Origin of the sequence: Acetobacterium wieringae (genome assembly GCF_001766835.1) — a bacterium.
Classification (GTDB): domain Bacteria; phylum Bacillota; class Clostridia; order Eubacteriales; family Eubacteriaceae; genus Acetobacterium; species Acetobacterium wieringae.
This window is the reverse complement of record NZ_LKEU01000029.1, coordinates 57,672-115,342: the sequence shown is the minus strand read 5'-3', so window position 1 is coordinate 115,342 and position 57,671 is coordinate 57,672. Positions and strand designations below refer to the sequence as shown.

Here is a 57,671-nt window from a genome sequence, read left to right as displayed (position 1 = left end):
AAGACACAATTCTATTTGTTCTCTATTCAATACTGGTTCCATATCGATATTTTCTATAATCTCTTTGATTTTTCCTGAGTAATCTGTCGTTTCTTTGATTTTTGTGATAAAAGCTTCAACCCGCCGATTTCCGATACCAAACTGCACAACAACCCGAATCCCCTCCTGAGTTACCGATTCCAGATGCACTGGAACACGATAATCATAAGCATGATCGATTCGTTTGTTTGTCTGGTTTAAAAAAACTTCGGCTATTTTCACAGTTTGAATCCTATTCGATTATTGTTGGCAGCTCTTCTGTTTCGCCACTTTTTAATAAGGTTGAATGTGATTCGTTAACCATCTCAAAATGTTGTAACGACTCTGGTTCAGCTGTCTTATGGACGCAGTGGATCATTTCTTCGGCAATCTCGTTTGTTGCAATGGTGACCGGATTATCGATTTTAATTTTTACCAGTGGTTCATCTCCATCCACTATTTCCCTTGCTCGTTTTGCTGTTGCCAAAACCAAAGAATATTTATTTTCTGCCTTGCTAATCAAATCATTTAATGCTGGATATCGCATTGTTACCTCCCAAGTATATCTTCAATTTTATTTTTCAATCGTTCCGTTCGGCATTTTTCAGCCGTAATAATACTTTGTACCCGCTGAGCGGCGTCGTTTAAGTCATCATTTATGACAATATAACTATAGTCATCCGCATTTTTCATTTCTTCGTATGCACAATTTAAACGCATTTCCATTTGTTCTTTGCTTTCAGTTCCCCGCTCTTCGATGCGACGTCTAAGTTCCTGCATGGATGGCGGTACAATAAAAATATAAATCCCTTCTTTATAGTTGGTTCGCACCTTTGCAGCACCCTGAATATCAATTTCCAGAATCACATCAAAGCCGGATTCCAATAAGTTTTCTACGTAATCTTTTGGTGTTCCATAGTAGTTCTCATAAACTGTTGCATATTCCAGGTATTGTCCCTTTTTTATTCTTTCTTCAAAGCTTTCTTTGGAGATATAAAAATATTCCCGTCCATGCTTCTCACTATTTCTGGGCTGACGCGTTGTTTCAGAAATTGACAGCCGAAGATCCGGGTTTTTTCGACAAATAATCTTACAAACACTTCCCTTGCCAGCACAGGATGGTCCTGATATTACAATGAGAATCCCTTTTTCTCGCTCGAAAAACGGCTCGGTTAATTGTTCTTCTTTTAATTCTGTGTTTATTACTGGACAATCACTCATAGATTTATTTAACACCCCTACTCAATATTTTGTATTTGTTCTCTTATTTTTTCAATCTCACTTTTAACATCAACCACAATATTAGCAATAGCTAAGTCGCTGGCTTTTGAACCAATGGTATTGATTTCCCGATTTACTTCCTGTATCAGAAAATCCAGTTTTCTTCCTACTGGTTCGGTTTCTTCAACCATCCCTTCTAATCGGTCTAAATGGCTTTGCAGTCGGGTTAACTCCTCATCAATATTCAATTTATCCGTCATCAGAGCGACCTCAGTCAATAAACGTTTTTCATCTATTTCCACCGATTCAACATAGGAGGAAATCTTTTCTCGAAGTTCATTTTTATATCGTTCCAGCATATCCGGACTTTTTTCTCGAATATTTTCGACATAATTTCGAACAATACAGCAACGATTTACTACATCGAGTTTCAATGCATTTCCTTCACGTTTTCGGCTATCTTCAACTTCTTCCAATGTTTTTTCTAAAACCGGTTTTATTTTTGACCAGATGCTTTCATAATCATCAATGTCTTCTTCAACCATAATGACATCCGGAAACTTTGAAATCAAAGATAAGCTCAGATCATCCCCAATCATTGAATCAAGTCGGCGAATTTCGTTAAGTACCGAAATATAGTTTTGGGCTAAATCTCGATTGAAAACGATCCGACGATTTTTTGTGCCCAATTCCGAATATTTTATAAATATTTCAACTCGTCCTCTTGCAATGCTTTGTGAAACAGTATTTCTGATTTTTTCTTCGATTGGATTGAGGGTTTTTGGAATTTTTATAAAAAAATCTCTGAATCGATGGTTAATTGTCTTAATCTCAATTGAACAATCGACTTCCTCATCGCGATAATCTTTCCGCCCAAAGCCCGTCATACTTTTCATGATGTTTCTCCATTTCCATTAAATCCACCCGGCAAATTCCACATGACCAGTTAAGCGAAATACCAGGCAACAGCTTTTGTAATTTGGTTTTCATTTGAACCTGCAAGATTATTAGATACTAACGCATTCTGAAACTCAGCTCATCCTTACCTAATTTATACACTATATCGAATTTCAATGAAAAAGTCAACGATTCCCTACTTATTGAACACTTTATTGAAATTGGCGTTACTTATCTTAATCATTCCTTATTCATTGTTTTTTTTAACCCTTTATCATCCTTGAAGAACATGATAAAATCATTCTATATTGAACCGACGATTTGAAAGGAGCATTTTATGGCTTATGATGGTGTTACCCTGTATCATTTAATCAATGAATTTAAACCCCTCTTAATTGGAGGTCGCATACGAAAAATCTACCAACCAGAAATTGATGAAATTCGTCTTTTAGTCAACCTGGGAAATCAAAAAAAACATCTCTTACTCTCTGCAAATGCAAGCAATCCACGTGTATACATGACTGAAAAGATCAAAGAAAATCCGAGTGCGGCTCCTAGTTTTTGCATGGTATTGAGAAAATACCTTCTAAATGGAACCATTATTGATATTGCCCAACATGAAACTGACCGGATCATGGAACTTTCCGTCACAGCAAAAAACGATTTTAATGAAATAGTTGTTCGTAAACTACTCGTTGAAATAATGGGACGAAACAGTAATATTATTCTGGTTGATGAATCGATGAAAATTCTGGATTCGCTAAAAAAAGTCGGGTCAACTTCCAGTCGCTACCGCCAAATTCTTCCTGGTCGTGATTATGTTTACCCTCCAGAAAATAGCCGTCTCAGCTTTCTCAATCTTGACGCAAATCATTTGAATGAATTGCTGAGCGATTATAAGGATTCTTCAGTGGAAAAAGTCTTTGTTCAGGCTTTACTTGGCATCAGCCCCAACATCAGTCGGGAAATTGCCTTCAGGAGCGGTATTGATCCTCAAACTAGTGTGTCTGGTCTTTCAAAAAAACAAAAACAATTTCTGTGCGAAGCGTTCACTCAAGTCATCAACGAAATCAGGCAAAAATCTGAACCAGTCATTATTTATCTCGGACGTAAAATGGTGGATTTTTCAACCATTGACCTTCACTATCTACGATCTGATCACCGTTTCGAAGCATATCCGTCCATTTCAGAGATGCTTGAAGCGTATTATTTTATGAGAGACAAAGCCCTCCGCTTTAAAACCCGGGCGGCCAATCTACGCCAGCAACTGGATATTCTGGTTAGAAAAAACATTAAAAAGCTTGACAACCTTCAACAGGATGTCAATGCATCTCATAAAAACGAAAAATTTAAACTGTATGGCGATTTGATCACCGCCAATATTTATGCCATTGAAAAAGGCCAGGAAATTGCCACACTCGTCAACTACTACGATCCTGACTGCCAAACCATCGATATTCCTTTGAAAGTCAATCGAACCCCCGCTCAAAATGCTCAGCACTACTATAAAAAATACAACAAAAGCAAAACGGCACTTAAACATTTGGCCAGCTATATATTGGAAACGGAAGAAAAAATCTATTATTTGGAAAGCCTCGTCAATAGTTTGGATCAGTCTACTGAATTAGCTGAATTGGATGAAATCCGCCATGAATTTCTCCACTCTGAATTTAACAAAAAAGCAATCTCCAAGGAAGATAAGCAGAAACAGCTACCTTCCAAACCCTTGCATTATATTTCATCTGAAGGTTTCCATATTTTTGTTGGTAAGAATAATTATCAGAATGACTTTATATCCACTAAAATGGGGAAAAATGAAGATTGCTGGCTTCATGTCAAAGATGCCCCTGGTTCTCATGTATTGATTGTTGCTAGTGGCCGCTTTATCACCGAGAAAACTTTACTTGAAGCTGGCAATTTGGCTGCCTGGTTTAGTAAATCAAGAGGTTCAAGCAATGTTCCTGTCGATTATCTTGAGTTTAAATACCTAAAAAAGCCCAGTAAAGCAAAACCGGGTATGGTTATCTTTACCAATCAAAACACCATGTATGTAACCCCCACTCAGGATGGCGTTGAATCAATCGAAGTCATCACTGATACCAATTGAACCTATTTTAGTTTTTTTAGAATTTCTTTGAATGCTGGCGGAACTGGTGCTCTGAAAACCAGGTGTTCATTCGTTCTCGGGTGGATAAAACCTAATGTATGAGCGTGGAGACATTGCCCCTCTGTTTTAAACGGATTATTCTTGTCTCCTTTCCCATACAATGGATCTCCTGCCAATGGATGACCGATCTTTTCCATATGCACCCGAATTTGGTGGGTCCGCCCGGTTTCCAGTTCAAATCGAAGAAGGGTGTATTGGGCATAACGTTTTATCACTTCAAAATGGGTAATGGCCGTTTTTGAATTTTTTTCCACTACCGCCATTTTTATACGAAGTTGCTCATGCCTGCCTATGGGCATATCTACCGTTCCACGATTGGGTTTGACATTTCCTTTAACCAGACCATAATATCGCCTGAGAATAGTATGCTCCTTGAGTTGTTCAGATAAACTTCGATGTGCAGCGTTATTTTTCGCAATCATCAGTAGCCCAGACGTATCCTTGTCAATCCGGTGAACGATTCCCGGACGCATCACCCCATTAATCTTTGATAAATTGTTAGTATGAAATAGCAATCCATTTACAAGCGTACCGCTGCTATTGCCCGGGGCTGGGTGGACAACCATCCCCTGGGGCTTATTTACTATCAGCACGTCATCATCTTCATAGATTATGTCAAGCGCAATATCTTCTGCTTGCATATGACAGGCAACCGGCTCAGGAATCGTTAAGGTGATGATCTCACCAGTTTTAACGTGATAGCTGGCTTTCCTTTTTTGCCCATTCACCAAAACATCCCCTGCCGCAATCAGTCGTTTAATATACTCTCTTGAATAATCACCGGACAACGTGCTGCAAAAATGATCCAGTCGTTGATCGGTTTCTTCTGGCACAATATACTCATTATGCTCTTTCGTCATAACACCCTCCATTATTTATATATATCGATCCACTTCTAATCGGATATTACCTTTTTTTGTCCGCTCATCCATACTGATGATTTTTGCCTTTCCTTTACCTCTTAGCGACAGAATATCACCTGATTTCAGCCGAAAATCATTTTTATATATCTCCACGTAGTTCACCCGCAGTTTACCTTGTTTGATTAAAACAAGACTATTCTGTCTCGAAAAACCCCATATTTTATTGATGATCCCGTCTATTCGGTTCGAAGCAACCACCACAGACAATCGCTTGTAGTTCTTTTCAAAGCTTTCGATTTGCTGACTGGTCTTTATTGTCGTTCGTATCTCCCGTCCTTTAATCTGATTGAAATTGATCCACATGAACTCCTGTAGTCGCTGATGCATGATAATTTGTACCTTTTCATCACCCACATCGATATCACCAATACTCTCCCTAGTTATTCCCAAGTGCATGAGTTCCCCCAAGACATTGCGGTGATCAATTGGCATCACTTTTTCGAATTCAATGGCGAAGATGGGCCATTCCAGATCCTCTGAAGAAAGATAATCCGGATAAATGCATAACATCTTACGCTCAGCATCCGGGTGCCCTCCAAAAAAAAGATAAGGGACACCACTATGCTTAATGGTGTCCGCTATTTTTTGTTGAAACACTTCATCATAAAAATCAAAGAATCGGGGTTTAAAATTTTTACAACACGCATCAGTAATACGTGATAATAAAAAAGTATCTTTTTTTTCTGTCATTAGACATCCCCTTAATACTTGATATCTGAATATAACTCTAAAATATTAACATGACGACCATTTTATAAAGCGGAAACAATACGATCTGCATTAATAGTATTGCAGCAAAGGCTGATAAATCCAATGGTCCAATGATTGTAAATCGTCGCAACGGCGATAAAATGGGCTCCGTTAAACCATAAATCGTCTTTACAAAAATATTATCTGGATTGGGTCTCACCCAACTAAATATAATGTTGACAAAAATTAATAGTGTGATCAATTCAAATAATAGATTACCGGCTTGAATGAGAATTCCTTGGATCATAAACGACCTATTCCATATCCTCATCCCACTCTAAAATCGGCGCATTGAAATCCAAATCATCATGCTGTGGATTAGTCAACACCGCCACCGCTTTTGGAGCTAAAATAAATACATTGTCTGCAATTTTATTAATTGAACCGTCTAGTGCAAATAATGCTCCACTTAAAAAATCAAATATTTTACGACCATTTTCATAATCAGTGTTTTTTAAATTCAATACAACTGTTTTGTTATTTCTTATTTTATTGCAGATACTTGGTGCATCTTTAAAAACTTCAGGTTCCAACACTAAGACTTCTGGACCGTCATCGAGGGATAGTTCACTTCGTCTTGAAGTTGTTGTTTTTTTTGCTTTTGGCGCTGTGAAGGCACTTTTTGTATCTTCAACATCGTCATCATATACATCTTCCTCGTAAATTTCGTCGTAACCATCCTCATTGTCTACTTCCATGCCAAAAACCTTAATAATTTTATCCTTAAATTTTTCTGCTGCCATCGTATCTCTCCTAACTAAATATTTTGCGTCCAACTCTAATCATATTGGAGCCCTCTTCTATTGCAATGGTATAATCATCAGTCATACCCATGGAAAGATAATTCATTTGAATAACCTCACCCACAGATTCCTCTTTTATTTTATCATAAATTCTTTTTAAATCCACAAAAATCTCACGTATTTTGTCATTATTTTGAGTTAAAGGACCCATCGCCATCAGACCTTTGATCCGGATAAACTGATATCCGGACAACTCATTCAATACCGTTTGCAGATTTTCTTCGAGAATTCCAGATTTACTGTCTTCTCGAGCTAAATTTAACTGGAGTAAAACATCGGTAACAATTCCCTGTTTTTTTCCTTCCTTTTCAATGACATCCATCAACTCGATTGAATCGACAGAATGGATCAGAAAGGTTTTACCAATTAAATATTTTACCTTATTTTTTTGCAAATGTCCAATAAAATGCCAACGTGGCTGATCGCCCAGAACCTCGTATTTTTTAAGAAAATCCTGAACCTTACTTTCGCCAAGGTCAAAAATGCCAGCTTCTAAAACCGCCTGGGTTGCTTCCAGACTTTGATATTTTGTCACCGCAACTAGCGTAACATCTTCGGGTATTTCTGATTTGATCCGTTTTATGTTTTCTGAAATCACTTTGTTTCACATCCTTAGGGATAAATACTAATCCGCATACCACTGCTTAAATTCGGATTCTCATCGGTTCTCAAAACAGCATAGCCATTATTATACTTTTCCACAACAACCGGAAATGAATCACTAAAATAACCTTTTGTTACGGTGTCGATCAATGTCTCATCTCCGATAGTGTATACTGCACTTTTGGGTATTTCATAGGCACTGTAGTCCTGAATAAAAACGTCAGATTTACCTATAACCACCTTAGCAAAGTCATTAACGTAATCTTTTAGCATCAGTACAACGATCTTTTGACCGCCTTCATCAATAACATCAACAAAATAACCGGAATATACCTGATCATCAAATTTAAATCTAAGCTTAGGAAAATAATAAAGCTGATCAACTCTTTTAATTAAAAACTCATAGTAATCTTGATTAATCCCACTGTCGGTAGTCCCCATCAATTCAGTCTTTAAGGCCTCAACCTCAGCTTCGCCCATAATGGCCATGTCACTTGGCATGGAAAAGGCGACATAAATGTGGTCATTATTTACAACCTTTAAAAGTCCTTCGGATTGCTGATCAACTTTACTGGCGGTTTTTAAAAAAGTGGTATTAATATAGGGGAGCATGCTTTCACTTAACGCTTTTTCAACTGGTTGGATCGATGTATAAACATAGCCACTCGAAAGTAATCCGAGCTCATTCAAGGCAATGTTTCTCGGTTGACCACCAAGCAGGCCAACCAGCGTTTGCCGTTTTTGTTGAAGGGCGGCTAAATCTAGTCCCATGTATTGCACTGATTCAATCAGAAATTTTTTTCGTTCCCGCTCTGTTTCACCGATCTGGTTGGTAATGCTCGAAATACCTTGATAATTCGTAACCATATCGCCCACGATCCGGCTCCAGTTGTTATAATACTCTTCTTTAATGATCGTGTCAATCACGGCAATTTGTTGATTTAAATATTCCGTATTAATAACCTTCGGCGAATTTGTCAACGGTTTATAACCATTGGCTTTTTCCCCTTCCATCAGCGATAAATCACTGGCCTGGAAATTATCGAGCGTTCGATAATCAACATCTTTGAAAAAATACATCTCTGTTTTATACGATTCAGTATACTCTTTTTTTTCGAGCAGCATGCTCATATTACCCCGGTAACTGGAAATAATAATTATTGCTACAATAAAAAAAAAACGATGCCAACAACAATTTTTCTTAAAGAATTGACTCGTCTATTATTTTTTCTTTTAATTTGACCCATATTTTCACCTTAATAAAAAATGGTCTGAGTGAGAGGATTTGAACCTCCGGCCTCTTGACCCCCAGTCAAGCGCGCTACCAAGCTGCGCTACACCCAGACAGTAAATATATTATAATGAATCACGGAGGATTAATCAAGCTTTTTTTTATTTATTTTGTTTAAACCAACAAAAATACATCAATATTTAAGGTATCTGCGTTAAAAACCGCAGATACCTCTTTCGTAATTAATTACCCATTCGTTTTTCCATAGGGGTCGATTTAATCTCAGCATTATCGATAACAGCAATGATCACGGGTTGATACTTGCTGTTAAATCGTCCCTGACGATCAAAGTGACGGATTGCCAGATAGGCGATGGCCGTTAGACAGATTCCTGTCAAAAAAGAGACCAGCACTTGATCCAACCCTAATTTGAAGCTACCGATCAAATAATATGTCACACTGCTTCCTAAAATAAAGGCGACAAGCGGTATTCCATACATGATAAATGCAGCAACAAAGACATTGACAAATTGCATTTCAACTTCAACCGTTTCACCGTTTTTAGCGTTGACCATGTTTTTTGCCGTCGTTAACATAACTGACTGATCTTTGCTGATGTGACAGGCGCCACAGTCTCCGCAAGCTGAGTTGCGCTTGATTTCAACCTCAGCATTATTTCCCCGAAGTGATCTAACTGTTCCTATTTCTTTCATTACAATTCATCCACAGAGATGCCCAGATCGATGAGTTGATCCAGACTGGCACTCGCCGGTGCATCCATCATCAGACAACCATGATTTTGAGTTTTCGGGAAAGCAATGACGTCACGAATATTATCATTATCGGTAAGCAACATCACCAGACGATCCAAACCAAAGGCCAGCCCACCATGTGGTGGTGTTCCATATTTAAGAGCTTCCAATAAAAATCCGAATTGCTCCCAGGCTGATTCCTGAGTAAAGCCCAACGCTGTGAATACTTTTTCCTGGATTTCCTGGTTATGGATACGAATACTCCCCCCCCCCAGTTCGACCCCGTTTACGACCATATCATAAGCATCCGCCCGAACCTTTAGCAGATCGGTTTCCAGATACTGCAAGTCTTCTTCCAGTGGCATGGTAAAGGGGTGGTGTTTAGCGGTATAACGGCCTGCTTCCGGGTCATATTCCAATAATGGAAAATCCGTTACCCAGAGAAAATTATACTGGTCTTTTAAATCATATTCCAATTTACGTGCCAGTTCCAGTCGTAATTGACCCAGAGCATTACAGACAATTTCGTTGGTGTCGGCGATAATAAAGATTAAATCCCCTGGTTTTGCATCAGTTTTTTCAAAAATTGCGGTTTTTTCTTCTTCTGAAATGAACTTCAGGATTGGTGATTTCATTTCGTCTTCGGATACGTCGATCCAGGCTAAACCTTTGGCCTTATAAATCTTAGCAAAATTTTCAAGTCCTTTAATGCCTTTTTTACTTAATTTAGCCTGCGCCCCTTTAGCGTTGATAGCACGAACACTGCCACCCTTTTTCACGGCACTCGAAAAAACTTTAAATTCAGAATTTTCAACAATTTCTGATAAGTCAATCAATTTTAAGTCAAATCGGGTATCTGGCTTGTCCGAACCATATTGATCCATCGCTTCCTGATAGGTCATTCTTACCATTGGCGTTTGAACATCGACGCCTTTTACTTCTTTCATAATCTTTGCAATCATTTCTTCGTTAATGGCAATAATATCGTCTTTGTCAATAAACGACATTTCCATATCAATTTGAGTGAACTCCGGCTGGCGATCCTGTCTTAAATCTTCATCACGGAAGCATTTGGCAATCTGATAATAACGGTCAACGCCAGAAATCATTAAGATTTGTTTGTATAACTGAGGTGACTGGGGCAGTCCAAAGAACTTTCCTTTTTGAACTCGGGATGGTACCAGAAAATCTCGGGCTCCCTCAGGAGTGGGTTTAGCCAGCATTGGTGTTTCGACTTCCAGAAAACCCTTATCATTTAAAAAATTTCTGGCAATGGCAGCTGCCTGATGCCGAGTTCTTAGAATTTTCTGAAATTTCGGTTTTCTCAGATCAAGGTAACGATATTTGAGTCGTACGGCTTCATTAGTTTGATCATTATCTTCGATATAAATCGGTGGTGTTTCCGATGAATCCAGAATTTTTAATTCAATAATTTCAACTTCGATTTCACCAGTTAGGATATTTTTATTAACATTTTCCAGGCTTCTTAAGACAACCTTACCTTTAACTGATAATACATACTCATTTCTGACCTTTTCTGCAATTTCAAAGGCTTCTGGTTTTTCTTCGTTGACGACCAACTGAATTTTTCCGGAGCGGTCTCTTAAATCGATAAAAAGTACCCCACCGAGATTTCGGCGATTATCTGCCCAGCCTGCCAATTCAACAACCTGCCCAACATTGCTTGCTGTTAATTCTCCACACATGGTATTTCTATAATAAGTATTCATTCTACCTCCAATGTATATAGTGATTTATTATCTTCTTAACCTTTATATTATAATGAAGATGTAATAGAGCTGTCAAGCGGGAATACTGAAAAACAATTTGAGTATCATGATTTATGAATCGTTTCAACGATTTAATGATTTATAATCGTCATTAATAGTCCAAATATAAAAAATCGGAACATTCTATTCCGATTTAAAAAATAGTCTTATTTTTTATTCATTGATAAAATGCGATAAGCACCGCACTTTTTCTCCACAATCTCCTCAAACCGTTCATTATAAGTTTTCACATCTTTTACCGTGAAAACCTTGGAGATATTATCGGTCACTGGATCATAGAGGTTTCCCGTTGCTCCAGCCCCAATACCTAGAGTTGACTGGCACTCAGCCATCATTAAAATGTTGTAAATTCCTTCATGCCCCCGCTTGGCATACCCGACATTTTCACTGTTGCCCCGAGTATATTTTAGTCGATACAGATAATAGGGATCGAAACCTTCTGCAGCCAAGCGTTTTTTTACCGATTGATAAAAATCTTCACCATAGCCCTCGTTAACAACAATCCCGTTTTGATCTTTTAATCGAGAGCCTTTTTTAATCGACAAATTATGGATTGTGATGTTTTGAGGATCCAGGGCTAGAACGGCTTCCAGGGATCGCAAAAAATCTGCTGGTGTTTCATTTCCCAGTCCGGCAATTAGATCCATGTTTAAAGTTTTAAAACCGATTGACTTAATTAATGCCACCTGTTGTTCGAGAAGTCCCGCTTCCCATGGCCGTCCAACACTGAGTAACGTTTGCGGATTCATAGACTGCGGATTCAGACAAATGCGATCTACCTTATGATTTTTTGCTACTTCCAGCTTTTCCTGATTAATCGTTTCGGCTCGCCCTGCTTCCAGAGTATATTCCCTCAACTGCGATAAATTAAAGCTACCCTCAAGTACTGACATCAGCTGTTCCAATTGATCGGCACTTAACACGGTTGGTGTGCCGCCACCGATATACAAGGTGTCAATTTGCAAATTGGAAGCCTTTAGAACTTCCCCTGTTTTTTTAATTTCAATAAGTAAATGATCCAGATATCGCTGCAAATTTTCACCCTTTTTATCGACAATCGTGGACACAAAGGAGCAATAGTCACATTTAGAGGGACAGAGAGGAATTCCTACGTATATACTAATAAGGCGATTCGCCTCACTAACCTGTTCACTGGGAATGAGGCTGGCTTGTGTTTTTGAAATCTGAAGCAAAAGATCGGTGCGGTCATTGCTGACACGATAATAATCCCTGAATCTATTTCTTATTTGGGTTGTCGTCCTACCCTGTTTGTAATATTTCTGTACCATTTTTACTGGTTTAATACCGGTTAATGTTCCCCATTGCAGCCTTTTTTCAAAGTACTCAGATAGAAAATCATAAAGAAACCCCTTATAAAGGCTATTTTCAAGGGGTTCGACGCTGTTATTGAATTGATAGGTTCGAGTTAGTGCTTTACCACCTTCCCATGTCAAAGTTAGCACAACTTGTGTTCCTTCGGTTTTCTCAACTAATACACCATCTGCTTTTCCTGTCAAGACATTTTTTACACCCGGATCGAAAGCCTGATATAATTCATGAAAATAATATTCTAATTCTGGCCGTTCCAGATCAAAGCGAAGCACTCTCATTGGCCCCTCCTAGAAACGCCCCTTTAAAAAAGGATTGTGCATTTTTTCGTACCCAATGGTCGTATTCCCACCATGTCCCGGTAGTACAATGGTTGCATCATCAAGGATAAACAGTTTCATCTCAATCGCATTGAGTAACTCACTTAAGTCGCCGTCTGCAAAGTCCGTTCGGCCGATTGAAGTGTTAAAAAGAGTATCTCCAGCTATGAGCTGACCGTCTGCCAAGAAACAGACCCCTCCCTTTGAGTGACCAGGTGTATGTATTATGCGGATAACAATCTCTCCTAATGTGATTGTTTCATTTTCGTTTAAATATCCATCAGCTGGCGCCAGTACCATGTCGATTCCAGCCAATGCTGAGAGGTTTCGTTTCGGATCCACAAGACAATTCGCATCATTTTCGTGAATCAGAACCTTAGCTCCAGTTAATTGCTTAATCTGATTAACGCCACCAAGATGATCGAAATGACCATGTGTCAGCAGAATGTATTTTACTTTGAGTTTATTGTCATTAATGATGTCACCAATTTGTTGATCCTCAAATCCGGGATCAACCACCGCCGCTTCCAGTGTGTTCTCATCCCAAACCACGTAACAATTTGTGCCCATTTGTCCCAGGGATTTTTTGATTACTTCCATATTGCTTTCCTTATCTATTTAATCAATTTAAAAAACTTTTTCACTATCTAATAACAGGGTAACCGGACCATCGTTGACAATCAATACTTCCATTTCAGCCTGAAAAACACCCGTCTCAATTTTTTTAATTGGTTGACATTTTAATTTATCAACAAAAATGGCATATTTTTTTTCAGCAACATCTACTGGCCCACTTCGGGTAAAGCCTGGCCGTCTGCCCTTCCGACAATCACCGTAGAGAGTAAACTGTGAGACTACTAACAATTCACCTTCTTCATCGAGAATGGAGCGATTCATTTTGCCATCTTCATCTTCAAATATTCTCAGGTTAACCAACTTATTGATGATATAGTCCATATCTGCCTCGGTATCATCATCTTTAATGCCCAGAAGTACATTGAGTCCATGGCCAATTTTCGCCACTGTTTCATTGTTGATCCGTACTTCTGAAGCGGTCACCCGCTGTATTACTGCCCGCATAACTACTCCTTATACTCGGTAAATCTGTGTAATTTCTTTTATTTTGTTCAAATTCTTAATCAGCAAATTTAATTCACGACGGCTCTTTACCTCGAGCGTGGCCGAAAAAAAGTCATATTCATTTTTCTCATTTTTCGCATTCAGAGCTGTCACCGGAATGCCCATATCCAGAAATGTTTTCGAAATTTGAATAATCGTACCCGGTGATTCCTTGGCTTTTATGTGTATTTCTGCTGTAAATGATCCGGTACTGTATTTATTCCACTCTACTTCGACAATCCGGTTGGGATCCGTGAGATTAAGAACATTGGAACAATCCGCCCGATGGACTGAGATCCCCCGGCCTTTTGTGATATATCCTACAATTTTATCGCCAGGCACCGGATTACAACATTTGGCAAAGTGGACATCAATTTCGTTATGTCCCGCAACAATCACTGTACTACTGGATTTCTTTGGATCTTTAGTCGGTTTTTTTAAGACGATCTCTTCAACTTCTTCAGGAAATTCCTTAGGAAACAGCAGTTTCATCTTTTGAAAAACAGTTCCAATTTTTATCCCATTATAACCAATAGCAGCATAAAAATCGTTGAGGCTCTTATAGCTACACTTTTCAGCCAGGAGCTCCAGATTATTCAAATTCAATAAATTTGAGTGCTGCAAGCCTTCTCGTTTGATTTCTCGCTCTAAAATACTTCGGCCTTTTTGAATGTTCTCATCTTTTTCTTCTTTTTTAAAATATTGCTTTATTTTGTTGCGCGCATGTGGGCTCTTAACAAAGGTCAGCCAGTCTCTGCTGGGACCATTTGAATTCTTGGAAGTCATAACTTCCACGATGTCTCCACTCTTCAAGGGACTATTGAGTGGGACAATTTTATTATTTACCCGAGCCCCGACACAGCTGTTTCCGATATCACTGTGAATTCGGTAGGCAAAATCCAGGGGACATGATCCTGCCGGAAGCGGAACGACGGCGCCTTTGGGCGAAAAGACGTAGACCTCTTCATTGAGAAGATCAACCTTAATGGTTTCCACCAATTCTCCGGCGTCTTCAGAATCCCGCTGGAGTTCAAGCATTTGACGCAGCCAGGACATTTGAACCTCATACTTATTGTCCTTGGCATCCATTCGTCCTTCTTTATATTTCCAGTGGGCAGCAATTCCGTACTCTGCGGTTTCATGCATTTCTCTGGTACGAATTTGAATTTCGAAGGGTTCGCCCTTGGGTCCCATCACCGTTGTATGAATGGACTGATAGAGATTTGGTTTCGGCATGGCAATATAGTCTTTAAAACGTCCCGGAATGGGTGTCCATTGTGAATGAACCACGCCTAGCACTCCATAACAGTCTTTTAACGAATCAACAATAACCCGAACGGCAATCAAATCGTAGATTTCATCAAAGCTGCGGTTTTGGCTTTTCATTTTTCGGTAGATACTGTAAAAATGTTTAGACCGCCCATAAATCTCGGCATGGGTACCGACTTTTTCGATTTCTTTGGATAACACTTCAATTACATCGGCAATATAGGCTTCTCGGGCGCTTTTCTTAATTTTTATTTTTTGAACTAAATCATAGTAACCTTCCGGATCCAGATATTTTAGTGCCAAATCCTCCAGTTCCCACTTGATGGTCGAAATTCCCAGTCGATTTGCCAAAGGTGCATAGATATCCAACGTTTCTTTGGCTTTCTCAATCTGTTTAGCTTCCCGCATGTATTCCAAGGTACGCATGTTGTGAAGCCGGTCAACCAGCTTAATCAGAATGACCCGAATATCTTTGGACATGGCCAGAATCATTTTGCGGAGGTTTTCCGCCTGACTTTCTTCTTTGGACTGAAAGCCAATCCGCCCGATTTTCGTAACACCCTCCACCAGGTCCGCAATATTTTGATTGAATTCTTCTTTTATATAATCATATGAATAGATTGTATCTTCAATAACATCGTGCAAAATAGCGGCCACAATCGTTTCCGTATCCATTTGCATTTCAGCCAAAATATAAGCAACAGAAACCGGATGGATTACATAGTCTTCTCCAGAAAGACGTTTCTGATCTTTATGAGCTTCCCGGGCCAGGTCATAAGCCTTATAGATCATCTCCGTTTGTGCATCTGGATTATTTGCTTTAACCAGGTTTATTACATTGTCAATTTTTCCTCTTACTGCATCATTATCCATATCGTTTCTGCCTTTTATTAGTGAGTAGTCTTTAGTAGGGGTAGGTCACAATCGAGTGTACAAAATAATTCTTAAGAAGCTCACGCCCCCCTAATTCAGTGAGTTCAATCAAGGTGATGATGCCCGAAATTTCCCCACCAAGATTTTCGATCAATTTGGTAGCGGCCATCATCGTTCCCCCGGTGGCCAGTAAATCATCGACAATAATAACCCGATCTCCCGGCTTGATGGCGTTTTTTTGAATTTCGACAATATTTGATCCATATTCAAGGTCATAAGCTTCCGATGAAACCTCACCAGGCAGTTTTCCAGGCTTTCGAACGGGCACCAAACCAGCACCAATTAAATATGCCAATGGCGTCCCAAAAATATAACCTCTGGCTTCAGGAATTACAATTATATTAGCATCAAGGGCCTTTGCTACTTTCGTCATTTCGTCAATGACATGTGCAAAAGCCTTCGGGTTTAAAATCAGACTGTTTATATCTTTAAAACTAATCCCTTCCTTGGGAAAATCTTCGTAAATACCAATGCTTTCTTTTAAATCCATCTTAATCTCCCTTTTCAATCACAAATCATTTTTTCTAATTTTTAATCGGTATGCAATTAATCCTGCTTCTCGAAGTATTTCGCATGCCATTAAAAAATGAAATGGCGACAATTTTGTGCTATTTGGGTTTTGTACAGATACCCCAACTTCTCCCGATTTTTTCAGGACCAGATAAACGCATTTTACGGTCTCCCGCTGCATTCGCATTTCATACGGATCAATTCCATAAGACTGCAACTTAATTTCTATTTTGGGATTCACCGATTGAACGATGAACTTCACCAAAAACATCGCCATGTCAAAATCCCAGATGGGATTTTGGTGGATGTCTTTTAATACCAATTGCAAAGTTTTATTCCCTCGATACTCGTTGACATCCAGGCGACAAATAAACTCCACTCCCCGGAAACCATTTGCGCTTAATTCGGGGCGATTGGTCAAAAACTCGCCAAACCCAAAACCGACTCCGCTAACATCATTACTCAAACTCAGCCGCAAATGATTATTTTCTTTTCCCATGGTTCTCATCGAAATAATATCTGGACGGTTGAGGACAAATTGCACGCCGGGATTTCCCAGACCACACGGTTCAAAATGTGAGCAGTCATTAAAAAGATTCCAGGTGATTTCCGTCTCATCAATAATCGCATCGTAGGGAATTTTTTTGATCAGATGTTTTTTTATTTCTGTAAGGTGTCCGTATTCAATAATTTTCTTGGTCATCTGGGCGAGATTCTCAGCATCGATACTAAAACCGGCTGCTTGATCGTGACCACCATAACTGCTAAATAACTCACCACAGGATTGTAGGGCTTCAAAAATATTGAACCCTTCCACACTGCGACAGGAAGCTTTCCCCTTTCCATCCGTCACACTAACGACAATCACCGGATTATAATACTTTTCCTGAATCCGACTGGCAACAATCCCAATAACACCCGAGTGCCAGTTTTCTCCAATGACGATTATAATATCATTTTTATATAGCTCCTGGGATTCAACCTGAGCAAGTGCTGCATCCAGAATGGTTGATTCAAGATTCTGGCGTTTCCGGTTTTCATCACTTAAAAATTTAGCCAATTCCATCAATCTAGCTGGATCATGTCCAGTGAGTAAGTCAACAATGTGATGTGCCTCTCCTAATCGCCCTGCTGCATTAATCTTGGGACCCAGCACAAAACCAAAATGCCAGGCTTTCACCTGGGCCAACTCACTTACTTCAATCAATGCCCGAATTCCAGGATTTTTGTGATTCGAATTAAGGTAATGTAGTCCCATGGCAACCAGAATTCGATTCTCATTCTGAAGTGGAACCAGGTCTGCTACTGTGGCTAATGCAACGCATTCAATCGCATTCTGCAAATCGAAATCTAATCCGAGCCTCGTACTGATCGCCTGAACAAGTTTAAAAGCCACCCCGGCACCACATAGTTCCTTAAATGGATAATTTTCTCCTGGCACCTTAGGGTTGATAATTCCAAATGCTGCCGGAAGCGTTCCTTGACATTCATGGTGATCGGTTATAATTACATCCAGATTGTGCTGATTACAAAAATCAATCTGGTCATTGGCGGAAATCCCATTATCGACAGTAATCAGAAGCCCCACCGCTTCATCAATTAAGTTTTGCAGCGGATCAATATGTAGTCCATAACCAGTGATCAGTCGATTGGGAATAAAGTAGGAAACATTGAATTCATGGCGTTTCAAAAAACTGTACATGATAGATACCCCAATAGTACCATCTGCATCATAATCGCCATACAAACATATTTTTTCGTTTGCCGCTTTTGCTTTTGCAATTCGGTTTACTACTTTTTCCATCTCGTTAAAAAGAAACGGATCATGAAGATCAGCCAACGAAGGATTAAGATAGCGCCGGGCTTCCTCAATGGATGTTATCCCCCGACTGATCAGTATTTCAGCTGTTCGTTTTGTTAAGTTGAACTCCTCCATAATTTGATCTATTAAATCTTCATTTTCGGGCACACTTAAATGACTGTGCTTACTTTTTCTTTGTATCCATTGTGTTTTTACTGACATATCCACCTCAAGATTGAATTGTATGATTTACTGTAGTCCGTACTAAAGATCAGACACCTAAAACGAAAGCGTCAGGGAGCTACCTCCTTGACGCTAAACGCTTTGTTATTTGTTTTATTTCATATGTTCGTTGTTAACTTTTAACCGCCGCACTTTTACTGGCCTGAAATTCTTTAATTTTGCTCCAGAGGGCACTGGCGATAAAGATAGATGAATAGGTTCCACTGACAATCCCAACCATTAACGGCAGAGCAAAATCCTGAACTGCTGGCACCCCAAAGGCGTATAAAGCTCCGATTGCCAACAAGGTGGTAAAAGAAGTATTGATACTGCGTCGCAAGGTTTGGGTGACACTGGTATCGACTAAATTGGCATAATCGTATTTCCCAAATTTAGGACGATTTTCACGAATGCGGTCAAAAACAACGATGGTATCATTGATGGAATATCCCAATATCGTCAGCATTGCCGCAATCAGTGGTGAATTCACTTGAATCTGGAAGATCGAATAGACCCCTAAAACAATGATCAGATCGTGCACTAAGGCGATGACTGCGGCTAAGCCAAACATAAACTCAAAGCGGAATGTAATGTACACCAACATCAGTAATACTGCGACAACTGCCGCAATCATGGCACTGTTAGCCATTTCTGCACCAATTGAGGGACTGACCGTGTCAATCGACAACAAATCCGTATCTTCTAAATTATATTTTTCCTGAAATTTTGAAAATAGCGTCTGTCGTTCCTCAGTGGATAAATCTTTTTTGGTAGAAATAATCACCTGCGTCTTCGCTTCCCCGGCATAGGTCACATCAGCACTGGAATCATACTCTTCAATCAACGCTTTGGCATCACTGGTTTCAAAAGGTGTGTTTAACTCAATGGTAACAATGGTTCCACCAATAAAGTCAATACCAAAATTGAGTCCATTGATGAACAACGAACCAACACTGATAGTAATTAAAATCAACGAGATGGCAAACCATATTTTGCTTTTTTCGGCTACTTGAATGTTCTTTTTCATTATGGTCTCCTCTCTATATTCCGTAGAACGAATTGCTTTTAAACAATTCAGTTTTAACCAGTAAAATGACCAACTGTTTGGTAATTACAACTGCCGTAAACATACTCACAAGAATACCTAAAATCAATGTCACGGCAAATCCCTGGACGCTTCCACTTCCTAAAAAGAAGAGTACAAAGCCAGCAATCAAGGTAGTCACATTGGAATCAAGGATTGTTGAAAAAGCTCTTGAAAAACCATTATCGATTGCTGTAAGTAGTGATTTTCCCAGCCGAGCTTCTTCTTTGATACGCTCAAAAATAATAACATTGGCATCTACCGCCATCCCAATGGTGAGAATCAATCCGGCAATACCCGGCAGTGTCAGAGTAACGTTAAGGGCTGTTAAGATTATCATAAATATAATGATAAAGATAATCAGCGCCAAATCAGCAATAATTCCCAGCCCGCGGTAGAAAATCAGCATAAAAACGAGCACCAGCGCAATCCCAATCATACCGGCATAGATACTTTTATCCAGGGAATTCTGACCAAGTGTCGGGCCAACCGTTCGCACTTCGATTGGCACCAGTTTGACAGGCAATGCCCCGCCGCGAATAAGGGAAGCAAGATTGCCAGCTTCTTCGATGTCGCCAATTCCTTCAATGACGGCCTCACCGTTAGTGATTGCGACGTTGACAGTAGGTGATGAAATAATTTCGTCATCGAGTTTAATCTGAATTGCCTGACCAATATATTTTTGGGTTGCATCAGCAAAAAGCTTGGTGCCTTCTTCGCTGAATTTTAAGGTAACAACCGCTTTTTCCAATCCGGAGCTGTCTGTCTGCATAACCCCTTTGGAATCCACGACGTCTTTACCCGTCAAAATAACGGTTCCGTCAGGCCCCACAAATTCCAGCTGAGCTGTTTTACCAATCAGATCCAGGGCTTCTTCCTGATCGCTTACCGAGGGAATGGAAACCCGGATGCGATTATCGCCCTGTTTTGTAATTGTCGGTTCCGAAACGCCTAACGTATCAATTCGCTGCCGGATGGTCAGCATGGCCGATTCAATTTTTTCTGCAGTAACCGCCTCATCATCCGTTGCCTGGGCTTCCAGCACGACATTGACCCCACCGGTTAAATCCAATCCGTAGTTGATGTTTTGACTGACATTACCAATGTCATAAACACCTACTGATACCCCATTAAAGAGTACATATCCTACCAATCCAATAAACAGCGCAATCAGGATCAATAGCATTCCGCTTTTCGCCTGACTATTTGTTTTTTGTTTACTCATGTACTTTCCTCCTTGTTGATTTTATTTATAATTGCATAATCGATGCCACTGACTTGATGCGGTTTAAAACCTCATCTTTACCCAGAACATCCATAATTAATGTAAGATCCGGACCATGCATTTCACCGGTAATCATGATCCGACTTGGCATAAAGAGCATTTTGCCCTTGATTTTTTCTTCTTTTTGAATTTCTTTTAGAATGACTTTTCCCCGGGCCGCATCTAAAACGTCCGTCGTTTCGATTTTTTTTATCAGTGCCTCGTAAAGCCGTTTAGAAGACTCTTCGTGCAATAATGTCAATGCTTCCTCGTCTTCAATGACATAATCATTTTTAAATAACATCTCTAATTCCTGGGGCGCCTGGGCAAAATACTCAATTCGATCTCTTAAAATCTCGGCTATTTTAGCCAACCAATCCTGTTTTTGGGGGACATCTTCCTGATTTATCAACCCGGCCGCAACCAAAAATGGTGTCAAATGATCTACCAATTCGTCCAGTGGCAATTCTTTGATATAATGGGCATTCATCCAGTTTAGCTTAGCCCGATCAAAAACTGCTCCCGATTTGTTAATTCGAGATAGGTCAAAGGCCTGGATCAATTCTTCCATTGAAAATATTTCCTGCTCATTCTCCGGGCTCCAACCCAGAAGCGCCAGGAAATTTACAAGTGCCTGTGGTAAATAACCTTTTGCCAAAAAATCACCAACTGAAACATCACCCTGACGCTTACTGAGCTTTTTGCGGTCATCATTCAGGATATTTGGTAAATGGACAAACTTTGGCGCTTCCCAACCCAGACATTCATACAGGTAGACGTGTTTGGGCGTGGATGGTAGCCACTCTTCCCCGCGAATGACATGGGTAATTGCCATCAGATGATCATCGACGACAACCGCCATGTGGTAAGTTGGAAAGCCATCAGCCTTTAATAAAACCTGATCATCCAAATCATTGGTATTCATCTCGATGACACCCCGCACCAGATCATCAAAAACAATCACATGATTTTCCGGTAATTTCAAGCGGATGGTATAAGGCAGCCCCGCCTCAAGATTTGCAGCGATCTCAGCCTGCGACAATTCTCGACACTTTCCGTCATACTTAGGCGTTTCGCCTTTTTCCTTCTGACTAGTTCTAACCTCTTCCAGTCGTTCTTTGGTGCAGAAACAATAATAGGCCTGTCCCTGATTAAGTAACAACTCAATATGTTTTTTATAAATGTCGAGACGTTGGGATTGAATATACGGGCCATGCTGGCCTTTTTCAATCACACGATCATTTTCTTTTATTAAGCCTTCATCCGGAATCACGCCGGTCATATTCAGTGCATCCAGCAGGTTATCCACTGCCCCCTGTTCAAGCCGGGTTTGATCTGTATCCTCAAGACGGAGCAAAAACATTCCGTCCATTTTCTTAGCATATAAGTAATTATACAGTGCTGTCCGCAAACTTCCAACATGGACATTGCCAGTTGGACTCGGTGCAAAGCGATCTCGTACCATTTTCCCTCCATGTTTAATTAAAATAAATGTAAAAAGTTCTCTAACTTAATTATTATAGCATTTTATTATCGACTAATCATATATTTTTTTATTTTTTTTGATGAGTCGGGCATTTCTGATTAAACTTTTTTTTCCTCGCCAGCCACTGGCAGTTTTCTCAAAACGAATTTTGAATTCCTTTTTTGTCAGGGCCAATATTTCGTCCAGTGGTGGAGACGCAGTTTCTGCGTCAATCCAAAAGGCTTCTTCCTGCGTTTCTTCAAGATCCTGATTATAGGGACAGGCTCTCTGACAGAGATCACAGCCATAAAGATATGTCGATAGCCGCATTTCTTCATCAGCGGAAAGGGATTTTTTTTGAGTTAGATATGAAATGCATTTTGTTGGTTCAAGGCTGAACCCTTCGCCCAGAGCCTGATGGGGACATGCATCAAGACAGCGCCGACAGGTTCCACAACTATTTTCTGGCAGTAGTGGCGGTTCAAAAGCAATGACGCTGTCAATCAATATTTGTCCGATAAAGAAAAAAGAACCCAATTGATGATTGATCAGACAGTTGTTTTTGCCATAAAAGCCCAACCCGGCACGGTATGCAGATCCCCGATCAACCAGTGGACTATTGTCAACAAATAGTCGATACTGTATTTGTGCTCCTCCTGTCTGCCGTTGGATGTCATTCATGCGCTCCATTAATTGCGTCATTCGTCGCTTCAGTACCCGATGATAATCTTCACCCCAAGAAACCGATGCGAGCTGAACCCGATATTTCTCATCTGCCACTTCTTCAAATGCCTGATAGTTATTGATACCAATAACTATCCCCGTTTTTGCATCAGGATAGGCTTTTAAATAATTAATTCGATCCTCTGGTTCGCCACCCTCAAAGCCTGTGGAAAACCCTTCTTGATGGCGCCTGATCAGATAAGGCAGACACTCCTTAAGTGGTTCCACCGAAAAAAAACCAATCAGATCAATACCTGCTTGTTCTGCCAGCACTCGAATTATTTTTTCAGTCATTCCAACCTCATAAAATCGCCTCAGAACTGTTTTAACAGAACTGGAAAAGCTTCCTGTTGAAAGAAGGTTAAGCCGTAACAAGATCGAAGCTTGTCTTTAAGCCTAAGTCTTCCAAAAGGAAGCTAAAATTGATTATAATACGTTATGAATACATTCCCATACTTCGTCTTTTCCCAATTTCGTTTCTGCCGAAAATAGGATGAGCTCATCAGATTTCTTCAGATTCAGTGATTTTGCAATACGATTTACTGCCTTTTTTTGATTCGTTTTTGACAGCTTGTCGGCTTTGGTGCCAATTATTACAGGTTTTAAATCATAATAGATCAGCCATTCATACATTAATAAATCATCTTCTGAGGGTTCATGTCGAGAGTCAATAAGTTGAAAAATCAGTACCGCATTTTCACGATTCCGAAGATATTTTTCAACCATCTTCCCCCATTTTTCACGTTCCGTTTTGGACGCTTTAGCATAGCCATAACCAGGCATATCGACAAAATAGAACACGTCATTTATTCGATAAAAATTCATCGTCTGGGTTTTTCCCGGCTGGGAACTGGTTCGTGCTAAGCTTCGCCGTTCGATTAAGGTGTTGACAAACGTTGATTTGCCAACATTCGAACGCCCCAACAGCACTATTTCCGGTAGATTATCATCAGGATACTGTGCTTCTGCTACAGCACTGATGACAATTTCCGCTTTTGTTACTTTCATTATTTTCTCCATTTTCTGAAAGTTCGGTCTATTTATTGAAGATCTTTAAAAACAATTTTTGTGACCTCACTCATTTTTGAAACAGACTGAATATGTAAAGCCTCCAAAACAACGTTTGGTACATCTTCCAGGTCTTTTTCGTTTTCTTTTGGCAAGATAATTTCTTTAATACCGGCACGATGGGCTGCCGTCAGCTTTTCACGCAATCCGCCAATTGGCAGAACCCGGCCACTGAGGGTTATTTCACCGGTCATTGCCAGATTTTGTGGCACTGGTATATTGGTTAACGATGAAATCAGCGCCGTTGTGACTGCGATCCCAGCTGATGGGCCATCTTTCGGTACAGCACCCTCAGGTACATGGAGATGGATGTCTTTTTTTGAGTAAAAATCAGATTCGATTTCTAACACCTTCGCCTGGGAGCGAATATAACTAATACCCGCTTTGACTGATTCTTTCATCACATCACCAAGCTGTCCGGTGATTTCAATTTTTCCGGTACCATCCACCACGATCACTTCTATTTGCAGGGTATCACCACCAACCGGTGTCCAGGCTAATCCATTGACCAAGCCCACTTCTTTTTTATCACCTACGGTATCAAACGAATAGCGATGTTTTCCTAAGAATTTTTCCAGATTCTTCTGCGTGATGCTGATGCTTTTTTTCTTGTGTTCCACAATTTCTTTTGCAGCGACACGACAAATCTGAGCAATTTTTCGCTCAAGTTCGCGAACGCCTGACTCTCTGGTGTAATATTCAATGGTATTCTTTATTACTGCTTCACTGAATTTACAGGTGGATTTTTTTAATCCGTGAATTTCCAATTGTTTGGGAATCAGATAGCGTTGGGCGATTTCCACCTTTTCACTTTCGACGTAACCATTCACCTCAATAATTTCCATTCGATCCAGCAACGGTCTTGGAATGGTTGATAAAGAATTGGCGGTTGTTAAAAACAACACTTGCGACAGGTCAAACGGTAGTTCGAGATAGTGGTCAGTAAAGGTGTTATTCTGCTCCGGATCCAACACCTCCAGTAATGCAGAGGCGGGATCGCCATTGAAATCTTGTCCCAGTTTATCAATCTCATCCAGTAAGAATAGCGGATTTCTGGTTCCACATTTTTTCATATTGTATAAGATTCGTCCTGGAATGGCACCAACGTAGGTTCGACGATGACCTCTTATCTCGGCTTCGTCTCGCATCCCCCCCAATGACATACGGACATACTTACGATTTAAGGCTCGAGCAATGGATTTGGCAATCGACGTTTTTCCGACTCCAGGAGGTCCCACCAGACAAATAATTGGTGATTTGAGACTCTTTGAAAGCTGCAGCACCGATATATATTCAAGAATTCGTTCTTTAACCTTTTTTAATGCATAATGATCTTCATCCAGAATTTTTCGGGCAATTGAAACATCAACCGTTTCTTCGGTTAGCGTATTCCAGGGAAGATCCAGTATCCATTCCACATAAGTTTGAATTAAACCTGCCTCTGATGAGCCTTGAGGAACTTTGTTCAAACGATTCAGTTCTCCCAAAACCTTGTCTTTTACCTCGTCAGGTACTTCCAGTGCCGCCAGTCGTTCCCGATACGTTTCCAACTCATTTTGAACGTCACCTTCACCTAATTCATTTTGGATCACTTTTATCTGCTCCCGCAAATAGTATTCCCGTTGATGCTTATACATTTCACTACGAACTTTTTCGTCGATGTTGTGCTCGATTTTAATCATTTCAACTTCTTCAACCAAAATCTCGTAGGTAAGTACCAAACGCTTATTCACATCGGTTTCTTGAATCAGCCGTTGACTGTCTTCCAGATCCAGGAACAAATTGGCACCGATAATGTCAATAAGCTGATCCGGATCATCTAATGAATCCATGGCCAGAATAAGATCCGTCGCCACCTTTCTGGTAACATTCATATAATTGGCAAACGATTCGCGAATCATACGGATGAGTGTCCGATTCTCTTTTGTATCATAATAAACGGAACGGACCGGTTTGGTTGTAACCAGAAAATAGGGATTTAAACTTTCAAATTCAACGATTTCTCGTCTTTCCTGGACTTCAACCAGAACCCGAACAAGATTGTCCGGCATCTTTAATAATTGTTTAACTTTTACTCTGCAACCAATATTATAAAAGTCATCTGGATTAATATCCTCTTTAATAACCTCTTTTTGTGTGACCAAAAAAGCCATTTGGTCTCGCTCCATCGCAGCTTCCAATGCTTTAACAGATTTCTCGCGACCCACATCAAAATGAACCACCATACCAGGAAAAACACTCATCCCACGAAGCGGTATCAATGGTAAGGTTTCTTTTTCCTGAACAAATAATTCCGGTTCAGTCATTCCCAAATGGTCAGTCTTTTCTTCTGGAATTTCCTTTTTTTCAATACTCAAATTAATCAACTCCTTACCTCTATTATTATGAAAAGCACCTTTTATGTAATTACCTGTATTGATTTATACCCAAGTTTTTTAAAAAAAGCCGTGCAAAATTTCAAATACACGGTATAAAATACCAAAGAGTAGTTGGTCTTTTGAACGGCTATTTAATAAAATCTACGATACTACATCATTCTTTTTGCTTTTTTCGTTGTTTTTCTGTCCAAGAATCATAATCGGTTCAACTTGTTTTTCAACAACCTCTTTGGTTATGATCACTTTCTCAATATTCTCATTCGAAGGAACTTCAAACATAATATCAAGCATTATATTCTCAATGATTCCTCGGAGACCTCTGGCACCAGTTTTTGTATCCATGGCTTTTTTAGCAATTGCCACGAGTGCATCCTGCTGAAATTCCAATTCGACCCCTTCAATCCGAAACATTTTTATGTATTGTTTCACTAACGCATTTCGTGGCTCCGTCAAAATTTGTATCAGGGCGCTCTCATCTAAGTGTTCTAACGATGCAATCACAGGAATTCGACCAATAAACTCCGGAATCAGACCATACTTCAGCAGATCTTGCGGCTGAACTGAACTCAGATCATCATCCTCAATTTTTTCTTTGGAACTGCGAATGTCTGCACCAAAACCCATTGAACTTTTTTCCATTCGCTGCTCAATTACTTTATCCATGCCGTCAAAAGCACCACCACAAATAAATAATATATTGTTTGTGTTAATTTGAATAAAATCCTGATGCGGATGTTTACGTCCACCCTGTGGCGGGACATTTGCAATTGTACCTTCAAGAATTTTTAATAACGCCTGTTGTACACCTTCACCGCTGACATCTCTGGTGATTGAAGGGTTGTCACCTTTTCTGGCGATTTTATCAATCTCATCGATATAAATAATGCCCTTTTCGGCTTTGGCTACATCAAAATTAGCCGCTTGAAGTAGTTTTAACAGAATATTTTCCACATCTTCGCCGACATAACCGGCCTCCGTTAATGAAGTTGCATCGGCAATCGCAAATGGTACATTTAAAACTCGGGCTAATGTTTGCGCTAAAAGCGTTTTTCCTGACCCCGTTGGACCAATTAATAGAATATTACTTTTTTGCAATTCAACTTCGGCATCATTTTCATCCATCGCAGTAATCCGTTTGTAATGATTGTAAACGGCCACAGCCAGGGCTCGCTTGGCACGGTTTTGAGCGATGACATATTCACTTAATTTGAGTTTGATTTCTTTTGGTTTGGGGACATCATCAAACGCAATATCCTCAGGCATGCTTTCCACATCCATTATTTCTTCACAGAGCTCGATACATTCATTGCAAATATAAACGCCTGGCCCAGCCACCATTCGTTTTACCTGAGATTGGCTTTTACCACAAAAGGAACATCGGGCATTTTCGATGCTATCTTCATTTCTTGCCATTTCTAAGCCTCCTATCTCGACACAATGATCTCATCAATCAATCCGTAGGCCTTCGCTTCGTCAGGATCCATAAAATTATCGCGATCAGTATCTTTAGCAATAGTTTCCAGGGGTTGCCCGGTTCGCTCGCTAAGTATTAAATTTAATTTTTCTCGTGTCTTTATCAAACGTTTTGCATAAATTTCCACATCGGTGCTTTGCCCCTGAGCGCCACCTAGCGGCTGATGAATCATTATTTCACTGTTTGGAAGAGAAAAGCGTTTTCCCTTTGCTCCGGCAGCCAATAAAAATGCCCCCATCGATGCAGCAAGTCCTACACAGATAGTAGACACGTCACAACGTATGTAATTCATTGTGTCGTAGATGGCCAAACCTGCTGTCACTGCCCCACCCGGACTATTAATATAAATCTGAATATCTTTTTCCGCATTATCGGATTCTAAAAAAATCAGTTGTCCGACAATCAAAGAAGCCAGGCTTTCATTTATTTCCCCATTTAAAAAAATGATTCTTTCTTTTAATAATCGCGAAAATAGGTCGTATGATCGTTCTCCCCGGCCAGTCTGTTCGACAACCATCGGAACCAGGTTATTGCTAATTAACGATTGTGTTGTTTTACTTGTTAGCATGAATACACTTTCCTGCTTTCTTATTATTACTCTGAAATTTTTGTAGTCGCTGCATCTACCAGCATTTCCACTGTCTTTCGTCTAATAATATTTGCCTTGATATAGTCTAACATTCTTTCCTGAAGACCTTTTTTATATTCTTCAAAATCATGTCCATAGGCATCTGCAAATACTTTAATCTCTTCATCCACTTCTTCTTCAGTTGCTTCCAAAGCTTCCATTTCACCGATTTTTGAAAGAATCAGCTCCGTTTTGATATTTCTTTCTGCATCCTCTTTCAGATTATTTCTGAAATCTTCACGATTAACATTCGTATATTTAAAGTAGTCATCCAATGAAATACCCTGCTGTTTCATTTGGCTTTCAAAGTTTTGCAGGTTATTGTCAACCTCTTCCTCAATCATTAAATAAGGTACATCAATTTCAGCGTTTTCCACTGCAAAATTAACAGCTGTAATTTCAGCCGCTTTTCTCAGTTCAGCAGTTTTAGCATCTTTTAACCGTGCTGCGACATCAGCTTTCAGTTCGTCTAAAGTATCAAACTCACTGGTATCTTTCGCAAAATCATCATCTAATTCCGGCAATTCTTTTTCTTTAATCCCCTTAACCGCAACTTTGAACACTACGGCTTGTCCCTTAAGGTTTTCGGCATGGTATTCATCTGGGAAGGTAACGTTGACAGTTGCTTCTTCACCGATCTTAGCACCAATTAATTGTTCTTCAAAGCCAGGAATAAAGGTTCCGCTCCCAATTACTAAATCATAATCAGTATCTTTACCGCCAATAAATGGCTCATCGTTTAAAAAGCCTTCGTAATCAATGGTAACCGTCGCACCATCTTTAACTTCACCAGCTTCTAATGTAACCAGTCGGGCATTCTGGTCCTGCATTTTTGCCAGCTCAGCCACAATCTCCTCATCTGTAATCTCGGCTTCCAGAGAATCTACTTCCGCCCCTTTGTAGTCACCCAATTTAATTTCTGGTTTCACCCCAACCTTAACGATAAAGGTCGCGCCTTCTTCTTCGCTGATTTTTTCGATGTTTTCCAGATCAGGTCGAGTTACTGGTTTGATTTCTGTTTCTTCCAATGCACTGGTATAAGCAGGCGCAAAGGCAAAATCGATGGCGTCTTCCATAAATACATTTTTTCCATAGTAGGATTCGATTACCTGTTTAGGTACTTTTCCTTTTCTGAAGCCTGGAACCGAAAAACGTTTTTTATTTTTATCATAGGACTTTTTAACAGCCTTTGAATATTCCTCCGGACTTATTTCAATTTTTAGGGTTGCAATATTTTTTTCAATACTTTCTACTGTAGCACTCATGTTATCCTCCGTATCTTTCACTATAAATTATATTCACATTCAATTTTAACAGTATATCATAGGTATATTTTCATATCAAGGATGAAAATCAAGGTGTTTAAGAAATATTCCAGGTGTATGACATCAAATTTAACAGAGATGTCCCCTCCATTAAAAAACTGCCTCTAGCGAGACAGTTTTTTAATCAACCACCTAAATAAGCTTGTTGAACTTCCGGATTCACCAGAAGATCTCTGGCATTACCAGAAAGTTTAATGTATCCAGTTTCCAGCACATAAGCTCGATTGGCAATGTGCAAAGCCTTGTTCGCATTTTGCTCAACCAATAAAACCGTTGTTCCAGCATCATTTACAGTTTGGATCATGTTAAAAATCTCGTCGACCAGAAGTGGTGCCAGACCCATTGATGGTTCATCGAGCAAAATCAGTTTTGGTCGTGTCATTAAGGCTCGTCCCATTGCTAACATTTGTTGTTCACCACCGCTTAAGGTTCCGGCAATTTGTTTAATCCGTTCTTTAAGTCGGGGAAAATTCAAAAATATTTTTTCCATGTCCTCTTGGATCTGATCCTTATCATTTCTGATATAGGCTCCCATTTGGAGGTTTTCATAAACGGTCATTTCGGCAAAAATACGTCGCCCTTCTGGAACATGGGCTATTCCCATTACCGGAATTTGATGGGCTGGCACCTTATTAAGGTTTTCGCCTTCAAAAGACACCATCCCTTCACTGGGTTTTAATAGTCCTGAAATCGTTTGGAGAATAGTCGTTTTCCCAGCACCGTTGGCACCGATAAGGGTAACAATCTCACCCTCATTGACCTCAAAGCTAATACCCTTGATCGCATGAATTTTTCCATAATGTACATTTAAATCTTTTACTTTCAGCATTTACGGCCTCCTAATCTCCTAAATAAGCACGAATAACATCAGGGTTGTTCTTAATTTCATCCGGAGTGCCTTCAGCAATAGTTTTTCCGTAATCTACCACGATAATCCGCTCACAAATCCCCATAACCAGTTTCATATCATGTTCAATGAGCAAAACAGTAATGTCAAATTTGTTCCTGATGAAGTGAATGGTTTCCATGAGCTCAGCCGTTTCATTCGGGTTCATTCCCGCCGCTGGCTCGTCCAACATCAGTACTTTTGGATCTGAAGCCAGCGCTCTGGCAATTTCCAGTTTACGTTGCTGCCCATAGGGAAGGTTTTTAGCCAGGGTATCAGCATACTCGCCCATATCAAAAATATCCAGAAGTTTCATGCATTCTTCGTGAGCTTTTTTTTCTTCTGTCCAGAATTTTTTTGTTCTGAACATCCCCTGAACCATGTTATAGTCGATAAAATTGTGATAGGCTATTTTTACATTTTCCACCGCAGTCAAATCTTTAAACAATCGAATATTTTGAAAGGTTCGACTGGCACCCAGTTTGACGATTTCGTGAGGAGTTTTTTTAATGATGCTTTGATCATTAAGCATAATCTCACCCATTGTTGGAACATAAACGCCGGTTAGCATATTGAAAATTGTCGTTTTGCCTGCGCCGTTGGGTCCAATTAAACCAACCAGCTCGTTAGCACTCAATTCAAGATTAAACTGATCAACTGCAGTTAAACCACCAAATTGCATCGTAATATTTTTTGCTGATAAAACGGTCATGATGCTTCACCTCCGCCGATGGAATTCTTGACGTTTTTTCGTTGAATCAGTGATTCAATAAAAGCTATCAGCGAAAATTCGGATCTTCCGAAAATTCCCTGCGGTCTGAAAATCATCATGATAATCAACACAAGAGAGTAAACCAATAGTCGGTATTCGGAAAAACTACGAAGCATTTCCGGCAACACTGTCAAAACGATGGCCGAAATGATTGAGCCGGTTAAGCTTCCCAATCCACCTAAAACTACAATAACAAACATTTCAATCGAAAACATAAAGCCAAACTTGCTCGGCTCCAGAAATGATTGATAGTGGGCATATAATGAACCGCCAACACCAGCAAAAAAAGCCGCCAGCGAAAATGCCAATACCTTGTATCGGGTGGTCGGTATCCCCGCAGCCTCCGAAGCGATCTCATCTTCTCTGATGGAAATAATGGCCCGCCCCTGCTTTGATCTGCCTAATGTAAAAATCAGAAATGCAACAATTATCGTAATCCAATAGACATTGTTGAAATTCACCAGCCGGGTAATTCCTTTTAATCCAGCGGCTCCACCAGTCGGTCCAAAATTAATAAAAAAGATTCGGATAATTTCCGAAAACCCGATGGTTACGATCCCCAAATAGTCCCCACGGAGTCGCAGCGTTGGTGTCCCGATGAGAAATCCAAAAATTCCAGCAACAATCCCGCCAACAATCATCGCCAGAACAAGCGTGACAATTGGCGGCAATGACAATCCTCCGTCAATCAATGCCATCGAAAAACTGGCAGATGAGTAAGCGCCAATGGCCATAAACCCGGCATGACCCAAGGCCATTTCACCTAAAAATCCGGCTACAATATTTAAACTCATCGCCATGATAATCATTATACAAGTCATAATGGCAATTCCCACAAAATAATTGTTCATGGTCTTCGTCTGAATCAGCACGAAAAATACAAGGTAAAGGGCAACGATAGCAATTGCATTAATTAAATATGCTTTTTTCTTATTGTGATCCATTGTTTATACCTTCTCTCTCGTATTTTTTCCCAAGATGCCTGTTGGTTTGAAAAGCAGTACCACAATTAGAATCGCAAATACAATGGCATCAGCCCAAGTTGTTGAAAGATACGCTTTTGTCATTGTTTCAACCATACCAATGATAAACCCGCCGAGCATCGCTCCAGGGATAATTCCGATCCCCCCTAATACCGCAGCAATGAATGCTTTTAAGCCAGGCATAACGCCCATTGTTGGGTATACCTGAATATACGCGACACTGTAGAGAACCCCGCCTAAAGCACCAAGTGCTGAGCCCACCGCAAAGGTAAGCGAAATCGTTCGATTAACATTAATCCCCATCAGAATCGCAGCATCCTTGTCTTCTGATACGGCACGCATGGCACGACCCTGTTTTGTTTTTCGAATAAATAGATCCAATAGAACCATAAAAAACAGTGACAAACCTATAGTAATCAGAGTGGTTGAACTGATTTCGATTTCACCTATTTTATAAATGGTCTCCGGAAATATTTTTGGCATAACCTTGGGATCTGGCTTAAAAATAATCAACGCCAGATTTTGCAAAAACAAACTCACCCCAATAGCAGTAATCAGCGCAGACAGTCGGGGGGCATTTCTCAAGGGACGATAGGCGATAAATTCGATGGCAACTCCAATGATAGCCATAATGACCATCGATGATAAGAGCACCGCCCAAACCGGAAGGTGAAAGCTGGTGGCAGCAATAAATGCAAAATATGCGCCGAACATCATGATTTCACCATGGGCAAAGTTGATTAGTTTAATAATGCCATATACCATGGTATAACCGATTGCGATGAGCGCATAGATACTCCCTACATTGAGCCCGTTGATCAGCTGTTGCAGAAATAAATTCACGATGTATCCTCCTTTATAGAATAACATAAAATGGATATAGAAGAGATGGTCTCTCCTATATCCCTTGTACTGCTTGTAATATTGTCGTTTATGAAATACTATTTGTTAACAACGGTTGAGTCATATTTTAACTGACCGCCATCGATCTTAATAATAGTTACTTCTTTATCCTTTGGATTTCCCTCTTCATCAAACTTCAAAGTTCCAGTAACGCCAGGATGATCCGTCGCATTTAAAGCTGTGATAATATCTGCAGACTCAGTAGAACCAGCTGCAGTAATTGCTTCGACCATGGCATATACAGCATCATAACCTAAAGCTGCAAAAGAGTTTGGCACTTTATCATACTCGGCTTTATAGGCAGTGATAAAGTTCTGAACGGTTTCAGATGGTGAATCGGCAGCATAGTGATTGGTGAAGTAATTTCCCTGAGCGGCGTCAGCGTATTCTTCTTGAACGCCATCCCAACCATCAGCTCCAACAAATTTTGCGGTAATACCCATTTCTTTGGCTTTTTGAAGAATTGGTCCAACTGTTTGAACATAGTCTGGAACAAATACGACATCCGGATTCATTTCTTTGATTTTTGTCAACTGAGCACTGAAATCTTTATCAGCCGTACCGTAAGATTCGCTACCGGCAATTGTGCCACCTTTAGCTGTAAATGCCGCTTTGAAGGCTTCTGATACACCTTCTGAGTAGGGATTACCCGTTCCGATTAACAATGCCGCAGTTTTTGCACCTAAAGTAGTAGCCGCAAAGTTAGCAGCAGCTTGACCCTGATAGTCATCCAGGAAGCATGCTCGAAATACATTTGGAGCATCTTGAGTTACTTCCACAGCTGTTGCTGTTGGTGACAGTACTGGCATATTATCTGAAACCATGATGTCTTTCATTGCTAAGGTTTCCCCACTTAAGGTTCCGCCGATCACTGCAACAACACCATCCTGGTCTCTTAATCGATTATAAGCATTGATTGCTTCAGTTTGATCTGCTTTTGAATCATAAGCAACCAATTCGATGTTTTTTCCATCAATACCGCCAGCAGCATTAATTTCAGCGACGGCTAATTGCGCACCTTCTTCTGCTGAGCTTCCATAAATAGCAGCATCGCCAGTCATTGGTCCGATAAAACCAAGTTTGACAACATCAGAACTTCCGCCAGATGTTGAACATCCTGCGAATGCAAAAATAGAAGCGGTGAACATAACAACAAGTAAAACACTAACAACTCTTTTCTTCATTTCTTTTCCTCCTTTTTCTTTTCAATGATTATTTATAGTGCTTATCATAAACCATTCTTAAGAAAAACACAAGAATTAATTGCTTTGAGACGATGCTTCTTTAATATTTTGACGTCCAAAATCACAGATGCTGCTTAGCTCACACCCGCTACAATTGGGATTTCTTGCTGTACAACATTTTCGTCCATGCCAGATAAGCCAATGGTGAGCCTGGGACCATTTGTCTTTTGGAATATTTTTCATCAATTCTTTTTCAACTTCCAAAACGGTCTTTCCCTGAGCCAGACCGATTCGACGTGAAACTCGAAAAACATGGGTATCAACTGCAATTGCCGGGATATCAAAGGCATTACTCATTACCACATTGGCAGTTTTGCGTCCAACCCCAGGAAGTGTAATCAGTTCATCCAGTTGCTCTGGTACCTTGCCACAATACTCTGTCAATAACCGATGACAGGTCAAAATAATATTTTTGGCTTTTGTTTTAGCCAGTCCACAGGTTTTTATTTTTTCAAGTAGCCCTACTTCCCCCAATGACAAAATCGATTCTGGTGTATTATAATTCTTAAACAAATCCCCGGTAACGATATTTACTCTCACATCGGTGCATTGTGCTGATAGGATGGTGGCGATCAACAATTCAAAAGGGCTACTAAAATCTAAGCCACATTGTTCCTGACCGTAAAGGCACTCCAATGTGGCTAAGACTTGTTCAATATTCTTCTTGATCACACATTTTCATTGAGAATCAGTGCCATAAACACCAAATCCTCATCCCCAGTATTGACAACGCTGTGGCTACCCTGATCCGGAGTGACCATCACATCTCCGGGTCCTATCTGTAACTGAATGCCATTATCAACGACCATCCCTTTTCCTTGTAAAAAATAGAATATTTCCTGCTCACCTGTATGCTGATGTTCTCCAATGGAGTCTCCCGGTTTTACTGTGATCTGGGCAAATAGTCGGCAGTTTTTCCCTAGAATTTCGCTATCAGTGATGTGGGTAATCTCAACGTTCCCGTGACCACCCCGCATATTCTGTTTTATTTCTTGTGTTTTTGATTCATTTTGTATGATCATCTTTATCCTCCATTAGGTTGTCGGTGTTGTTGGATCCGTTGGTGTCGTTGGATCCGTTGGCTCTGTTGGCGTGGTCGGATCGGTTGGCTCCGTTGGCGTAGTAGGATCTGTTGGCTTGGTTGGCTCCGTTGGTGTTGTTGGCTCCGTCGGCGTGGTCGGGGTTGTTGGAGTTGTCGGGGTTGTCGGTGTGGTCGGGGTTGTTGGCGTGGTTGGCTCCGTTGTTTCTTCTTTATTCGTTGTACTTGTTCCCGAATCAATCGAAGAGGCTCCGGAACTTTCACCCTCGTTAGAGGTTCTTTCAATTTCAGTAGTTGTCAACAAGTCTTGATCGATAACCATACTCAAGTAATTTCCATAAATCCCTGCCGCTCGGGAACTCCCCCCATAAAGCACATCGTTTTCCGGCGTCCCCAGCCAGACTGAAGTGGTTAGATTCCCGGTAATCCCGGTAAACCATAAATCTTTGTTATCATGGGTTGTCCCCGTCTTTCCGGCAGTGGTATAAATCTGGGCCGCCGCAGAACCAGTTCCGTAATCAACAACCCCTTCCAGGATATTCATCATATTTGTTGCCGTAGTATCCGACATAACTTTTCGTGTCGTTGTACTGGAGGAATCTTTTGTATATAGAACCTCGCCATTTACCTGCTCTAGTTTTGTGACATAATAAGGTTGGTTATAGACACCAGCGTTATTAAAAACATTAAATGCGGCCGCCATTTCCAGAGGTTTGATTCCGTAGGTCATCCCACCAAGTGCCGTCGCCAAGTTATAATCGTCATCCTCAAAAGTCGAAATACCCATTGTCTGCATAAACGCTACTGCTTCTTCTGGTCCAACTTTATCGAATACTTTAACAGCCGGGATGTTGTAAGAGTTGACTAATGCCGTCTTAACAGTTACCGTCCCATGATAGCTACCATCATAGTTTTTAGGGGCATATCCACCAAAGTCAGTATAAGTATCCGAGATAGTTGTACTGGGGGTAATTAATCCCTTATCCATGGCTGCTGCGTAATAAAGCGGTTTAATGTTCGATCCTGGCTGTCTTGGGGTGTTAGCCATATCGATTTGGGTGTTCCCACCATAGTATGCTTTAACCGCCCCATCCAGATCGACAGTGACGATGGCTCCCGTTTCGTTGGGCAAATCTCCATCTAACGCACTTGTCAAGCTTTCGATTGCATCTCCTTGCATCGCCGTATTAATGGTTGTGTAAATACGGTAACCGCCATTGGCAATATTTTCTTTGATATAATCAATTGCCTGGTCTTCAGTGATACCACGCTCCTGCATGACTGCAGATGCTTTTAATTGCGCATACTCGTTGAGTGCCCGTCCAACATACGCTTCATAATTGTCAACGATCTGATCATCATTACTAATGGTCGCCGGATCGCGGATGACCAGTTCTTGCGCATATGCAGCGTCCGCTTCTTCTTGCGTAATATATTTTTCTTTTACCATTCGCGTCAGTACTTCCAGTTGACGTTTTTTTGCGGCTTCAAAATCAGTATTCGGTGCATAGGCACTCGGTGCTTGAGGCAAACCTGCCAGCATTGCGGCTTCGGCCAGATTAACCTGAGAAACCGGTTTGTTGAAATAAGTTTGTGCTGCTTCTTCAATCCCATATGCTCCTGAACCAAAATAATACTCATTGAAGTACATTTCCAGAATTTGTTCTTTTGTATACTTCTCTTCTAATTGGAGTGCTATAGAAATTTCTTTTAGCTTACGCACCAGCGACTGATTAAAATTCTGTTCCGTTGCAATATCAGGTAAGAACAGAACTCTGGCAAGCTGCTGGGTGATAGTGCTGGCACCTTCACCAATCCCATTACTGGCAATATTTGAAAAAAACGCTCGAACAATCCCCAGCAAATCAATTCCAAAATGATCGTAAAAACGCGAATCCTCCACGGATATTAATGCCTGTTGCAATTGCACCGGAATCTGATCAATCGTTACATTGGTTCTGTTCTTTGTGTACAATTCAGCGATTAGAGCATTATCCGCCGAATAAATCTCCGTTTTATCCTTAGCCTGATACTGATAATCTGAAATATCCATGCGATTTGCAGCATAGATTGAATACATAACACCGACTCCCAGAATCCCCAGGACTAAAAGAACAATCAGTACCTTTACTCCAATATGTTTTTTCTTTTTTCGTCTTTTTATCCCCTTTTTTTGCTTTTCGCTCATTCCATCACCTTTTCTATATTTTATCTATTAGACGCTTTCGAAGGTCTATTAATTCATTGTTATACTCAGCTAGAACATACAGCTGCTTTTTTTGGGGTAATGATAACTCCAAACTTCGAGCATGTAAAGCCTGATGAGACATTCCAAAACAATCATCTTCCTGCTTATCACTGTGATACAAGGGATCTCCAATAATGGGATTCCCCAAATATTTTAAATGAACCCTAATTTGGTGGGTTCGTCCAGTTTCCAGCACCAGCTCCACCAGCGAAGCATCCCTGTACTCTTCCAGTACCCGATACTGGGTAACCGATGGCTTTCCGGACTCCATTACAATCCTATGAATACTGTCTTCATAGGGCTGGCCGATCGGAGCATCAATAATTCCGACTTCATTAGGGAGCCTACCATGAACAAATGCATGATAAACCTTTTTTACCTTACCAGAATTCATTTCTTTTTGTACATAGTGATGCACATATTTATTCTTGGCTATTGCAACAATACCGGTGGTATCTCGATCCAATCGATTGATAAAGCGAATCTTCGCTGCAGTCCCCTGTTCCTGCCAGTAATAGCTAATGAAATTTGCCAGTGTATCCAATTGATGGCTCTTTGTGGGATGCGTCACACAAAGTGGCGGTTTATTGACTACTAAAAGCTCATCATCTTCATAAACAACATTAAGTTTGCCCGCTACCGGTTCCCCATCAATATCTTCCCGGGGCATCTTAATTTCGATGATATCTCCTGGTTTGATTTGCTGTCCCAGAAAACACTCTTTGTGATTCAAGCTGATCTTTCCAATCCGTTTGATTTCTCTGATTAATCGGCTAGAATAACAATAACGACTGATCAGCTCTTCTCTGACCAACTTTTCATGACTGTCTGATATTTGATAAGTATAGATGAGACTTATAATTCTACCCCCGAATCTGACCTGATATAAAAACTATTTGTTTCAATCAGTTTTCTGATTTGTTTATAAATGATGCATTATGTAATTTAGCATGAAACGACTCAGCAATAAAAACATGCATACTATTATACCTTAATTTGACCAAAGTCGTTAACTTTTTTTATTTTTTAATAGTTATATCCACATTTGATTTTTCGTTCACCATATGACAGATTATTTCGACAATACCACCATTTTAACAGAAAGCAAAACCATTTTATACATCTTTCCTAAAATTCTCATTAAAAATTTGCACAAACACGGAATTGTCATAAATTCTTCATAAAAAAAGACTCTCCATTTTTCAATGAAGAGTCCTGTAAAATTATAGACTATTTGGCTTTATTGGGTCGCATTTCAATGGCATTTTTCTTGCACTTCTTAAAACAGATACCGCAGCCAATACATTTTTCATGATCAATAACATATGGTGGCTTTTTGATTTCACCAGAAATTGCTTCAACTGGGCAGTTCTTTGCGCAAGCGCCACAACCGATACAATTTGCATCAATGATATATGCTGTCTTCTTACCGGTTTCAACGTCACCAGAAATAGTGTGCATTGGACATTTAACGACACATTCATAACATTGAACACACTTATCATAATCAATTTTGGCAATATTGTTTTCAACGGTGATTGCATCAAATTTACATGCTTTCACACAGGCTCCGCAGGCAATACAAGCAGTTGTACAAACCAGTTTTGCTGTCTTTCCTTTATCTTTGTTATTACATTTTACAATAACATCCTGAGTCGCCGGAACCAGATTCATAATCGCTTTGGGGCAGGCATCCACGCACTTGCCACAGGAAGTACATTTATCCGGGTCAATTTTCGGCAACCCGTCTTCTCCCATAACAATGGCATTAAAAGGACATACTGATTTACAGGTTCCCAAGCCCATACATCCATATCGACAACCTTTCGCACCACCGGAAGCAATCATGGCTTCCCGACAATCCATTTCACCATAGTACTCGGCCCGATTTGGAGCCGTTTCACAGGTTCCCTGACAAATAACAGTGGCAACCTTTTTAACCGCACTGCCAGCTTCCATACCCATAATTTCCGCAATCGCAGCGGCACAATCAGCACCGCCAACTGGACAGGCATCAATTCCCGCTGTTCCTTCGACAATATTGGATGCCAAGGCATCACAGCCCGGTAAACCACAACCACCACAGTTAGCGCCAGGAAGAGCTGCACGCACTAATGGCACACGAGGATCTTCGTATACTTCAAATACCTTAGCTGCAATAGCAAGGCCAATTCCAAATACTAAACCAAACACACCGAGGATAACGACTGGAATTAAAATCTCATTCAACATTTCCGTATCCTCCTAACCTAACTTCATTCCGGAGAATCCCAGAAATGCGATGGCCATCAGACCTGCCGTTAACAACGCAATGGGAAATCCTTCGAGCGCTTTGGGCACAGCTGATGTTTCAAGTCGCTCACGAATACCAGCAAACAGCACAATAGCAAGCGTGAAACCAAGCGCTGCACCAACGCCGTTGAAAATGGTTTCGATAAAATTGTATTCGTTTTGAATATTAATTAATGCTACCCCGAGAACCGCACAGTTTGTGGTAATCAATGGCAGATAGACACCCAATGCCTGATAAAGTGAAGGGCTGGATTTTTTGATAATCATTTCGACTAACTGAACCAACGCAGCAATGATTAATATAAATGCAATTGTCTGCAGGTAGCCAAGATTTAGCGGATCAAGAATCGAATACTGAACCACATAGGTAATGGCAGAAGCCAGCGCCATAACAAAGGTTACCGCAACTCCCATCCCCACAGCGGTTTCAACTTGCTTTGAAACCCCTAAAAACGGACAAATACCTAAAAATCGTGACAGTACAAAGTTATTGACAAAAATCGCACTGATCATTATAAAAATTAAAGTCATCGATATCTCCCCCTATGCCTTTTTCGTTTTCCAGTTAATGAGGCCAATCAAAAGACCAAGGGTTAAAAATGCCCCAGGAGGCAGAATCATTAACAACACTGGTTCATAGGCTGCACCAAATAAAGAAAATCCGAAGATGCTGCCAGCTCCTAAAATTTCACGAATTGATCCTAAAACTGTTAAGGCTAATGTAAAACCTAATCCCATACCAACAGCATCAGCAAAAGAATCAGCAATACCATTTGAAAAAGCAAATGCTTCTGCCCGAGCCAGGATAATACAGTTAACAACAATTAAAGGGATAAAAATACCCAATGCCGCGTCAAGTGCTGGCACATAGGCCTTCATCAACATCCCGACAATTGTAACAAAAGAGGCTATAACAACGACAAAGGCCGGAATTCTGATATTATCCGGTATAACTTTTCGCAATGCCGAGATCGCCACATTCGAACCAATCAATACCAACATGGTTGCCAGGCCCATCCCCATACCGTTGATGGCTGATGTGGTAACCGCAAGGGTTGGACACATCCCCAATACAAGTACAAAGGTGGGATTTTCTCGGATGATTCCTCGAGTCAGATTTTTCATAAAATTCATCTTGCCTTCCCTCCTATTCTGATAAAGTCTGGTAAACTTGAATCGATGTATTTACGCCTTCAGTTACGGCTTTCGAAGTAATGGTGGAACCAGTAATGGCCTGTATCTCATTACTACCTTCTTTAGCAGTACCTTTTACTACCACCAGTTCTTCTTCTGCTGATTTTCCGGTAAACTGATCATTCCATTCTCCGGTTGCCAAGGCACCTAAACCCGGGGTTTCGTTATGCTTGATAATCGTAATACCAGTGATGACTCCGTCAGACGAAATACCCGTTAATACCTGAACTTCTCCAGAATATCCGCTAGTTGGTCCGGTCTTTACGGTATATCCCACTGTTTCGCCATTATTTGTTCCAATATAGACTTCCATCAGTTCTTCCGGTTTTTCCATACCAATTTCTGAAGCAATTTTTGCCACATCTTCTTCAGGAACTTGTTCAAACTCAGTGGCATCTGGCAGTACTTCCTGCCGTGCTTCCGTGTTTGCATCAATATTCATCTGTTCGATGGTAGGAGCTGTTACATAATTGGTTAATGCCAAGGCGCAGGCGGCTACAGCAGAAATAACCAACAAAATAAGACCGAGTTTGAAAACGACTTTCCAGTCGATTTGCACTTTTTCTTTTGCTTCCATTATGCCTTTGCCTCCTTTTTGATCTTAGTCACACCATAGATTCGCTCTTTGGTGAAGCGTTCAATTAGAGGTGTCGCAACATTCATCAGTAAGATCGAGTACGAACATCCTTCCGGATATCCACCGTAGATACGAATGATCATGGTAATCAAACCACAACCGACTGCATAGATGATTTGACCTTTTGGAGTAACTGGAGACGAAGCATAATCAGTCGCCATAAAGAAGGCCCCTAAAACGACACCACCTGAGACAATATGAACAATTGGATCTTGTCCCACTAACAAAGCAAAAATGCCGATGGTTAATAAATAGATAACTGGGATTCTCCAGCTGATAATTCCTTTAATAATCAGGTATACCCCACCGATTAATAAAGCCAGGGCAGAAATTTCTCCGATACAACCATAAACACCATTTAATCCTGTGAAAAGATCCAGTGTTGACGGCATACTTGCCAGATCACCAGCTTTTAATAATGCCAGCGGGGTCGCTGTGGTAACCGTGTCCGTAACCGGAATATAAGCGGTACTGGTCATATGTCCTGGCCAGGATGCCAACAGAAAGGCTCGTGCGGCCAGGGCTGGATTGATAAAATTCTGTCCTAACCCACCAAAACATTGTTTTACAATGGCAATAGCAAAAACAGAGCCCACAACAGCAATCCACCAGGGTGCATTAATCGGTAAGTTGAATGCTAAAAGCACACCTGTTACAACGGCACTCCAGTCATTGACTGTGATCGGTTTTTTTAGCAGTTTTTGAATGACTGCTTCTGTAACAACTGACGAGATAATACAAATAGCTACGAGTGCCAATGCCCATACCCCAAAAACATATCCTGCGACAGCCAATGCAGGTAACAAAGCAATAATAACATTTTGCATAATGTTGGCTGTGGTATGTTTTGCCCGGATATGAGGAGATGATGACACTGTAAGATTTAATTCATTCATCAATATTCCTCCTAATTTCCTTTTCTTCGTTGTGCGATAATCTCACGTTTTGCCACGCGAATAGACGATACCAGGGTACGTTTTGCGGGACAGATATAAGAACAGCTTCCACATTCGATACAATCCATGGCATGATTTGCTTCACATTTATCCCATTTATTTCGTTGCGAGTACTCAGCAATATAAAGTGGCTGTAAATGAATTGGACAGACGCCAACACATTTGCCACAATGAATACAATTCGAAGGCGTCGCAATTTTAGCTGACTCTTTCGTCAAACATAAAATCCCTGATGTTCCCTTCATTACTGGAATTTCAGTTTCAAACTGAGTAACGCCCATCATCGGTCCCCCTGAAATTACTTTTCCAGGCTCAGCAGAAAACCCACCACATTGATCAATGACAGACTGGAACGGAACTCCCACACGAATTTCCATCGTCTGGGGATTTTTGATGGCATCCCCTGTACAAGTCAGATAACGTTTATACAACGGCATTCCTGTCGTCATGGACTCAGCGATTTGAGCAGCAGTCCCAACATTCATAACAACCACACCGGCGTCAGCTGGCAGCGCTCCCGATGGGACTTCACGACCCGTTATTGCTGCAATCAATTGTTTTTCAGCACCCTGCGGGTATTTCGTATGCAATGAATATACTTCTAATCTGCTATCGTTTCCAATAGCTTTTACCAAGGCTTCAATAGCATCAGTTTTGTTGTCTTCAACCCCAATAAAGCCTTTTTCAACACCAACAGCCTTCATGGCGACCTTCAATCCCATGACAACCTTTTCAGCTTGATTCAACATCAAGTGATGATCGGCCGTTAAATAAGGCTCGCATTCAGCGCCATTTAAAACTACACAATCAACTTTTTTGTCTGGTGGAATCGCCAGTTTTACATGCGTTGGAAATGTTGCCCCACCTAAACCGACAATACCGGAGTCCAATACCATTTTTTTAATGGCCTCTGCATCCATATCTTCCAACGTACCATATGGTTTGATACTTGGGTCGATGGTATCCAAACCGTCTGATTCAATAACAACCGCCATGATTCGGTCTCCCGATGCATGTGGACGTTCCTCAACCGCAACAACAGTTCCAGAGACACTGGCATGTACCGGTGCAGAAACAAACCCATTTGGTTCTCCGACTCTCTGGCCAAGAAACACCTGATCGCCTTTTTTTACGATCGGCGTACAAGGTGCCCCAATGTGCAGCGACATGGGTATGATCACCATTTCCGGCTTTGTGCCAAAGCCCAAAGGCACTTCAGCAGTACTTTCCTTTCTATAGGGTGGGTGGATTCCCCCCTTAAAGGTTCCATGTTTTACATTCATCTTAAGTCAAACACCCCTCAAATTAAATTTTTTACACAAGAGAAACTGTATACTTGTATATATAGGCAGTATCATAACATATAAATTATTTTTTTTCCATACGAATTGATAAATTTGTTTAAAATAATACTGTACCCGCTGGGCCCATAAAAAAAATGATAATTTATAGTTCTAAAAGTGTAAATTCTAGACCATAATTATCATTTTAAGGTGAACATTTATCTGACAAAAACCACAAATGGATTATATGGCATTTGTTACTATATTAACAAATGCGTTTTTCAAATCTGTATTTCGTCTTAACAGGTATTATTTTGTCATTTTGCTACGCCAGAAAGCTTTTATAGCCCTTATAACACATAAAAAGATCAACTTTAGAAGCCAATTCAAATGGCGAGTGCATACTTAATAGCGCTGGACCACAATCCAACACATCCATTCCATACTCAGCTAGAATATGGGCAATGGTTCCTCCGCCACCAAGATCTACCCGGCCAAGCTCTCCCATTTGCCAAACCACCCCAGCTGCTTCCAGTGTTTGTCTCATTTTTCCCATAAACGCCGCATGCGCATCATTGGATCCGGATTTTCCGCGGGCACCACCATACTTTGATAAAACCATTCCTTTACCAATATACGGAGCATTGCCTTTATCGTGGGTACCGGCAAAGTTAGGATCAACGCCAGCAGTAACATCAGCAGAAAGCATTTCAGAATTCATAAAACATCGGCGGATGGCCAATTCTGGTTTATTCACATCCATCAAATCGATAAGTTCAGCTACAGCGTTTTCAAAAAAACGAGAATGCATACCGGTGTTGCCTACACTGCCGATTTCTTCCTTATCAGCCAAGATTACACATCGTGTGCGAATCGGAACCGTCTCCTGATCAACCAAAGCACGGAGCGCCGTGTAGGCACAGATCCGATCATCCTGGCCATATCCCCCAATCAGACTTTCATCGAAACCAACATTTCGGGCTGCCCCGGCCGGCACTACTTCCAGTTCAGCAGTGGCAAAATCTTCTTCCATCATCCCATATTTTGTATATAAATGATTCAGTATGTTTAGTTTAACACCCTCTTTGAGATCTTTTTCCGGATATGGCTGGCTCCCCACAATAATGTTGAGCCCTTCTCCAGTAATCCCCTCAGTCATTTTTTTTGTATTTTGTTCTTGAGATAAGTGAGGCAGTAAGTCCGTGATACAAAAAACAGGATCTTCTGGGGCTTCTCCAATAGAAATGTTGACTGTTTCACCGTCTTTTTTTACGACTGTTCCGTGCATAGCCAGCGGGATGGTCACCCAATGGTATTTTTTTATGCCACCGTAGTAGTGGGTCTTGAAGAAAGCCATATCATCACTTTCATACAACGGCGATGGCTTTAAATCCAATCGGGGCGAATCAATATGGGCACCAACAATAGCCATTCCTTTTTCAATCGGTTCGCTACCAGCCACAAAGAAAGCGACAGTTTTGTCTTTATGAATCATATAAACCTTATCACCAGGCTTGATTTCCCCGGTTTTCTGATAGGTCTCCAAGGGTTTAAAACCAGCCTTTTCAGCCAATTCAACACTGAGCTCAACACATTGCCGTTCGGTTTTTCCAGCTGTCAAAAAGCGCATATAGTCATTGCTGATAGCCTTGACTTCTTCAACCTCTTCATCACCAAGGTCTTTCCATGCCAACTCCCATTTTTTTCCAAGCTGTTCCTGAAGCATAACAGCAGGGCTCTTTTCTTTGTCTTTATTTTTCATGTCATTTTCTCCTTAGTTTCTAGACTCGTTTACAATTCTACTTATCGACAATTTCAATATTGTCCAGTTGGGCTCTCAAATTTGTTCTAACAGCCGATAAATATTCAGCTCGCAATGTCATTTGTTCATCCGATTCATCTTCAGTCAACCCACACTCTTTTTTCTTCCGGGCCAATTCGTTGATTCGATCAATTTTTTCTTTTGTTATCATTTTAATTACCTCAAATTCTTTATCTTAATTTTTATATTTTTACGAGTTGCTTATCCTTAAGCCGCTGGAGGCTAAGCAAAACCCCCAGTTTGCCATGAAAATGGGTCAGTCCCCCCTGAAAATAGACATAATAAGGTTCTCGCATCGGCGCATCAGCTGAGAGTTCAATGGAAGATCCTTGAATAAAAGCCCCTGCTGCCATAATTATCGGATCTGAATAGCCGGGCATGTCCCAGGGTTCAGGAGTGGCCTGGCTATCAACCGGGGCCGCCTCCTGAATTGCCCGGCAAAAAGTCTTGACCCCTTCAGCCGTTTTTAAACAAATGCTCTGAATAATATCACTGCGATAATCTGACACTTCCGGGCAAACAGCAAAGCCCAGCTTTTTATAGCAAGCTGCCAAAAGCACCGCCGACTTAATTGCCTGAGCAACTACAGTTGGTGCCAGGAAGAGACCTTGCAACAACGTTCGATTAATTCCCAGTGTTGCCCCTGTTTCTCTGGCAACTCCAGGCGCCGCCAGTCGGCAGGCAGCCAGATGAACCAGATCTGCCCGTCCCGCTACATAGCCGCCAGTTGGAGCCAAACCGCCACCGGGATTTTTAATCAGGGAACCGGCCATCAAATCTGCCCCGATGGACACCGGCTCAACTCGATCCATAAATTCGCCGTAGCAATTGTCAACAAAAACAATGACGTCTGCTTTTACTTTACGAATTTTTTTGATCATCTTTTCCATCTCATCCATTTGAAGCGCAGCACGCCAGCTATAGCCAGTAGAACGTTGCAGATAGATCATTTTTGTCTCTGGAGTGATTGCAGCAAGTATGGCTGACTCATCAAAACAGCCGTTTGAGAGCAGTTCAATCTGATCGTAGTTTACCCCAAACTCTTTAATCGTTCCCTGGCCAATACCAGTGTCTTCCAGACCAATAACAGTACGTATGGTGTCATAAGGTGAACCAGTAATAGCCAATAAATGGTCACCAGGCCGCAATACACCATAGAGAGCCAATGCTATTGCATGCGTCCCCGATGAAATATGCGGTCGCACCAAAGCGTCTTCTGCACCAAATACATCAGCATAAATAGCTTCCACTACTTCCCGACCCACATCGTCATAACCATAACCGGTCGAAACGGTGAAGTGGCGATCTCCCAAACCTGCCTTTTGCATGGCTTTAATCACCCGATACTGATGCAACTCCGACAAATCGTCCAATTTCTTCAACTGTAGTGCGATATCTTTTTCTGTATTTTTTACGAAATTAATAACTGACTCTGATATTTTAAATTCCTGTTCAAGATGGGTTTTAATGTCATTTTGAATGTTCAAACAATTTACTCGCTTTCATTTATTGATTCTAACTGTGGTTTAATCAGACTAAGGCATTCCATAACCTGAGTTTCTAAATTACTAGGTTCACCCATTTTTAGCCATTGGATACGCTCATCCTTTCGAAACCACGTCATTTGACGTTTGGCATAGTGACGGGAATCCCGTTTCAAAATACTGACCACTTCTGCCAAAGTGGACTCACCTTCCAGATAAGGCTTCAATTCCTTATAGCCTATTGCCTTCAACGATGTCAGGTTCCAATCATAACCCCTTTCAATCAGCATTTTTGTTTCTTCGATCAGACCTTCCTCGATCATCCGATCGACCCGATGATTTATTCGATTATAAAGAGTCTCCCGATCCCAATCCAAACCGATCATAATATAATCGTAGGGCACTTCCTGTTTTCTTGATTCTTCATCAAAATGAGATTTTGGTTTGCCTGTGAGCTCATAGATTTCCAATGCCCGGATAATGCGGTTTAGATTGTTGGGATGAACGATTTCTGCAGTGGCTGGATCCACCAATTTTAATCGCTCATACAATGCATCTTTGCCCAGAACTTCAGCTTCAGCCGTTAATCGCCACCGAATTGTCTCATCACTGTCTTTTTTTTGAAAATCCCATGGGAGACTCAGACTGTTGATATATAATCCAGTCCCACCTATTATAATAGGAAGTTTTCCTTTTATAAGAATTTCTTCGATGGCTTCAAGCGCTGCCTCTTTATACTTAGCCACACTGAACTCTTCATCTGGCGGCACACAGTCAATCAGGTGATGGGGCACCCCTTGCATCTCTTCTGAGGTAACCTTGGCCGTGCCGATATTCATGTGTTTATAGATTTGCATGGAGTCGGCTGAAACGACTTCGCCGTTGAGTTTTTTTGCGAGAGCTACGCCCAGGGCCGTTTTTCCGCTGGCTGTTGGCCCTACAATGACTACTATTTTCGGTTTTTTTACTTCCATATTATATTACCCGCTTGAATAATTTCATTAATTCATATTCCTTTAATCTCATTATAATGGGGCGACCATGGGGACAGGTGTAGGGATTATCAAGATTTGTCAAATTCTCGAGCAATCTTTTAATTTCGACCTGAGTTAAGGATTGCCCGCCCTTAATGGCAGCTTTACAGGCCATGGAAATGATTTTATTCTGTGTTTTTTCTGAAAAAACGTTATTTACGCAAAACCTGTCATCACACTCAAATAAATTCTCGTCAATCATCAATTTTAGCAAATCCGGACTCTGGGGTTCCCCAAGCAATATCGGAACACTTCGAACCAACAGCGTGTCTTCACCAAAAACATCGCAGTCAAAACCCAGATTTTTATATTGCGCCAGGGTCTGTTCAATTCCCACTAAATCTTTTGGCCGAATTTTAATCGGTATTGGCGTCATCAACCCTTGGCTGGGAAGAACCTCTTGACGATTAAACAGATGCATCAGTTCCTGGGTTAAGAATGCCTCGTGGGCAGCATGTTGATCCAGGAGATAGATTTCCTTGTCTCCCTCCAGTAGAATATAGACATTAAACAATTGTCCGACAATTTTCATTTTGGTCAGATATTTAATGTCCGCTCTGGCACTTGTTGAACTGCCTGATACCTGAATACCCTTTTCCGGATTGGGCCGACCCGACTCGAAGATGTTCAAATCATTATCAACCTGCCTGTACCGATCCGATGAAAAATACACGTCAGCATTCTCAGACAATGCCATCTTTCCTGCCTTTAAGCTTTCGGTTAATGGTGCGGTGTTTTGAGCTTTCTCTGATTGTCCAGTTAAAGCCGATTTTCTCTGATCAACACCAAACCCCATCCGCTTTTCAGACGATGACAATTCCGTATCCAAACAGTTCGCAGAAGTCATCAAAGCGCTACTACTCAGCACTGTCTCAATGGTAGTTTGCTCTTCTGGCTGGTTATTTTGTGCTACTGACACGCTTATCATTTTGCCAGCGTTATAAAAAATCTCTGCGTCATGGTTACCAGTCGGTTTTTTATCTGCGTATTTATTTTTCTCATTAACATCGTCAAAATCAACCGTGTGTGCTGTCCCCAACTCAACAATCAGACTGGCATTTCTGAGCGTTTCTCTGATCCCCTGTTTAAAAAGCAAGCAAACCAGGCTTTCATTAAGAATCTTTATTTCCGTTTTAGCCGGATGGATGTTTACATCCAACATTCGACCAGGTAGTTCAATAAAAACAATACCCAGGGGATGCTGGTGTTTCATACTATATCCATCAAACGCTTCGTCTAATGCTTTTGATAGTCGGTTGTTTTTGACAAATCGTCCGTTTATAAAAAACATTTGATCTTCCCGATGCGTTCTCATCGTTTTTAGATTCCCTACAAACCCTCCCAGTTTCATCGGCTTATTTTCATAATTAAGGGTTATCAGATTGTCTGCCATTTCACCCCCGAAAAGTTTTTTGACCACATCGATTACCTTTCCTGTGCCGGGGGTTTCGAGAACCATTCGTCCATTACTGCTTAGTTGGAAACGAATCTCCGGGCGCGAAATAGCAATTTTCTCTAACTGATCCCGGAGGATCGCCTCTTCCTTTTTGTCCTTTTCCAAATGCTTTCGACGGGCCGGGGTATTATAGAACAAATCTTTCACTGTAATTTCAGTCCCCCGATTATAGGCGCAGACCCGCTGATGAATGAGAGCCCCCCCCTCGAACAGGGCCTGGCTCCCAATCTCTTCATTCTCGAATCGCGTCGTAATCTGAACCTTAGCCACCGCCGCTACACTGGACAAGGCTTCGCCTCTAAACCCCAGCGATTCAATTTCTTCCAGATCTTCAATGGTTGACAACTTGCTGGTGGCATGACGTTTAAAGGCCAATGGAATCTCATTATACGCTATCCCACAACCATTGTCCCGAACCGTTATTCGGTTTTTACCGCCTGCCTCAACAATCACCGTAATCTGATCTGCTCCAGCATCAATGGCATTTTCCACCAGTTCCTTTACCACAGATACTGGCCGGATGATAACTTCACCAGCGGCTATTTTATTGATTGTTTCGTTATTTAACATCTTAATTTTCATGGGAGATATTATATCATAAGAAAATACAGCCGTCGACTGAACCGGTTAGAAAAAAAGAAAGCTGCCATTTGACAGCTTCCTTTCTACTCTACTCAACAGCTTTTTCTTATCGCTTTTTTTAATAATGGAATTTATTCCTCAACCATACTCAGTTGCACATTGGAATCACCTTGTGGTCTATTTAATACCAATTTAGATTCTGGTAATTCGATCCCCAATGCCTCTTTTAGCACTTCTTCAATGGTTGCAACATAAATAATGGTTAAGGCATTGCGCACTTCTTCAGGAATATCACTGACATCTTTTTCATTATCTTTTGGCAATAATACTTTTGTGATGCCGCTGCGTTGAGCAGCAATAACCTTTTCTTTAATGCCGCCCACCGGTAATACCTGACCACTTAAGGTAATTTCCCCTGTCATGGATAGTTTTGAATCAACCGGTTTCCCCAGGATCAATGAAGCCAGTGCAGTCGTTAGGGTAACGCCAGCGGATGGTCCATCTTTAGGTGTTGATCCGGACGGAACATGAATATGGGTATCATTTTTAAAGTAGTCAAAGCCATTGGCCAGATCACCCAAGCGGGATCGGATCAGACTCATCGCAATCGTAGCACTTTCTTTCATGACATCACCCAATTGGCCCGTCAACGTCAACTTACCACTTCCCGGCATCAGGCTTGCTTCGGTAAAGAGAATTTCTCCACCAACTGCTGTCCATGCCATTCCTGTTACCACGCCAGGTTTGTTATTTTCACCAGCTTTTTCATGGCGTCTGGTTTTATTACCTAACACGTCACTCAGGTTTTTCGTTGTCACAACAAAGGGAAGCTCAACTTTTTTAGAGACAATTTTTTCCGACACAACTCGGGCAATTTTTGCCAACTGCTTGGTCAAACCTCGAACGCCCGCTTCAGCTGTATAGTTTTCAACAATTGCTTCGATGGCAGAATCTTCAATCTGAAGCATCTCAGTGGTCAATCCATGGTCTTTTAAAACACTTGGCAGCAGGTGATCGATGGCAATCCGTTTCTTTTCGCCGTTGGTATAACTCGACAGCTGGATTATTTCTGCCCGATCCAAGAGCGGTGCTGGGATGGTGCTCAAATCATTAGCTGTTGCGATGAAAAATACCTCTGATAAATCGTAGGGGATTTCCAGGTAATGATCCGAGAAGGTACAATTTTGTTCTGGGTCTAATACTTCCAGCAAAGCTGAACCAGGATCACCCTGGTGGGACATGCCCATTTTATCTATTTCATCCAGGATAAACACCGGATTCTTAGCTTCAGCATTGGCAATACCTTTAATGATACGTCCTGGCATTGCCCCCAGGTATGTTTTACGATGGCCTCGTATCTCAGCCTCATCCCGAACCCCACCCAGACTGGCTCGTACGTATTTACGATCCAACGCTTCAGCAATACTCCTTCCCAAACTGGTTTTGCCGGTTCCCGGAGGTCCCACCAGCAGCAGGATTGAACCTTGTTTATCTTTTTTTAATTTCATTACGGCCAGATGTTCAATGATTCGTTTTTTTACATCATCGATACCAAAATGATGAGACTCCAATACCGCTCTGGCGTGTTCAATATCAATTTCTTTTTTCTCACTGGTCCATGGTAGTTCTAAAAGCAAATCCAGATAGTTCATAATCACATTGCTTTCACCCCCATTGGGCGGTGAGTTTTCAAATTTCCTGACCTCTTTCAAGGCGATTTTTTTAACATCCGGGGGCATATCCGAATCCAGCACTTTTTTGCGGTAATCGGCTTCTTCTTCCAGCTCTTCATCGAGTTCTCCGAGTTCGGCTTTAATATTTTTTAACTGTTCCCGAAGCATCGCTTCACGATAGGTTTTATCCTTTCGTTGGGAATACTTTTTGCTGATTTCCAGTTGCAAATGAACCGAATCTTTTTCCCGGATAATATAGTCAATAAAGCTCAAGGCACGTTCTTTTAATGAATCAATTTCTAAAAGAACCTGTTTGCTTTTTAATGGAATGCCCATCATCGGAATGGTATAACCCATAATTTCTTCTAATGAAGGCAGACCTTCCAGGATACTGACAAAATACTCAGCTCCTTTAAAATTATGACTTAAGTCTTTCATCAATCCTTTAATGTAAACAATCATTTCCTGCTCTTCATCAGCATTAATGTCCAGTATATCATCTTGAACAGTATATGAAGCAGTAATCTGTTTTTCTTCGAAGGTAAAATCCAGAACCTTTACACGATTGATGGTAGTAATATCAATAATGAAACCATTATCGGATTTCTGAATGTTGTCAAATTTCATTAACACGCCAATCCGATAAAAGGAATCAGCAGTCAATTGAACCAATCCTTTATAATCCTTAGTTGACAAGCCGATGGCCAGGGTATTATTTTTAATGATCAGTTCTTTGATATTATTACCAATATCTTCGTTGACAAAAATACGATTTGAAATCCCCGGATAAATTACAGTTTCCGTAATCGGGATTAATGGTGCGCTTTTAATTTCTAGTGTACTCATTTTTCTTCCTCCTCATCCTCTAAAGATTTGTTTTTTATTAAAGGATTTTGTTTAGTAAGGTGATCAATTGATCCAGCTCTTCATCGTTGAGACTGCTTTTAATACGTTCAATCATTTGAATCTGGGTTCTTTCCTCGGATCTGGCAATTGATTTACCCTTTGGTGTGAGATAAATAAAATACACCCTGCCATCCTCTGGTGAACGTTCACGATACACACAGCCCATGGAAATAAATTTACTAATCAATTCAGTAATCGTCGGTTTCGAATTTCGTGTTTCCTGAGCCAATTGACTAAAGGTGACACGATAATTCTTATCGATAATTTTCAGATAATATTTCTGTTTTGAGGTAACATCTTCCGCCTGACACTGACAGGTTTCATTTTCATGCAATGCCGCATCCAGTTTCAGCAGTTTATGATAGGCCTCATATAATTCGTTTTTCTTACAAGTCATATTATCACCCAACTTTTTTATTAGTTAGCGCTTACCTAACTATCTATCACTAGTATAGCGCTCCATTTCATAATTGTCAATCATGCCGTCTTATTATTCGGAATCATTAAGCTTTACTTAATGTAAATCGATCAAATCACATAATCATCCTGCTCATAGGCGCTACCCTCAACACCAGTTTAGATACAAGTGTATGCTACTTTGATTCGTAGCCTAGCTGAACTACGTATTGACAAAGATCCATCCACAGGCTATGATCATATAAGATAATAAATTTATTTGGACCTAAAGGAGACGATTATGGAAAAAACCCCTTTGGCTACCGTCAATGGTAAAACAATTTACTCTGCGGATCTCGATGCCTTAATAAGACAATTACCCCAAGAACAAGCAAATCAATTTACTTCGAAAGAAGGTCGACGTCAATTGCTAGAAGAACTCATTGCTCAAGAGCTTTTTTATTTAGAAGGCAAGGCAGCAAAGGTCGATGAAAGTGAAGAGTTTCAAAAAATGCTCATCGATGCTGAAGAAAAGCTGCTTAAAACCCATATGATTGCCAAATTCATGATGGATATCACCGTACCTGATGAAGAAGTTCAGAAATTTTACGATGAGAACCCGAACCAGTTCATTGCTCCCGACAGTATTCGAGCCAGCCATATTTTGTTGCCGACTGAAGAGCAAGCTGTAACCGTGATTGAAGAAATCAAAAATGGAAAATCCTTTGCAGCTGCTGCGAAAGAGTACTCGATGTGTCCATCCAATGAAAAAGGTGGAGACCTCAGTTATTTTTCTAAAGGTCAAATGGTTCCCGAATTCGAATCCGCCGCCTTTGCCCTTGAAATCGATGAGATGACCGAACTACCAGTACAAACACAGTTTGGCTTCCATATTATTAAGCTGACTGATCGCAAGATCGCTCAAACGATCCCCTTTGATGCCGTAAAGGAAAATGCTCGTAATTACTTACTGCGTGAAAAGCAGAACAAAGCATTTATCGGCAAGGTCGAAGACCTCAAACAAAAATATCCAGTCAAAATGGAAGCAAGCACCCTATGATTAAAAGACCGAAGCGTTTTTCGCTTCGGTCTTTTTCGTAACTCTTACCGTTCCGTTTCTCTATTCTTCATCCTGATTTTCACAACACCCTTTGCCGATAAAACGATGGCCGATGACAAACCCCGCAATCGTAAAGGCAATTGTAAGCACAACTAAAGCGCACGGGACAATTTTGTCCTTATGAACCGCTACACAGCATTGGCTCTCTTCATTATTTTTACAACACATTTTATTTCCTCCAGCTTTCTTTAGTCTATGATCTGATTTGTACCCCATTTTTTACTTTTAAACCATCAGGCTTGCAATAATTCCCGCAACAGAATATTTATCGAAATTACCTGCACCTTATGTATATTAACAATGAAAAATCCAGCCGGTGTTATAATCCGGCTGGATCCATTTAAATCGAGATATCCAACAACTGGCCGATATTAGGATCTGGTGCAGGACCAGCTACAGTGGCCGACGGAGTCGCTGTTTCGACCATTGCCATCATATCAGTCATTTGCTCTGTACCAGTATCCATTGCCATTTTCATCACCGAAATACTGGCTTGTTGACTAACCTGCATTTGGCTCAAACCCATTGATAGTGCCGCAATATCCATATTCATTCCACCCTTCTTTTTTGTGAATCAATGAAAATTTCATGAAACAAATTCGTTCGAATCAGCCGTTGCCTTAATCTACATTCTAAACACATGTATGTTATCGTACTGCGATGCCTTTACTTTAGGATAATAATACCATAATATGAATAACAATATCTTAATCGTTACATTTAATTTTTAGACTATTAATTACTTAATTATAACACGAATAGCGATAAAATAAAAATAGTTACCATTGCTGTCATTCCCATAATCAGGGTCAATAGCGTCTGGGTACGATAGCCATCCTGGGGTGCCATTGCCCCAAAGTTTGTCACCACCCAAAAGTAGCTATCGTTTGCATGGGATACCGTCATTCCCCCAGCCCCGATCGCCAGCACTGCCAGAACTGCAGATAATGGGGTACTTAAACCTAATGCCGTCATCATTGAGCCAGCGTCTGAATAGCTGCCCATAATTCCTGCCGTCGTAGTCATCGCAACTGTTGAAGATCCTTGAGCCGTTTTTAAAATAGCTGCAATCAGAAATGGAAAAAAGATACCGGCCTGGGATATGAAACCGGCATTGGACTGAATAAATTCAACAAAGCCAGCTGCAACAATCACCTTACCTAAAACCCCACCAGCAGCTGTTACAAATAGTATGGGTCCAACAATCTTCAAGGTTTCATTGGTCAGTTCATAAAAATCTGCTGTTTTTTTTGTTGAAATCAAGAGCCCCAACGCACATAATAACCCTCCCGTTAGTGCAATCATGGGAGTTCCACAAAAAGCAAAAAATTGACCCAATATTCCACCAACTGAGAATAAACTGGTAATTGAACCAAGCGCCATCAGTACCACAGGTACCAGAATCGGAGCAACGGAAGCCAGACCACCTGGTATTTCACCATATTCAGAAAGTAGTTCCGCCATATTTTTTTGATAGTCCTGATCCTCAAGTTCATCTTTTGATTTGATTTTTTCACCAATGTATTTTGAGAATATCAGCGCCGCCACTAATGTAGGAATCGACACCAGTGTACCGACACCAATAACTAACAGCAAATTATTTCCAACCCCAAGCGTTCCAGCTGCTGCAATCGGTCCTGGTGTGGGTGGAATAAATACATGAGCCGTATAAAGTCCCGCTGCCAGAGCTACCGTCATGGCTACTGATGAGGTTCTGGTTTTTGTTTGCATTGCTTTGCGAATCGGATCTAAGATTACAAACCCACTATCGCAAAAAACCGGCACTGCGACAACCCATCCTATAATCATCAAAGCCAGTTCAGGATTATTCTGTCCCACCATCTTTACTACAAGGTCTGCCAATTTAATTGCCGCACCAGTTTTTTCCAAGATTAATCCAATTAAAGCACCCAGAATAATCACAATACCAATACTTGTAAATATTCCTGAAAATCCGGATCCTAAAATTCCGGGAATTTCTGAAAGCGGCAATCCGACAACCACAGCAAGAATTAATGAAACACCCATAATCGCTAAAAAGGGGTGGACACCCCATCTTGAAATGGCGATAATCATCACACCAATTGCAATTGAAAATGTACTCATCAAAACCAAACCGGTCATAAAAATACCCCTCTTTTTATTTTAAGCATTCGTCCTGAAATCAGCGAAGCCTAGACGTTCTTACCATACTATTTAATATTCTGGCTAAGCTTTTGGCGCAAATCATTCATCCCATTGAGCATTTCATTTGCCATCAAAATGTGTTATGATTAAGATTATTATGATCCACTAGCAAATCATTTAAGGAGAACAATCCGATGCGAAAAAGACTATTTATTGTATGTATTCTATTCCTCTCTATTGCAACACTAGTTGGCTGTATACCGACTTCTGAAAAAGAGTCCGATTCCCTGGGTCTGGAATCCACCGACCGTTATGAGCTTCTTATCGGACTCAATGATGTGAGTACCGGTAAACAAATCATGGATACCCAGGAGGCCATTGAAATAATTAAAATGAAACTTTTAAACCATGTGAGCGGCGTAACACTAACTGTTTCTAATGGCTATTATTATATTGGCGCATTAATTGTAGATGAAACCACACTAAATTGTGTGATTTATGGTGCCAATGACGAATCCATTACCGCCCTTGTTGATGAAATAAACAAAGATCTGAATGTCTCTGTGT

At 40.7% G+C, this 57,671-nt stretch carries 55 protein-coding genes and 1 tRNA gene (2 of these 56 cut by a window edge); 3 read left to right on the top strand and 53 right to left on the bottom strand.

What is annotated here, in order from left to right; all coding sequences use genetic code 11:
* The 4 genes in view from priA to ACWI_RS09535 are tightly spaced (at most 17 nt apart) and all read right to left on the bottom strand, a layout consistent with a single transcriptional unit that may run on beyond the window.
* Positions 1–261 carry the beginning of a replication restart helicase PriA gene (priA, locus tag ACWI_RS09550; protein WP_070371207.1) on the bottom strand. The gene continues 2,130 nt to the left of window position 1, outside the view, so 261 of the gene's 2,391 nt are visible here — the first part of the coding sequence; its start codon is at positions 259–261; its stop codon lies beyond the left edge, outside the window.
* 10 nt (positions 262–271) lie between these two features.
* Positions 272–565 carry a DNA-directed RNA polymerase subunit omega gene (gene rpoZ, locus ACWI_RS18505; RefSeq protein ID WP_084633612.1) on the bottom strand — a complete coding sequence of 98 codons (294 nt, stop codon included), beginning with the start codon at positions 563–565 and terminating at the stop codon, positions 272–274.
* 2 nt (positions 566–567) lie between these two features.
* The gene (gmk, locus tag ACWI_RS09540; protein ID WP_175440931.1) at positions 568–1,239 is read right to left on the bottom strand and encodes a guanylate kinase; all 672 of its coding nucleotides are present in this window, start codon (positions 1,237–1,239) and stop codon (positions 568–570) included.
* A 17-nt stretch (positions 1,240–1,256) separates the two neighbouring features.
* Complete coding sequence (locus tag ACWI_RS09535) at positions 1,257–2,135, bottom strand: YicC/YloC family endoribonuclease (protein WP_084633611.1); 879 nt, start codon at positions 2,133–2,135, stop codon at positions 1,257–1,259.
* A gap of 338 nt (positions 2,136–2,473) precedes the next feature.
* On the opposite strand from ACWI_RS09535, the gene ACWI_RS09530 reads away from it, so the two are divergent.
* Positions 2,474–4,243: an Rqc2 family fibronectin-binding protein gene (locus ACWI_RS09530; protein ID WP_070371205.1), complete on the top strand. Its 1,770-nt coding sequence runs from the start codon at positions 2,474–2,476 to the stop codon at positions 4,241–4,243.
* A gap of 2 nt (positions 4,244–4,245) precedes the next feature.
* Here the strand turns inward: ACWI_RS09530 and ACWI_RS09525 are convergent, their stop codons facing one another.
* The 46 genes from ACWI_RS09525 to ACWI_RS09305 all read right to left on the bottom strand — a co-directional run bounded on the left by ACWI_RS09525 (position 4,246) and on the right by ACWI_RS09305 (position 53,858).
* Positions 4,246–5,163, bottom strand: coding sequence for an RluA family pseudouridine synthase (locus tag ACWI_RS09525; RefSeq protein ID WP_139142347.1), 918 nt, complete (start codon positions 5,161–5,163; stop codon positions 4,246–4,248).
* A 15-nt stretch (positions 5,164–5,178) separates the two neighbouring features.
* Positions 5,179–5,916, bottom strand: coding sequence for a YlmH/Sll1252 family protein (locus ACWI_RS09520; RefSeq protein WP_070371203.1), 738 nt, complete (start codon positions 5,914–5,916; stop codon positions 5,179–5,181).
* 37 nt (positions 5,917–5,953) lie between these two features.
* Complete coding sequence (locus tag ACWI_RS19550; RefSeq protein WP_070371202.1) at positions 5,954–6,223, bottom strand: YggT family protein; 270 nt, start codon at positions 6,221–6,223, stop codon at positions 5,954–5,956.
* Positions 6,224–6,230: 7 nt separating this feature from the next.
* Positions 6,231–6,719, bottom strand: a complete 489-nt coding sequence (locus ACWI_RS09510) for a cell division protein SepF (RefSeq protein ID WP_070371201.1) — start codon at positions 6,717–6,719, stop codon at positions 6,231–6,233.
* Positions 6,720–6,729: 10 nt separating this feature from the next.
* Positions 6,730–7,377: a YggS family pyridoxal phosphate-dependent enzyme gene (locus ACWI_RS09505; protein WP_070371200.1), complete on the bottom strand. Its 648-nt coding sequence runs from the start codon at positions 7,375–7,377 to the stop codon at positions 6,730–6,732.
* 14 nt (positions 7,378–7,391) lie between these two features.
* Positions 7,392–8,507, bottom strand: a complete 1,116-nt coding sequence (locus ACWI_RS09500) for a hypothetical protein (RefSeq protein ID WP_070371199.1) — start codon at positions 8,505–8,507, stop codon at positions 7,392–7,394.
* A gap of 142 nt (positions 8,508–8,649) precedes the next feature.
* Positions 8,650–8,726: transfer RNA gene (locus ACWI_RS09495), tRNA-Pro, on the bottom strand.
* A gap of 129 nt (positions 8,727–8,855) precedes the next feature.
* Positions 8,856–9,326 carry a SoxR reducing system RseC family protein gene (locus ACWI_RS09490; RefSeq protein ID WP_070371198.1) on the bottom strand — a complete coding sequence of 157 codons (471 nt, stop codon included), beginning with the start codon at positions 9,324–9,326 and terminating at the stop codon, positions 8,856–8,858.
* Positions 9,326–11,095 (bottom strand): aspartate--tRNA ligase, encoded by a 1,770-nt coding sequence (gene aspS / locus ACWI_RS09485; RefSeq protein WP_070371197.1) that lies wholly within the window; start codon positions 11,093–11,095, stop codon positions 9,326–9,328. Before aspS ends, ACWI_RS09490 begins: the two co-directional genes overlap by 1 nt.
* A 206-nt stretch (positions 11,096–11,301) precedes the next feature.
* Positions 11,302–12,765, bottom strand: coding sequence for a coproporphyrinogen dehydrogenase HemZ (gene hemZ / locus ACWI_RS09480; RefSeq protein WP_070371196.1), 1,464 nt, complete (start codon positions 12,763–12,765; stop codon positions 11,302–11,304).
* Positions 12,766–12,774: 9 nt separating this feature from the next.
* Positions 12,775–13,404, bottom strand: coding sequence for an MBL fold metallo-hydrolase (locus tag ACWI_RS09475; protein ID WP_070371195.1), 630 nt, complete (start codon positions 13,402–13,404; stop codon positions 12,775–12,777).
* Between the two features lie 27 nt (positions 13,405–13,431).
* On the bottom strand, positions 13,432–13,884 hold the full coding sequence (gene dtd / locus ACWI_RS09470) for a D-aminoacyl-tRNA deacylase (RefSeq protein WP_070371194.1): 453 nt from the start codon (positions 13,882–13,884) through the stop codon (positions 13,432–13,434).
* 9 nt (positions 13,885–13,893) lie between these two features.
* Positions 13,894–16,065 (bottom strand): RelA/SpoT family protein, encoded by a 2,172-nt coding sequence (locus ACWI_RS09465; RefSeq protein WP_070371193.1) that lies wholly within the window; start codon positions 16,063–16,065, stop codon positions 13,894–13,896.
* Positions 16,066–16,096: 31 nt separating this feature from the next.
* The gene (locus ACWI_RS09460) at positions 16,097–16,615 is read right to left on the bottom strand and encodes an adenine phosphoribosyltransferase (protein ID WP_070371192.1); all 519 of its coding nucleotides are present in this window, start codon (positions 16,613–16,615) and stop codon (positions 16,097–16,099) included.
* An 18-nt stretch (positions 16,616–16,633) separates the two neighbouring features.
* Positions 16,634–18,658 (bottom strand): single-stranded-DNA-specific exonuclease RecJ, encoded by a 2,025-nt coding sequence (gene recJ / locus ACWI_RS09455; protein ID WP_070371191.1) that lies wholly within the window; start codon positions 18,656–18,658, stop codon positions 16,634–16,636.
* Positions 18,659–18,791: 133 nt separating this feature from the next.
* Positions 18,792–19,685 carry a protein translocase subunit SecF gene (gene secF / locus ACWI_RS09450; protein ID WP_070371190.1) on the bottom strand — a complete coding sequence of 298 codons (894 nt, stop codon included), beginning with the start codon at positions 19,683–19,685 and terminating at the stop codon, positions 18,792–18,794.
* A 13-nt stretch (positions 19,686–19,698) separates the two neighbouring features.
* Positions 19,699–20,967, bottom strand: a complete 1,269-nt coding sequence (gene secD / locus ACWI_RS09445) for a protein translocase subunit SecD (RefSeq protein WP_084633610.1) — start codon at positions 20,965–20,967, stop codon at positions 19,699–19,701.
* Positions 20,968–20,992: 25 nt separating this feature from the next.
* On the bottom strand, positions 20,993–22,471 hold the full coding sequence (gene gltX, locus ACWI_RS09440; RefSeq protein ID WP_070371189.1) for a glutamate--tRNA ligase: 1,479 nt from the start codon (positions 22,469–22,471) through the stop codon (positions 20,993–20,995).
* A 72-nt stretch (positions 22,472–22,543) separates the two neighbouring features.
* Positions 22,544–23,488, bottom strand: a complete 945-nt coding sequence (gene queG / locus ACWI_RS09435) for a tRNA epoxyqueuosine(34) reductase QueG (RefSeq protein WP_070371188.1) — start codon at positions 23,486–23,488, stop codon at positions 22,544–22,546.
* A 132-nt stretch (positions 23,489–23,620) separates the two neighbouring features.
* Positions 23,621–24,202 (bottom strand): ribosome biogenesis GTP-binding protein YihA/YsxC, encoded by a 582-nt coding sequence (gene yihA / locus ACWI_RS09430; protein ID WP_070371187.1) that lies wholly within the window; start codon positions 24,200–24,202, stop codon positions 23,621–23,623.
* Between the two features lie 32 nt (positions 24,203–24,234).
* Positions 24,235–26,619, bottom strand: coding sequence for an endopeptidase La (gene lon, locus ACWI_RS09425; protein WP_084633609.1), 2,385 nt, complete (start codon positions 26,617–26,619; stop codon positions 24,235–24,237).
* Between the two features lie 162 nt (positions 26,620–26,781).
* The gene (gene clpX, locus ACWI_RS09420) at positions 26,782–28,053 is read right to left on the bottom strand and encodes an ATP-dependent Clp protease ATP-binding subunit ClpX (RefSeq protein WP_070371186.1); all 1,272 of its coding nucleotides are present in this window, start codon (positions 28,051–28,053) and stop codon (positions 26,782–26,784) included.
* Between the two features lie 11 nt (positions 28,054–28,064).
* The gene (gene clpP / locus ACWI_RS09415; RefSeq protein WP_070371185.1) at positions 28,065–28,682 is read right to left on the bottom strand and encodes an ATP-dependent Clp endopeptidase proteolytic subunit ClpP; all 618 of its coding nucleotides are present in this window, start codon (positions 28,680–28,682) and stop codon (positions 28,065–28,067) included.
* Positions 28,683–28,708: 26 nt separating this feature from the next.
* On the bottom strand, positions 28,709–30,007 hold the full coding sequence (gene tig, locus ACWI_RS09410) for a trigger factor (protein WP_070371184.1): 1,299 nt from the start codon (positions 30,005–30,007) through the stop codon (positions 28,709–28,711).
* 184 nt (positions 30,008–30,191) lie between these two features.
* Positions 30,192–30,896, bottom strand: a complete 705-nt coding sequence (locus ACWI_RS09405) for an ABC transporter ATP-binding protein (RefSeq protein ID WP_070371183.1) — start codon at positions 30,894–30,896, stop codon at positions 30,192–30,194.
* A gap of 10 nt (positions 30,897–30,906) precedes the next feature.
* Complete coding sequence (locus ACWI_RS09400) at positions 30,907–31,665, bottom strand: ABC transporter ATP-binding protein (protein WP_070371182.1); 759 nt, start codon at positions 31,663–31,665, stop codon at positions 30,907–30,909.
* On the bottom strand, positions 31,662–32,669 hold the full coding sequence (locus ACWI_RS09395) for a branched-chain amino acid ABC transporter permease (RefSeq protein WP_070371181.1): 1,008 nt from the start codon (positions 32,667–32,669) through the stop codon (positions 31,662–31,664). Before ACWI_RS09395 ends, ACWI_RS09400 begins: the two co-directional genes overlap by 4 nt.
* A 3-nt stretch (positions 32,670–32,672) precedes the next feature.
* Positions 32,673–33,578, bottom strand: coding sequence for a branched-chain amino acid ABC transporter permease (locus ACWI_RS09390; protein WP_070371180.1), 906 nt, complete (start codon positions 33,576–33,578; stop codon positions 32,673–32,675).
* 71 nt (positions 33,579–33,649) lie between these two features.
* Positions 33,650–34,795, bottom strand: coding sequence for an ABC transporter substrate-binding protein (locus ACWI_RS09385; RefSeq protein ID WP_070371179.1), 1,146 nt, complete (start codon positions 34,793–34,795; stop codon positions 33,650–33,652).
* Between the two features lie 75 nt (positions 34,796–34,870).
* Positions 34,871–35,527 carry an endonuclease III gene (gene nth / locus ACWI_RS09380; RefSeq protein ID WP_070371178.1) on the bottom strand — a complete coding sequence of 219 codons (657 nt, stop codon included), beginning with the start codon at positions 35,525–35,527 and terminating at the stop codon, positions 34,871–34,873.
* Positions 35,524–35,877, bottom strand: a complete 354-nt coding sequence (locus ACWI_RS09375; protein WP_070371177.1) for a cupin domain-containing protein — start codon at positions 35,875–35,877, stop codon at positions 35,524–35,526. Before ACWI_RS09375 ends, nth begins: the two co-directional genes overlap by 4 nt.
* A 12-nt stretch (positions 35,878–35,889) precedes the next feature.
* Positions 35,890–38,082 (bottom strand): transglycosylase domain-containing protein, encoded by a 2,193-nt coding sequence (locus ACWI_RS09370; protein ID WP_070371176.1) that lies wholly within the window; start codon positions 38,080–38,082, stop codon positions 35,890–35,892.
* A gap of 13 nt (positions 38,083–38,095) precedes the next feature.
* On the bottom strand, positions 38,096–38,956 hold the full coding sequence (locus tag ACWI_RS09365; protein ID WP_243134714.1) for an RluA family pseudouridine synthase: 861 nt from the start codon (positions 38,954–38,956) through the stop codon (positions 38,096–38,098).
* A 416-nt stretch (positions 38,957–39,372) separates the two neighbouring features.
* A complete protein-coding gene (locus tag ACWI_RS09360) occupies positions 39,373–40,374 on the bottom strand; it encodes an RnfABCDGE type electron transport complex subunit B (RefSeq protein WP_070371174.1) in 1,002 nt (333 codons plus the stop codon).
* 12 nt (positions 40,375–40,386) lie between these two features.
* Positions 40,387–40,965, bottom strand: a complete 579-nt coding sequence (gene rsxA, locus ACWI_RS09355) for an electron transport complex subunit RsxA (RefSeq protein WP_070371173.1) — start codon at positions 40,963–40,965, stop codon at positions 40,387–40,389.
* Positions 40,966–40,977: 12 nt separating this feature from the next.
* A complete protein-coding gene (locus tag ACWI_RS09350) occupies positions 40,978–41,568 on the bottom strand; it encodes an RnfABCDGE type electron transport complex subunit E (protein ID WP_070371172.1) in 591 nt (196 codons plus the stop codon).
* 13 nt (positions 41,569–41,581) lie between these two features.
* Positions 41,582–42,205: an RnfABCDGE type electron transport complex subunit G gene (locus ACWI_RS09345; protein ID WP_070371171.1), complete on the bottom strand. Its 624-nt coding sequence runs from the start codon at positions 42,203–42,205 to the stop codon at positions 41,582–41,584.
* The gene (locus tag ACWI_RS09340; RefSeq protein WP_070371170.1) at positions 42,205–43,161 is read right to left on the bottom strand and encodes an RnfABCDGE type electron transport complex subunit D; all 957 of its coding nucleotides are present in this window, start codon (positions 43,159–43,161) and stop codon (positions 42,205–42,207) included. Before ACWI_RS09340 ends, ACWI_RS09345 begins: the two co-directional genes overlap by 1 nt.
* 11 nt (positions 43,162–43,172) lie before the next feature.
* A complete protein-coding gene (gene rsxC / locus ACWI_RS09335) occupies positions 43,173–44,504 on the bottom strand; it encodes an electron transport complex subunit RsxC (protein ID WP_070371169.1) in 1,332 nt (443 codons plus the stop codon).
* A gap of 325 nt (positions 44,505–44,829) precedes the next feature.
* Complete coding sequence (locus tag ACWI_RS09330) at positions 44,830–46,266, bottom strand: aminopeptidase (RefSeq protein WP_070371168.1); 1,437 nt, start codon at positions 46,264–46,266, stop codon at positions 44,830–44,832.
* A gap of 37 nt (positions 46,267–46,303) precedes the next feature.
* Positions 46,304–46,477, bottom strand: a complete 174-nt coding sequence (locus ACWI_RS18500; protein ID WP_084633607.1) for a DUF896 domain-containing protein — start codon at positions 46,475–46,477, stop codon at positions 46,304–46,306.
* Positions 46,478–46,508: 31 nt separating this feature from the next.
* Positions 46,509–47,813 carry a methionine gamma-lyase family protein gene (locus ACWI_RS09325; RefSeq protein ID WP_070371167.1) on the bottom strand — a complete coding sequence of 435 codons (1,305 nt, stop codon included), beginning with the start codon at positions 47,811–47,813 and terminating at the stop codon, positions 46,509–46,511.
* 5 nt (positions 47,814–47,818) lie between these two features.
* Positions 47,819–48,784: a tRNA (adenosine(37)-N6)-dimethylallyltransferase MiaA gene (miaA, locus tag ACWI_RS09320; RefSeq protein ID WP_070371166.1), complete on the bottom strand. Its 966-nt coding sequence runs from the start codon at positions 48,782–48,784 to the stop codon at positions 47,819–47,821.
* 1 nt (position 48,785) lies between these two features.
* A complete protein-coding gene (mutL, locus tag ACWI_RS09315) occupies positions 48,786–50,870 on the bottom strand; it encodes a DNA mismatch repair endonuclease MutL (protein WP_070371165.1) in 2,085 nt (694 codons plus the stop codon).
* 143 nt (positions 50,871–51,013) lie between these two features.
* Positions 51,014–53,401: an endopeptidase La gene (gene lon / locus ACWI_RS09310; protein ID WP_070371164.1), complete on the bottom strand. Its 2,388-nt coding sequence runs from the start codon at positions 53,399–53,401 to the stop codon at positions 51,014–51,016.
* Positions 53,402–53,438: 37 nt separating this feature from the next.
* Positions 53,439–53,858 (bottom strand): MarR family winged helix-turn-helix transcriptional regulator, encoded by a 420-nt coding sequence (locus tag ACWI_RS09305; protein WP_070371163.1) that lies wholly within the window; start codon positions 53,856–53,858, stop codon positions 53,439–53,441.
* Between the two features lie 300 nt (positions 53,859–54,158).
* On the opposite strand from ACWI_RS09305, the gene ACWI_RS09300 reads away from it, so the two are divergent.
* A complete protein-coding gene (locus tag ACWI_RS09300) occupies positions 54,159–54,917 on the top strand; it encodes a peptidylprolyl isomerase (RefSeq protein ID WP_070371162.1) in 759 nt (252 codons plus the stop codon).
* 60 nt (positions 54,918–54,977) lie between these two features.
* Here ACWI_RS09300 and ACWI_RS19015 read toward each other — a convergent pair whose 3' ends face one another.
* The 3 genes from ACWI_RS19015 to ACWI_RS09290 form a co-directional block, all read right to left on the bottom strand.
* Positions 54,978–55,145 (bottom strand): hypothetical protein, encoded by a 168-nt coding sequence (locus ACWI_RS19015; RefSeq protein WP_175440930.1) that lies wholly within the window; start codon positions 55,143–55,145, stop codon positions 54,978–54,980.
* A 172-nt stretch (positions 55,146–55,317) separates the two neighbouring features.
* Positions 55,318–55,530: a YjfB family protein gene (locus tag ACWI_RS09295; protein ID WP_242871604.1), complete on the bottom strand. Its 213-nt coding sequence runs from the start codon at positions 55,528–55,530 to the stop codon at positions 55,318–55,320.
* Between the two features lie 194 nt (positions 55,531–55,724).
* On the bottom strand, positions 55,725–57,101 hold the full coding sequence (locus tag ACWI_RS09290) for a GntP family permease (RefSeq protein WP_070371161.1): 1,377 nt from the start codon (positions 57,099–57,101) through the stop codon (positions 55,725–55,727).
* A gap of 197 nt (positions 57,102–57,298) precedes the next feature.
* Here ACWI_RS09290 and ACWI_RS09285 point away from each other — a divergent pair, with 197 nt between their 5' ends.
* Positions 57,299–57,671, top strand: the 5' portion of a protein-coding gene (locus ACWI_RS09285) for a hypothetical protein (protein WP_070371160.1). The gene runs 44 nt beyond the window's last position; 373 of the gene's 417 nt are visible here — the first part of the coding sequence; its start codon is at positions 57,299–57,301; its stop codon lies beyond the right edge, outside the window.

What these genes read in the sequence shown, in the direction of transcription:
- rpoZ (WP_084633612.1), bottom strand. Translation starts at nt 565, where the DNA reads ATGCGATATCCAGCATTAAATGATTTGATTAGCAAGGCAGAAAATAAA.
- gmk (WP_175440931.1), bottom strand. Translation starts at nt 1,239, where the DNA reads ATGAGTGATTGTCCAGTAATAAACACAGAATTAAAAGAAGAACAATTA.
- ACWI_RS09535 (WP_084633611.1), bottom strand. Translation starts at nt 2,135, where the DNA reads ATGAAAAGTATGACGGGCTTTGGGCGGAAAGATTATCGCGATGAGGAA.
- ACWI_RS09530 (WP_070371205.1), top strand. Translation starts at nt 2,474, where the DNA reads ATGGCTTATGATGGTGTTACCCTGTATCATTTAATCAATGAATTTAAA.
- ACWI_RS09525 (WP_139142347.1), bottom strand. Translation starts at nt 5,163, where the DNA reads ATGACGAAAGAGCATAATGAGTATATTGTGCCAGAAGAAACCGATCAA.
- ACWI_RS09520 (WP_070371203.1), bottom strand. Translation starts at nt 5,916, where the DNA reads ATGACAGAAAAAAAAGATACTTTTTTATTATCACGTATTACTGATGCG.
- ACWI_RS19550 (WP_070371202.1), bottom strand. Translation starts at nt 6,223, where the DNA reads ATGATCCAAGGAATTCTCATTCAAGCCGGTAATCTATTATTTGAATTG.
- ACWI_RS09510 (WP_070371201.1), bottom strand. Translation starts at nt 6,719, where the DNA reads ATGGCAGCAGAAAAATTTAAGGATAAAATTATTAAGGTTTTTGGCATG.
- ACWI_RS09500 (WP_070371199.1), bottom strand. Translation starts at nt 8,507, where the DNA reads ATGCTGCTCGAAAAAAAAGAGTATACTGAATCGTATAAAACAGAGATG.
- ACWI_RS09490 (WP_070371198.1), bottom strand. Translation starts at nt 9,326, where the DNA reads ATGAAAGAAATAGGAACAGTTAGATCACTTCGGGGAAATAATGCTGAG.
- aspS (WP_070371197.1), bottom strand. Translation starts at nt 11,095, where the DNA reads ATGAATACTTATTATAGAAATACCATGTGTGGAGAATTAACAGCAAGC.
- hemZ (WP_070371196.1), bottom strand. Translation starts at nt 12,765, where the DNA reads ATGAGAGTGCTTCGCTTTGATCTGGAACGGCCAGAATTAGAATATTAT.
- ACWI_RS09475 (WP_070371195.1), bottom strand. Translation starts at nt 13,404, where the DNA reads ATGGAAGTAATCAAAAAATCCCTGGGACAAATGGGCACAAATTGTTAC.
- dtd (WP_070371194.1), bottom strand. Translation starts at nt 13,884, where the DNA reads ATGCGGGCAGTAATACAGCGGGTGACCGCTTCAGAAGTACGGATCAAC.
- ACWI_RS09465 (WP_070371193.1), bottom strand. Translation starts at nt 16,065, where the DNA reads ATGGATAATGATGCAGTAAGAGGAAAAATTGACAATGTAATAAACCTG.
- ACWI_RS09460 (WP_070371192.1), bottom strand. Translation starts at nt 16,615, where the DNA reads ATGGATTTAAAAGAAAGCATTGGTATTTACGAAGATTTTCCCAAGGAA.
- recJ (WP_070371191.1), bottom strand. Translation starts at nt 18,658, where the DNA reads ATGTCAGTAAAAACACAATGGATACAAAGAAAAAGTAAGCACAGTCAT.
- secF (WP_070371190.1), bottom strand. Translation starts at nt 19,685, where the DNA reads ATGAAAAAGAACATTCAAGTAGCCGAAAAAAGCAAAATATGGTTTGCC.
- secD (WP_084633610.1), bottom strand. Translation starts at nt 20,967, where the DNA reads ATGAGTAAACAAAAAACAAATAGTCAGGCGAAAAGCGGAATGCTATTG.
- gltX (WP_070371189.1), bottom strand. Translation starts at nt 22,471, where the DNA reads ATGGTACGAGATCGCTTTGCACCGAGTCCAACTGGCAATGTCCATGTT.
- queG (WP_070371188.1), bottom strand. Translation starts at nt 23,488, where the DNA reads ATGACTGAAAAAATAATTCGAGTGCTGGCAGAACAAGCAGGTATTGAT.
- yihA (WP_070371187.1), bottom strand. Translation starts at nt 24,202, where the DNA reads ATGAAAGTAACAAAAGCGGAAATTGTCATCAGTGCTGTAGCAGAAGCA.
- clpX (WP_070371186.1), bottom strand. Translation starts at nt 28,053, where the DNA reads ATGGCAAGAAATGAAGATAGCATCGAAAATGCCCGATGTTCCTTTTGT.
- clpP (WP_070371185.1), bottom strand. Translation starts at nt 28,682, where the DNA reads ATGCTAACAAGTAAAACAACACAATCGTTAATTAGCAATAACCTGGTT.
- tig (WP_070371184.1), bottom strand. Translation starts at nt 30,007, where the DNA reads ATGAGTGCTACAGTAGAAAGTATTGAAAAAAATATTGCAACCCTAAAA.
- ACWI_RS09405 (WP_070371183.1), bottom strand. Translation starts at nt 30,896, where the DNA reads ATGCTGAAAGTAAAAGATTTAAATGTACATTATGGAAAAATTCATGCG.
- ACWI_RS09400 (WP_070371182.1), bottom strand. Translation starts at nt 31,665, where the DNA reads ATGACCGTTTTATCAGCAAAAAATATTACGATGCAATTTGGTGGTTTA.
- ACWI_RS09395 (WP_070371181.1), bottom strand. Translation starts at nt 32,669, where the DNA reads ATGGATCACAATAAGAAAAAAGCATATTTAATTAATGCAATTGCTATC.
- ACWI_RS09390 (WP_070371180.1), bottom strand. Translation starts at nt 33,578, where the DNA reads ATGTTATTCTATAAAGGAGGATACATCGTGAATTTATTTCTGCAACAG.
- ACWI_RS09385 (WP_070371179.1), bottom strand. Translation starts at nt 34,795, where the DNA reads ATGAAGAAAAGAGTTGTTAGTGTTTTACTTGTTGTTATGTTCACCGCT.
- ACWI_RS09375 (WP_070371177.1), bottom strand. Translation starts at nt 35,877, where the DNA reads ATGATCATACAAAATGAATCAAAAACACAAGAAATAAAACAGAATATG.
- ACWI_RS09370 (WP_070371176.1), bottom strand. Translation starts at nt 38,082, where the DNA reads ATGAGCGAAAAGCAAAAAAAGGGGATAAAAAGACGAAAAAAGAAAAAA.
- ACWI_RS09360 (WP_070371174.1), bottom strand. Translation starts at nt 40,374, where the DNA reads ATGTTGAATGAGATTTTAATTCCAGTCGTTATCCTCGGTGTGTTTGGT.
- rsxA (WP_070371173.1), bottom strand. Translation starts at nt 40,965, where the DNA reads ATGACTTTAATTTTTATAATGATCAGTGCGATTTTTGTCAATAACTTT.
- ACWI_RS09350 (WP_070371172.1), bottom strand. Translation starts at nt 41,568, where the DNA reads ATGAATTTTATGAAAAATCTGACTCGAGGAATCATCCGAGAAAATCCC.
- ACWI_RS09345 (WP_070371171.1), bottom strand. Translation starts at nt 42,205, where the DNA reads ATGGAAGCAAAAGAAAAAGTGCAAATCGACTGGAAAGTCGTTTTCAAA.
- ACWI_RS09340 (WP_070371170.1), bottom strand. Translation starts at nt 43,161, where the DNA reads ATGAATGAATTAAATCTTACAGTGTCATCATCTCCTCATATCCGGGCA.
- rsxC (WP_070371169.1), bottom strand. Translation starts at nt 44,504, where the DNA reads ATGAATGTAAAACATGGAACCTTTAAGGGGGGAATCCACCCACCCTAT.
- ACWI_RS09330 (WP_070371168.1), bottom strand. Translation starts at nt 46,266, where the DNA reads ATGAAAAATAAAGACAAAGAAAAGAGCCCTGCTGTTATGCTTCAGGAA.
- ACWI_RS18500 (WP_084633607.1), bottom strand. Translation starts at nt 46,477, where the DNA reads ATGATAACAAAAGAAAAAATTGATCGAATCAACGAATTGGCCCGGAAG.
- miaA (WP_070371166.1), bottom strand. Translation starts at nt 48,784, where the DNA reads ATGGAAGTAAAAAAACCGAAAATAGTAGTCATTGTAGGGCCAACAGCC.
- mutL (WP_070371165.1), bottom strand. Translation starts at nt 50,870, where the DNA reads ATGTTAAATAACGAAACAATCAATAAAATAGCCGCTGGTGAAGTTATC.
- lon (WP_070371164.1), bottom strand. Translation starts at nt 53,401, where the DNA reads ATGAGTACACTAGAAATTAAAAGCGCACCATTAATCCCGATTACGGAA.
- ACWI_RS09305 (WP_070371163.1), bottom strand. Translation starts at nt 53,858, where the DNA reads ATGACTTGTAAGAAAAACGAATTATATGAGGCCTATCATAAACTGCTG.
- ACWI_RS09300 (WP_070371162.1), top strand. Translation starts at nt 54,159, where the DNA reads ATGGAAAAAACCCCTTTGGCTACCGTCAATGGTAAAACAATTTACTCT.
- ACWI_RS19015 (WP_175440930.1), bottom strand. Translation starts at nt 55,145, where the DNA reads ATGTGTTGTAAAAATAATGAAGAGAGCCAATGCTGTGTAGCGGTTCAT.
- ACWI_RS09295 (WP_242871604.1), bottom strand. Translation starts at nt 55,530, where the DNA reads ATGAATATGGATATTGCGGCACTATCAATGGGTTTGAGCCAAATGCAG.
- ACWI_RS09290 (WP_070371161.1), bottom strand. Translation starts at nt 57,101, where the DNA reads ATGACCGGTTTGGTTTTGATGAGTACATTTTCAATTGCAATTGGTGTG.